Origin of the sequence: Pseudoalteromonas prydzensis (genome assembly GCF_011050055.1) — a bacterium.
GTDB classification, from domain to species: domain Bacteria; phylum Pseudomonadota; class Gammaproteobacteria; order Enterobacterales; family Alteromonadaceae; genus Pseudoalteromonas; species Pseudoalteromonas prydzensis_A.
In genome coordinates, this window is sequence record NZ_DRGM01000076.1 from 57,672 (window position 1) to 115,342 (window position 57,671).

Consider the following 57,671-nt stretch of genomic DNA (forward strand, 5'->3'; position numbering starts at 1 on the left):
ATTTTAATTGCATGGTCAACAACCGGCGCCGCTTTACTGATCACCAGTGCCCAAGGCTATAGTTTAAACCAAGCGGTGGGCGCATTTATGTTTAGCGCCTTATTAGTGTTTATTTCCGGTATTACTGGCTGGTTTGCAAAAATAATGGAGCATATTCCCAGCCAAATTGCCTGCGCTATGCTAGCGGGTGTGCTGGTGACATTTGGCATTGATGTATTTAACTTTATGAGTGAAAAACCGTTACTCATAGGGGTTATGGTATTGGTCTATTTGATCTGTAAACGACTCATGCCACGTTTTACTATGCTCATGGTGCTAATTGCAGGCTTTGTGATGGCAGGCGTCACAGGGCAAATTGATACCAGCAACTGGCAATGGAAAATGAGTGAGTTTGCGTTTATTAGCCCTGAATTTAATTTACAAGCAATGATTAGCGTGGGTATTCCGCTTTATATTGTCACTATGACCTCACAGAACTTACCCGGTATTGCGGTGTTAAAAGCCCATAATTACCCAGCCCCCGTTTCTGCGGCGCTCAACGTGACCAGCCTTACTAATATTTTGATCGCCCCTTTTGGTGGTTACGCCATTAATTTAGCAGCCATTACCGCAGCAATTTGCATGAGCGAAGACGCTGACAGCGATCCTAACAAACGCTACTGGGCAAGTATTGCAGGCGGTGGTTTTTATATTTTGATGGCCATTGCAGCAGCGACGTTAGTAGGGTTAGTCGCAAGTCTACCGCAAGCGCTAATTTTAGCTCTCGCTGGTATAGCCTTATTTACCACCATTGCATCGAGCTTACAGCAAGCGTTGTCAGACAGTTATTATACGGAAGCGGCGATGATCACCTTTTTAGTGACGGCTTCTGATCTTACTCTGTTCTCTGTTGGCTCTGCATTTTGGGGCATACTTGCAGGCGGGCTGACTTTATGGCTGATCCCACGAAAATAACACCCGTAATAAACCAGCTTGCGCATCGTTGAGTAGCCATTGTGCTAATTAGTGTTTATAAACTCACGCCCACAGTGATCATTATTTAAACACACTTAGTATAACAAGATAATAACCGCCCTAGTGCATAAGGAACTGACTAAGGCGGTTATTATTCAACTATTCAAAAGTATGGTGACGCGTCACACTAAACCGATTAAGAATATGGTGCATAATATACACCGCACATAAGCTAACGATGATTGCCACAGAAACCGATGAAAATCGATACAGCGCACTGTAAATCAAGTCTTGCCCAGGCCCAAGTGACTGACCAAATAAAATTCCAAAGGTAGTTATGATACCAAAACCAACACCTGGGATCCCGCCGCCGATAATATGATAACGGCTAAATATAAAGGTCAAAATCCACAATATCAGCGCTGGAAAAAGCAAAATATCAGTGTGGTTATATAAAAATAACTGCGACACCAACGCTAAGTTACAGCCAATTAGAGTACCGATTGCTCGTTGCCAACCAGCCATACCAGCCGCCTTCCAACACAACGGAAACAAAATTAAAATCGAGGCTGCTTGCGCTGATATTGAGTCTTGCAAATCAAACACCTGAAACAGTACAAATGACAGCGTCGCGACAGTTGCACATAACAGTACTTCATGGCGAATGCTCTCTTTTGCTTTAGTTGGCATTACGCGAGCTTGACGCGGGGCAACATCAGGAAACATAAAGTGCATTAATACCGCAGTCAGTACCGTGACTACAACCGCTAAACCATTGCTTATAATTAGCGGATAAATACTGGTGCCATTGCCGACATAACTGGCAAAGTGCAATTGAATAGATAAACTCACCACACTCAAAGCACCAAATAAAAAGTTAGCTCCACGGCTCATTTGATAAAATAAAAACGTAAATGCTAAAAAGCTCAACATGGTCATAACCACAGGTAAATGTGAAAACAACCCTTGCACAATCAACACAAATAATGCGCTAAATGCGGCACTGGCAAAAAACTGACGAATAATATGCGCATTTAAAATCGGCACTAAACCAAGTAACAACATAGGATAAACGGTAAAGAAAATCCCATTAGGCCAATTCATTAACTTACACAAACTAAAGCCTAGGGCACTGCCACCGGCGATACGAAGTGCTTGACGAAGGCCATTTTTATCAAGGACATATGGTGCTGACATGACGTCCCCTTAATAAATAAAATGCAATAAGCTGATCAAACGAATTTGTGCACTGGCACACCATTGGCCTATTGTAGATTCAGGTAATAATTGCACTGTTGCCCGCGCCCCACTTGGTAACTTACTGAGTAATTGCGGCTGTTCTAAATTAATATGAATACGTTGACGCTGCGCATCCCTCACCCAACGATTGCTATTTTCGGTGCTGCTAAGTAAACCATTCGCACTAAGTTGACCATCACTTACACCCGCTTCAAATGAGCCAATATTGGCGTCAAAAACCTGCCCAGGGAGTGCATCAAATGTGACTTTAGCTCGACTCCCTAAGGCAAAATTTGCCAATGATTTCTCACGAAAATCAGCCACTAAATCGGCTTTGTTTGCCACAATGGCTAACATTGGCTGGCCTTTACTAGCAAAGGTCCCCGTGCTCACTTGCAAGTTTGCTACTTTACCATCGGTATCTGCAGTCACTGTGCTGTACGATAAATTAAGCTCTGCTTGGGCCAATTGATTCCGCGCATGACGCAGCGCAAGGTTGTCATCTCCTAATTGACCTCGTGCTAATTTTGCCTCGGTTAATTGCGCCTCGATCGCCGCCACATTGGCTTTGCTCGATTGAAAATTAGCACTGATGGTTTCATATTCTTGCTCTGATATAGAGCGTTTTTTCAATAAGGATTCACTGCGATCAAATAACAATTTTTGCTCATGCAATTTGGCATTACCCGCAGCCAGCTGTGCTTCGATCGCCTTAACACTGCTATCTAAGCGCTGGTTTTGTAACTGCGCATCGGCAAAAGCCAGTTGTGCTTGCTCAACCGCTAATTGAAATGGTGCCGCTTCAATTAAAAATAATCTCTCGCCTTTGTTTACCGCTTGATTATTGTTCACCAACACTTGATTAACACGGCCACTAACTTGCGGCGTTACTTGTACAACCGGGTGATAAACTCGCGCTTGTGGCGTCACGGGTAAATACATATCAGCCACTACAAAATAGGCAAATAATAAGATAAACCCAACTAATGATATTTTTACATAGCGGGCAAATTTTTGATCTGGTGTCATTCTTTATTTCTCTTGGCTTAAAAGTGTTAAACAACGGCGCGCATTCTCTTCCATTTGCACTAGTCCATAAGCCATCGTATCTAGTTGTGCTGTGGTTAGTCCTGCATACAGCTGTGTTTTCACTTCCGCCATTATGCCTCTAAGTGCTTCTAATAATTGTAGCCCTTGTTCAGTAAAATAAATTTTACGGCTGCGTTTATCTAGCTCATCAACACGACGAACAATGATCGCTTGCTGCTCTAATTGCTTAACAGTGCGTGTTAATGAAGGCATTTCAATGCCGAGGCTAGTCGCGAGCGCTTGCTGTGTAACACCTTGCTGTAAATGATCAATATGGATCATCGCCGTCCAGCGAGATTGGGTTAACCCCAAAGGCTCAACAGCTAACGTGACGGCGTCACGACAGAGTCGAAAAACACGGCCCATGCTACCGCACAAGCTGAGATCGAGGGTTTCATGAAAAGGTAAGGGAATAGTCATGATGGCTCCATTTAATTAGCGTGCTAACCATTTTAAACTAGTTAGCACGCTAAGTAAATGTTGCCGTGGTACTTTAGCTTTAATAGCCAGCAAGCTGGCCATTAAGTAGCGAATTTAAAAATTAAGTAGGTTAGCAGGAGAGTATTGATCAGTCAGAATTTTAGTGTCACTTGGCCAGTCTTGATTATTTTTGGTGGACTTCATGCCTTTACTAATCGCTTTAATATCCACATCATAAGGGGACAATAACGGACGTAATTTTTTTACACGCTCTGCAATACTTTGCTCTGTTGGCATGTTATCAAAGCCTGCCAAAATAATGCGGTTACTGTTTTTTTCAGTGATAACATTAATGAAGTCACCGAATACAGCATGGTAAGTTGCCGATTCATGTTCATACAGCTTACTTGATGAAAACGTATTAGCAGCCACAATACCATTAGGCGAGAGCACGCTTTTTACTTCCTCAAAAAACTCTTTCGTCAGTAAGTGCTCAGGGATGTAATCACCATTAAAGGCATCGAGAATAATCCAATCATATTGCTGCTGCTTAAGTGCGGCGCGTTTTATAAAAATACGCCCATCTTGAACTTTTGAAGTCACTTTATCAGTTTCTTTAAAATCAAAATAATCACGCGCGACCTTGATCACCGCAGGGTCTATTTCAACATTTTCAATGTTAGCAGCAGGGTATAGCTCATGGATCACATTTGATAAAGAGCCACCGCCAAGGCCTATAATCAGTACATTTTGCGGATTATCTATCATCAATAAACTGGCAAAGGTGAGCTTAGTATAGTTAAACACTAACTTTTGAGGCTTGCTTTTATACATGCAGCTTTGGCTACTGCTACGGGTTTTTTCGTCAAACTTTAAACAACGTAAATCACCGTTTTCTTCCACCAAAATATTACGATAAAGCGAACGCTCTTGGTGAATAACGTCAGCGTAAGCACTAAAAGCTGTTAACAATAAGGCAGCCATAACCCACTTAAACATGTTTACTCTCCTTGTTAGTTAATTGATTGACTGCAATCGCCAGCAAACCTAGGAACCCCAAGGTAGTGGCGAAGCCTAAAATAATGGTATTCACATCAAACGCGAGCACCATATAAAACGAGGTAATAATAGTGCCGAGCGCACTGCCTAAGGTGCTGACAAAATATAAACCACCCGCAACTTGGCCGCTGTGTTCGCTATCGGTCACTAATAAACGCACTGAATAAGGAGAGATCATGCCAAGGATGATCGTTGGAATAAAAAATAACGCGGTAGAAGCTAGCAATGAGCCATAGCGGCTATCTTCAATGTGAGTAAAAATAAACGCCATTATCGGCTCTGCAAACAATGCAATGGGCACCACCATAACACTCGCCAATAAAAATATTAAGCCGTATTTAGTTAACGAAGGGCGTTTAATTGATAACTTACCACCAAGCAGATAGCCAAACGATAAACTAAGCATAAACACCGTAATAATACTGCCCCAAATATGCACACTACTGCCAAAAAATGGCGCTAAAATTCGCCCACCTAACAGTTCAATACCCATGATACTAAAGCCGCTGCTAAAGGCTAAAAAATAAATTAATGCGTTGGTTTTATTTAACATTCATTTTAGTTCTTATTATTTTAAGTAAACTCATCTTATCGTGATGAATAAAAACTGGCCAGCTTTTATACTGTAAAGGGCGTTTACAGATTGTGCTAAGCATTGCTAAATCAAGCAACATCAGCTTTGTATCAATAAAATAGGATGCAGCCACACAGGCTGCATTATTCTCAGTTTAATACGCACCTTCGCTATAAATAAGCTCATAACTGTGACTGTATATCTCTAGGATATTGCCAAACGGGTCTTCCATATAAATCATGCGGTAGGGCTTTTCGTCTGGGTAATAATAACGCGGCTCTGCCATACGTTTTTTGCCACCGGCTGCAACAATGCGCTCAGCAAGTTCTTCTAGATGAGGGTCTTGCACACAGAAGTGGAACACGCCGGTTTTCCAATACTCAAAGTTATCGTCTGGATTTTTTTGGTTTTTAAATTCAAACAGCTCCACACCAATTCGGTCGCCAGTTGATAAATGCGCGATCCGAAATTTATCCCAGTTGGCACCAAATACGTCAGTACACATTTGCCCAATTGCGCTATCGTCCTCAACTATTTCGGTTGGTTTCATAATTACATACCAACCTAAAACTTGAGAATAAAACTCAACGGCTTGTTCAAGATTTGGCACTGAAATACCAATGTGTGAAAAATTACGTGGGTAAACGTTGCTCATAACCTATGCTCCTACTCACCAATATTTATTAGAGTGGTCACTTTACGAACAACAATACATTAAGTAAAATTATCATTAAATATGATAATGAGTACACTTTGTTATGATAAATCCCGTTTGGCTAAACACTTTTTGCACGTTAGTTGAAGTAAATCACTTTACCCGTACTAGTGAACGTTTGTTTATGACCCAGTCAGGGGTTAGCCAACATATCAAAAAACTGGAGCAACAACTTGGCAAACCACTATTAGAGCGTCACGGCAAACAATTTACGCTCACTGCGCAAGGGCAAAACTTGTATCGAAATGGCAGCCAACTACTTAAACAGTGGCAGTTTTTAGAGCAAGAATTGCACAACGATTCTCCATATAGCGGTATCGTAAAAATACAATCGCCAGGTAGTTGTGGGCTTAAATTCTATGAGCAGTTACTTAACTTACAAGCCCAACACCAAGCACTGACAATTGATTATCGGTTTGCTCCCAACCACAGTGTTGAGCAAGCAGTGGCAAGTCATAATGCTGATTTAGGATTTTTAACTCAAGCTCCAACGCTCAATGAGGTTGTCAGCTATAAGATCGGCCAAGAAGCACTGTTACTCATCACTCCAAAAGACAGCGATACACCAGATTGGCAAACATTATGTAAGCTAGGTTTTATTGCTCACCCAGATGCAAACCACCATGCGCAGCTATTACTCAGTGAAAACTACCCTGAGTTTGAACACATTGATCAGATACAACGCACTGGTTTTTCAAATCAGATAAATTTAATTCTTGAGCCTGTAAGCCTTGGTTTAGGTTTTACGGTGTTACCTGCACATGCGGTGCGCGCATTTAGTAAACCACACTTGATCAGCGTTCATTCATTACAACATCCGATCAGCGAATCTATTTATGTTTGCCAGCATCGTAATCGCCCTTTAACAAAGCGGATCAGTAACGTGCTTGAAGTGATAAAAGCAGGGCTGTAATTGGCTCCTCTTTATAAACAATGGAATAGGGGAGTGCTAACTCCCCAAAATAACAACTTCTTAAATACCCTGCACCATTAAACGAGTATCAGGTAAGTTAGCTAAGTGCGCTATTTCGACATCAGGTCTGGCGATCCGGCTAATTGCATTTAATGCCGCAGCAATCGCACCTTCTTGCCAGCCTGGCAGCGACGAGATCTGATCGCCAACCACAAAGAAGCAAGCATCACTGAGAGTGCCATCGCTAAGGTAAACTCCAGAGCCTTGCGCTATCGCGTTAAATTGTTTGGTTGCATAATCAGCATCGCCAACCGCTTGCCAATATGCCCAGCCGCCTTTTATATGGGGCATGTTTTGCCAAGCAATTGCTAACCCGTCTTGCAGCCCCTCTGCAAATTGCTGGTTAAACTTTGCAGCACCATTACGGGCTTTAGCTAAACGCTCTGTTACTGACAACTTGCCCCAATCAGAGGCTACTTTATCAAAGTTATATGCCCCCGTTAGCACTCCTTTTTCATCTTGATAGCCGGTAGATGGATACCAAATTTGCTGAATTTCATCATTTGTCCAAGAGATGCCACCAAAGATGGGAACTACACCTTGCTCCGAGCTTGGTACGGCCATCACTTTTGTCTGTAAGTCGTCATCATGGACGGTAGTAATTGGGCTTCCTTGCCACAAATTGCGATCTGCTTGCCAGCCTACTTTCGAAGTACTTGCAAGAAAATGTGATATATAGCCATTCTCACTAGGGGTATAACCGGGTGCTTGAGTAGGCTCAAACTGGCCAACAAACACGGCGTTTAGGGCATCTTTAAAGCGGCTTTCAAAACCACTACTGGCACGATTATTTTGCAATTTGTCAGTCAGCATCTTACTCAAAAATGGCATTGCCGCATTGCAAATACAATAATCTGCTTGGTATTCAATTAATGCCTCCGTGCCCACTTGCGATACGGTAATTTTGAATTGTTTTGTTGCCTCGTCCCAATCAATAGACTTAACAGGGCTATTTAAGTGAATGTCTCCACCAAGCGCTGCAACATGTTGTGCAAAAGCGTGCTGCACTTGATCCATGCCCCCTACAGGCTGAAACAAGGTTGGTTGCCATAAGAAGTCAGCGGGTTGATAAAACCGGGTGCCTTCCCAAAAGCGTGCCTCCAGCAAGCTATCAAAACTCAACGCCTCAGCAACAATACCTGCTGCAACCCCCGGTAATACGCTGTAGCCAGCGCGAGTTTTACCATTTTCAAATCCTTCGCTGCCAGGCGTAACTTGATAATTACCTGCGATATCAAGTTCACCAAAATCTATCATTAAACTTTTTAATGCATCGACCCGCTCTTCAAACTGATCAGGATTAATATTTAGACTCGGTTTTTTTAACAGCTCTTCTGCATTGGCATACACCACTTCAGCTAACCAACCGCGAGTATTATTATCAAGGCGACGATAAACAACAGAGCTGCCATTAAAGCTGCTGTCTTTTTGCACTAGATTGGATTGACTGTTCATCACATAGACTTCGACATCGACCGAAAACTTTTTCAAATATGATAACAACCGTTTATGGCTACTCGGAATACGGCCAGGCCCTGCATTGAGGTAAGGTTCGCTATCACCAATAGGACGTTTAAACCTAACCACCTGTGATTCACCTGGGGTTGAATTAAACAAATCACTATCTGCATCTTCGGTTAAAACATCGCCGGTGCGTAAACTTAAACAGCGCCCTCCCGTGCGATTTAATGCTTCAAGCACCGTTACGATTGCACCCGATTGTTGCGCCAATATTTCATACGCCGCAGTTAAACCACCAACCCCGGAGCCAATCACCACTACTTTTTTCCCCGCTAATTGGCCAGGCTTGAGCTTTATGGCACTGTCAGTGACATTTTTTTGTTGTTTAGTTGCATCGGCTAATGCAGCAAATGCACTTGCACTAGGGTTGTTGCGAAGAAAATCAGCACGACTTTTAAAATTTGACATCTGTTTATCCTTTTCAGTATTGATTGTGATATTTGCTGCTCAGCCACAGCTGACAGGCGGCATCAATGAAGTACCCGATATAACCTGTCAAAAATTCTACTGTCGCTAATAAAACTACCACTTCAACAACAAACATATTCATTACACGGCATTACAGAAAATGAATAGTAAGCTTGCTAGATGCTCAACATCGTGGCTACCTAATAGGCTAGTTAAAGCAATATTTAGTTACTTCACAGCGTTAAGAAGCACATTGTATTTAGTTGTTGCTCGTTTTTCTGTTAAGTTAGTAGCGGTCATAAATAAGAGGGCAGTCACTATGGAAGTAAAACAACTAGCAAGTAAGTCTTTAACTGGTTTAAAAGTAAGAACCTGTAATGCTAATGAAATGAACAGTGGCACAGCAAAAATAGCTGAACTATGGCAAGCGTTTGGCGAAAAATACACAGCAAAACTCACAAAAAATAGCCACATTTATGGTGTATATACTAACTATGAGAGTGATGTTACCGGTGATTTTGATGTGATAGCCTGTTGTGATGACTTATCAATTAAAGTGACTAATAGCGTACAGTGCAACACTGTTACGGGGCGTTATTTGGTGTTTACCGGCGAGGGGGAAATGCCCGATGCCATTATTGATTTATGGGGTGAGATTTGGCAATACTTCAGCTCTGACGATTGCGCTCACACACGTACCTATACCAGTGACTTTGAATATTATAAAGGCGCAAATGAAGTAGAAATAGCGATAGCGATTGCTGAATAAATACAGCAATAATCGCGATTTTACGTGTTGTAAGGCTCATTATTTTTTTGGTGGGATGGCGAATTTAGCAGTTCGCCCCCCTTTTTGTTCATCCCTCCTTGCTCATTAAAAAAAGGCAACAGCGTGATAAATATCGACCTAGCCCTTTGAAAGCTGCTCAATAAATGCACACAAAATTATTTGAAATTAAAAAAGAAAAATAAATAAAGCTTGTTATGTAGTTTAAGTTGCTGTTATCCTGCTTGGCATCGGGTTGATAGAAAGCCCTGTTTATTTGTACGTACCACGTTGTTATTAGTAATAATCCTTCGCGTTATCCTCAGTTAAATACTTGTTTTCTTCCTGCTAAATTGCCTATTTAAAGGCGAATTTTTATTAATTCTTAGGATACTATTATGTCTACTACAACAACTGGTTCAGTAAAATGGTTTAACGAAGCTAAAGGTTTTGGTTTTATTGAACAAGAGTCTGGCCCTGACGTTTTTGCACATTTCAGTGCAATCGCAAGCGATGGCTTTAAAACGTTAGCCGAAGGCCAACGTGTACAGTTTACTGTTACTCAAGGTCAAAAAGGCCCGCAAGCTGAAAATATCGTTTGCATCTAATTTTTAATTAATGGGTTAGTAATAACCCGTTAATGCACTATAAGTTTGAAAGAAATTCTGTTTATTTGTACGTACCACGTTGTTATTAGTAATAATTCATCGCGTTATCCTCAGTTAAATACTTGTTTTTTCAGCTAAATCGCCTGATTTTAGGCACACTTTTATTAATCTCTAGGATATCTATTATGTCTACTACTACAACTGGTACAGTTAAATTTTTCAACGAAGCAAAAGGTTTTGGCTTTATCGAGCAAGAATCTGGTCCTGACGTTTTCGCACATTTCAGCGCGATCAGCGGTGACGGCTTCAAAACGCTAGCTGAAGGCCAACGTGTACAGTTTACTGTTACTCAAGGTCAAAAAGGCCCACAAGCTGAAAACATCGTTTGTATCTAAACGATTGTTTTAGTTAATGCGTTTAACGTATTAAAAGCCCACTGATATTAATTTATCAGTGGGCTTTTTTGTATCCGCGCTATTTTGCATATAGCCAATCTAAACCTTGGATCAGCGTAGTTGGAAATGCTGTGCTATGTTTTGCACCTTGGGTAATAGAAAACGCTAACTGCAGCTGGTTATTATCACTTTGCTTTATTTTATCGGCTAACTTTTTAGCCCCTGCAAGCATATCTTGCCCTTCGCCAAATTCAGGTGTTTCTTTACTACCTACCGATAAGTAAACCCTAACCTCTTGTTTAGCTGTGGTAATCGACTGAGATAATATGCGCTCATTATCAAACCACACCGACGGACTACCAATAATGTAACTTTCAAACATATTGGGTTGAGTAAAAAGCACATGAGCCGCAAATAAACCGCCAAGAGAGTTTCCCACTAAAGTACGTTGTTTTGGGTTAATTCGGTAGTTAGCTTTGATATGTTCAAACACCACATCAGCAATAAAAGCGATATGTTGCGCGGCTTTTCCTGTTTCGAGCTGCCAATCATTTACTTTACTTGGGGTGTAATCGCGTACTCGGCTTGATGACCCTTTTGAGCCTTGCGAATAACCAATAGCAACGAGTATTGCTTCGTCCATGGCGCCACTGTTCATAGCAAAACGAGTAGCCCCCGATGCTACTTGAAACGCATAAGAGCCATCAAGTAAGTAAACCACTGGGTATGTTTTATCTTTATTACGGCTGTAACTGCGCGGTAGTTTAATAAATACTGGGTAGCTAAGTTTGCTTTGTTGATCGGTAAGTTTAATCACCGAGCTTCTGGGGATTTCAAATGCCTGTTCAGCCGCGCCGCTAACAGTAAAAAATAGCGCCACGATCAATAGTAAATATTTCACCCTAATCCTTATTTAATTTTTGTTCTAATTTACAGCTTTAAATACCATACTAAAAATCTTCACGACCTTTGAGCTCAGTAAAATCACTCATGATCCATTTTTGATAACCCGCTCTGGTTTTTAGTAATGCAAACCACCGAGTCACTCGCTCCGGCAATGTTATTGCTAAACCCTGTGATGTTAGGCGATATAAAATTGCCCCCACACAAATATCAGCCAGGGTGATTTTACCACCGGCAAGATAAGGGGCATGGCTTAGTTGCTGCTCAATTATCTGTAAGCATTGTTCACAGGCTTGTAAATCGCGAGTGATTTGCTCCATACAACGGTTGTTTTGCGCTTTGCGGTAATAGCCCCAAAATGTGGCCATAAAAGCGGGTTGAAAAATTACCTGTGACCAATCCATCCAACGCTCGTACAACGAACGCTGATAAGGCGATGCATAATACCAGTCTGTCGTACCATAACTTGCTGCCAAATAGCGCAATATGCTGTGCGACTCCCAAATAACATTATCGCCATCCACAAGTACCGGCACTTTTTGCAGCGGGTTCAATGCTAAAAAGTCATCGCTATCAAGGCCACCAAAACGACCACCCACTTCAATATGTTGATAACTTAAACCAAGCTCGTCAACAAACCAGAGTACTTTTTGTACGTTAAACGAGGTTGTTCTTCCATAAACTTTCATATTTAATCTCACTTAGGCATTAACTTAATAAACTATATTTCATAAAGTCTAAAACGCTTTAGCTTGTACCTTAAACGTTTAATATGTTTGGCAGTTTACTCGATCACCTAAATGATTAACAAGCCAAGCATTTTATCTCAATACAGGAAATACCGTTGCTCCTCGCTACTATTTCAGCTTCCTTTATGCTTTTTATAAACTAGATATCTAATTTATTGATGGCTGCAATCGCTTTAAAGCATTGATCTAGATCTAGTTTTTAATCGTTAATATTCTATATTGGTACAAGGGATGAACTTCGACAGGGTTTATCAATCAGAGTATTACCATCGTAGCAAGTTAGTTGTTATGAACTAAGCTTTTAAACGTAGCGATTTATAGACCACGTTTTATATTACGATAAAGGAGCTAAAAATGAGCAATTCAGGTGCGGGCAAATGCCCAGTTATGCACGGTAGCAACACACAAACGTCTAATGCCAATACTGATTGGTGGCCAAACGCCTTAAATTTGGACATTCTTCATCAACACGATAGTAAACCGAACCCCTATGGCGACGACTTTAATTACGCCGAAGAATTTAAAAAATTAGATCTTGAAGCAGTAAAAACCGATTTAAAAAACCTAATGACACAAAGCCAAGCTTGGTGGCCTGCCGATTGGGGTCATTATGGTGGCTTGATGATCCGTATGGCGTGGCACTCAGCAGGATCCTACCGTTTAGCCGATGGCCGTGGTGGTGGCGGTACAGGCAATCAACGCTTCGCTCCGTTAAATTCTTGGCCAGATAACGCCAACCTCGATAAAGCACGTCGCTTACTTTGGCCAATCAAGAAAAAATACGGCAATAAGTTATCCTGGGCTGATTTAATCATTTTAGCTGGCAATATGGCTTATGAGTCAATGGGCTTAAAAACCTTTGGTTTTGCCGGCGGTCGCGAAGATATTTGGCACCCAGAAAAAGACGTTTATTGGGGCGCTGAAAAACAATGGCTTGCGCCAAGTGATGAACGTTACGACAACGTAGCAAAACCAGACACCATGGAAAACCCGTTAGCTGCAGTGCAAATGGGCTTAATTTACGTAAACCCTGAAGGCGTGAACGGCCAGCCAGATCCACTAAAAACCGCAGCACAAGTACGCGAAACTTTTGCCCGTATGGCGATGGATGACGAAGAAACCGCAGCACTGACGGTAGGTGGTCACACTGTAGGTAAAACCCATGGTAATGGTAGCGAAGAGAACTTAGGCCCTGAGCCAGAAGCAGCAGACGTCTTCGAGCAAGGCCTTGGCTGGAACAACCATAAAACGCGCGGTATCGGCCGCGATACTATGACATCTGGCATTGAAGGCGCGTGGACAACCCACCCAACTAAGTGGGATAACGGCTATTGCCACCTTTTGCTTAATTACGAATGGGAGCTTACCAAAAGTCCAGCGGGTGCAAACCAGTGGGAACCAGTAAACATTAAAGAGGAAGATAAACCGGTTGATGTTGAAGATCCATCAATTCGCTTAAACCCGATTATGACCGATGCCGATATGGCAATGAAGATGGACCCAAGCTATCGCAAAATTATCGAACGTTTTTATAATGACTTTGAATATTTTAGTGATGTCTTTGCGCGCGCTTGGTTTAAGCTTACGCACCGCGATTTAGGCCCTAAATCACGTTATTTAGGTGCAGATATACCAAGCGAAGATCTGATCTGGCAAGATCCGATCCCAAGCGTAGATTACACCTTATCTGACTCTGAAATTAGCGACCTTAAAACTAAACTTTTAAATTGTGGCATTAGCGCCAGTGACTTGATCAGCACCGCTTGGGACAGCGCCCGCACTTACCGAGGCTCTGATCATCGCGGCGGTGCCAATGGCGCACGCATTCGCTTAAGCCCACAAAAAGATTGGCAAGGTAACGAGCCAGAAAGACTCGCTAAGGTATTAGCAGCCCTTGAAACAGTACAAGCAAGTTTAAGCAAACCAGTTAGTTTAGCGGACTTAATCGTACTTGGCGGTACTGCCGCCGTTGAGCAAGCAGCAAAAGCGGCGGGGGTTGATATTATCGTGCCATTTGCAGCAGGGCGCGGTGATGCGAGCGACGCAATGACCGATGCAGAGTCGTTCGATGTACTTGAGCCAATTCATGATGGTTTTAGAAACTGGCAAAAGCAAGACTATGTTGTATCAGCTGAGGAGCTGCTTTTAGAGCGAGCACAACTTATGGGCTTAACAGCCCCTGAAATGACGGTGCTACTTGGTGGAATGCGTGTACTAGGCACTAACCATGCGGGCAACCAACATGGCGTGTTCACTGATAATGTGGGTACATTAAGCAATGACTTTTTTGTTAACCTCACCGATATGAACTACCGCTGGGAACCGGCCAGTAAAAGCACCTATAACATTGTTGAGCGCAGCTCTGGCAATACTAAATGGACCGCCACTCGCGTTGATTTAGTGTTTGGCTCTAACTCTATTTTACGAGCCCTTGCCGAGTTTTACGCACAAGACGATAACAAACAACGTTTTGTAAAAGACTTCGTCAATGCGTGGGTTAAGGTAATGAACGCAGACCGCTTTGATATTTAATTAAAGCTTAGTTAAATATCTCGTAATAACGCAGGGCGCGAGGGTATTAACCCTCGCGCTTTTTTCTAATAAACCACCTTAATTTGCTGTGCAATCACGCAGCGCCATTTTTGCAGACATATCAATAATCAAGCACTGATCAGGCAGGGCATGATTAAGGTTATCGTAAATACTGAATGCTTGAGTTAGGGCTGATTTTAGCTGACAAATGTTTTTACCTTTATTGTCGTTGCTAGCGGCGCACTTTGTATTGTTATTTAATAACTTAGCCATTGTTTGATAAGATTGCCGAGTTGATTGGGTAATATCAGTAAAGGCAAGTGAGCCAGCATTGCGCACTAAGTAAAAGTCAGTGATAAAATCGAATATGGTTTTCGTTTGTAAATCTTGCTGTTGGGCTTCAGTTAACTGCCCGTCACTGTTAAACAACACAATTGCATCTAATAAAGTCATATTTAGCACTTCATCACGCACGCTCTGCGGCCATTCACGGGGTATAAACCGCCACTTCGCCAATGCCTGTAGATGCAACTTACTGTAACTATGGTAATCCTTAGCCGTTAAAATGCGTTTATCCCATACTTGCTCAGGGTGATTTTTTATCAGGTAATCATGCTCTATTTGGTAAGCGCTAAATAATCTATCAAAATGAGGCACATCATCAATCGTGATGGTATCCACTTTTGCAAACTGTTTATCCAGCGTTACTAATTTATAAGCTGGCCGATACGCGGCAATAGAAGGTGCCTGAATATTAAATAGCGTGTTATGTTCAGTTTCTATCACTGAGGTGTCATTCATATGCATATGACCGCCAATATGCAGCTTTAAACCGGTTTCCGCTAACAACTTACGAGTATTAAGTTCAGGCTCACGCGCTAGCTGAAATGCCGACTCACCAAATAAGGATTTAATCGACTGCGTTTGACCGTCGTAAAACTCTCCCATCGGAAAATGACTAAACGCAATCAGGGTTTTATTTTCAGCTTTCGCGCGTTGCACCACTTGCGTGATCCAGCTTAATAAAAACGGTTTTTCTGTCAGGACTTTGTTATAGCCCGCATTGCCCGAGCCTTGAAACTGTAATACGCCATTTTTAAGTGCTGGTATATACACATTAGCATCAATGGCTAATAGCCAAAGCCCTGGGATCGGCTCAACTAAATAACTGCTATCGGGCACGGTTGAGCAGCGTGTTTTATCGTTCTCTGCACATTGCATATAACTGCGCTCAGCAAGCGCTGCACCTTTGCCAAATGGCGTTTCCCATAAAATATCACGGCTATTTGGCATTAAACCAAACGGCGCCATTATTTCAACAATCTCTTTATAACCTGCGTGAGCGATTTTATCACTGCATATTAACCAGTGGTTTTCGCCAGATACATTCTCACAGTACGGATGATCGGTTGAGTAAATCCCTACTTGCTGCCCTTGCGCACCTAAAAAGTCAGCTTTTCCCCCCGCACTTTTAAACGGTTTCACTGGATCATGATTACCAGGAATAGCAAAAAAGCGCATACCGTATTTTTTTGCGTAATTGTCTAAAATAACGTTTAAACCGTTTAAGTGTACTGGTTGGCCGTCATCGCTAAAATCCCCTGGCAGCGCCACGAGCTTGACGCCTTTGGCGGCAATATCATCTAAGGTGGCGATTAACGCAAAATAGTTTTCATTAAATAAGCGCGTAGAATGAATTTGCGCTTGCATGCTACGAATACTGACGGGGGCAGTGCCTTTGATCAGCTCAATGCCTTTAAATCCAGCATCAGCAAAATCCCCATAAATATCATGAAAGTGAATGTCGGGCACAAAGGCAATTTTTGTATTGCTAGGAAGGGCGGCGTGTAGCAATGTACTGCTTAGAAAAATCAGCAGTGATAACAGTAACTTCATGTAAAATGTCCTGTGGTCAGCACTCTAAATAACCAAAAACCGGAAGCGTAAAGCCTCCGGTTGTTGCATCAACAATTAAAAGATAGCCCGAACACCTAACGCCATGCGTCGGCCTGAGAACTCATACATAGTTGGAAAAGCGGGATCTAAAGTATAACCTTGGGTTGCTTCATCCGTAATATTGATCCCTTCTAATGTCACTTTAACAACATCATTTATATTGTACCCAAGCGATACATCCATTTGCCCATACGCATCACGATAAACGGGGTACATATCACGCTCAATGTACTCTACGTATTTGTCTTTGTAGTTATATGAAATGCGCGCATCAAAGCTGTCGTTTTCGTAATAAAAAGTCAGGTTGTAAGTTTCATCAGCAAGCCCTTCTGGAGGCGTAGGAATGCCTAGATCAGATGCCCCCGTTAATGAGTTTTCTAATGTGGTGTAGTTGGCATTAATACCAAAACCTTCCAACATACGATGAAAACGAACAAACGGAATTTGTGCAATAAACTCGATACCACTAACATCATACGAGCCTTCAGCATTGACTTTTTGATAAACATCAAAGTCATAAACACCGTCAACACTGCCGTTATCGTTGTATTTAGTAACGCCTTCGACCACACCGGTGAGTGATTCACGCACGACGCCTTCGATTTCTTTTTCAAAGTAAGAAACAGCTAATAAGCCACCTTCTGCTAAATACCATTCAAGGCCTACTTCCCATTGATCAGCATAAGTTGGTTGTAAGTCTGGATTACCATCGCGGTATTTAAATTCGTTTAAACTCACAGTGCGTTTATAAGCAATATCAGTCAGTGCAGGGCGCATAAGTGTTTCAGATGCTGCGGCACGAAGTACTAGGTCATCAGTAAGCTCAAGGGTAAAGTTAACACTCGGTAGTAAATCGCTGTAATTACCATTTTTTGACACTGGCGCTGAAGTGTAATCAGTTGAGCCATCATCATTTTGCACTTGATGATAACCCGATGAATTTACATCGGTATCAATATAGCGCACGCCAGTGTTAAGGGTTGCCGGCATATCACCAATATCAAAGGCAAAATCAGCCATAGCGTAAATCGCCGTGGTTTTTTCTTCTACTTGGTAGTATTGATCTGGTGTAAAATCAACCACAAAGCCTGTATATCTAAGCTGCTCACGGGCATAGCTATTTGAGATTTGGCGCCAATCAGCCTTAGCAGACACCTCAGATAAATACTCTCCCCCATGGACCAGATCTGCAATGCTGGTCAGCTCGCTGTCAGCCAATGTACGCGTGCCTACCCAAGACGTGTCACCTGCTGATGGACCCGTTGCTCGATTAGTGCCATAGTTACGCTGTTTTGATTTATCGGTATAACGTGCACCAAATTGCACTTTAGTTAGCGCGGGGAAAAACGTTAAGTTTAATTGACGAGAAAAGTCTAGCTGCGCGGCATATTTGTCATCTGAGATTGCCTCAAGATTGACTTCGTTATAGTCGAATAAATAAGCGTCTGGTGAGTTATACATATCGAAGGTGTTGGCATTATCACTTGGGATGGTCTCGGCACCTGTACTGGTATAACGCGAGCGGGTAGCTCGGTATGCAGTATGCTTTAAATTAGTTGTTTCTGTTGATTTATCAGCACCACTGTAACCAACCAAACCATACACATCCCATTCACCGACTAACCAATCCATCGCAATACTGAGTTGTTGATAATCCGTATCGCTGCTGTGTTCTTTACTTAAAAACTCGTGTTGTGTAGCAGCGTAATCAACATCGGTCAAAACCGTTATACCGTAATCTGCAAGCGTTGTGTTGTCGTATTGGTTTACTCGCTCAAGCGAACTAATACTGGATGCGGTGTATGCTGCTGCATCGTATTCGTCTTCATGATCATCAAAATTGCCCAGTAAGCCATCAAAAGTTAAGCTAAATTCACTACTGGGTTTATATTGTAATGATAACGTTGCGCCCCATTTTTCTTGCTCTGTTAGGTAGGCACGGTCGCCCACTTTATCTAAAAACACCACGCGACTGGTTTCGTCACTATTGAAGCGATCGTCAATTGTAATGCCCGTGTCCCGCGCTAACACATCAGCAGCTTGATCTGACTGCCACTGCGATGAGCCTTTCTTTTCTAACCAACGTGAAAGCGGGCGAAAGTTAATTCCCGAGTTACTATCGGTGCGGTTAGTACGCTCAGAATAAGCAAGCGAGGCAAGGGCGCCCCAATCACCAAATGTGTCGCTGGCCAAAAAGGCAAACTTAGGATCTGTTTGTTCAGATATTTCGTTATACGCCCCTTCAACCGAGGCAACTAACTTACGGCCGTCGTAATCAAAAGGCCTTGCCGTGGTGATAGCGACCGAACCTGCAATTCCCCCTTCTTCATCCGCAGCGGTGGGCGATTTTTTTACCGTGACACTTTGAATAATCTCCGAGGCAAAAATATCAAACTCAACATCGCGCCCGCCACTGCCCGATGCCGTAGCTAGGTTATTGATTGATACAAACGTAAACTCGCTCGGTAAACTACGCACATTCACCTTTTGCCCCAAACCTTTATTACGCTCAATCGTCACTCCAGGCATACGTTGCAGTGCTTCCGCTAAGTTTTGCTCAGGAAAGTCCGCGATATCAGACGCCACTATTGAATCAGAAAAACCAATATTTGCCCGTTTTAAGTCTATCGCTTGTTCTAAACTTTTAATGTAACTGCCTGTTACAACGATTTGTTCCATCGCATGCTCTTCATTTTCAGTGTCTTGTGCGTAGCTTGGCGCAACAAATAATGCGCTCAATGCTAATGCTAACGGTGAGAATGGGAAAATTCGCTTAGTCATCATGTTGGTCCTGTTGTATGTATTACGACTTTAAATTGATTTCGCTTCTAAGACGTGGCTGAAAATGGATAGGGGACGTATTTAATTGATGAAGTTTTTGTGTCGGTTTTACGACAGGGCGCTCATAAAAATGTCATTAAATGATCATAAAAGTAGTGTCACCTTTGCTCTAGTATGAGCGTCTATTAAAGAATCTAATGCTGTAGATATCGATATAACAATGCCCCAAACTAAAACGCCTCTATCGCTTGTAAGTAAACAAGGTCAATCCCACAGACCACTAGTAAAATGCTTTATGGCGAATCAAGATGCGCTCAAAAACTTTTTCCGTCGGGCAGTGGGTGAGCAGGCCGATGCCGATGATTTATTTCAAAAGCTACTATTGAAAGCATTAAAAACTGACAGTACTGCTCATATTGATAATCCGCTCGCCTATGGCTACCGCATGGCACATCACTTGGTGGTTGATCATCACCGCGAGCAAAATAAATTACCCGAAAGCCTAGAGCACGAGCCATTAAGCGCAGAGCTCTCCTTAGAGAACTTACTTGATCATGAGCAACGCTTACGTTTATACCAACAGGTACTCACGCAAATGCCTGCGCTACGTCGTGATGTATTTATACGCCGGCGTTTGCATGGACACAGCCGCCGACACATCTCGCAAAGCTTAGGGTTATCGGAAGAAGCGGTTAAAAAGCATATTTCCCGTGCTATGGATATGCTCAAAGATGCAATCAGCACATTTATTGGTGACTAATTGTCCCCTTAGTGAACGTTTACTCGTTATATTAGTAATACAGATAGATAGAGAAATAACATGGTCCCCTCATGCAAACATGACGATGAAAATAATGAGCCACTCAAACACGCTATTTGGCAAGACACGGCACTTACCGAAGCATTACAAAAGCTAGATGCACAAGCCAAAGCAACGGCACCTGAACAACTAAAAGCAAAGCGCCATAGTCACTTTTGGTTGTGGGGCAGTGCGCTTGCGGCGAGCGTTATTATGGCGGTGATAGGGGGGATACAATTAACCCCAGAGCTTCCCCCTGCGAAAACAAATTTCGCTGCTGCACAGCAATTTACTGCCAGCCAAGCCACCGATATTACGTTATCGGATGGCTCTGATGTTGCGTTAAACACACACACTAATTTGCAATTTAATGAAACCGACAAAGCCAGACAAGCTACGCTGAGTAAGGGCGAAGCTTATTTTAGCGTAAAACGCGATGAACAAAGGCCATTTACCATCAATACTGGCAACGCCACTATTCGTGTTTTAGGCACCGCCTTTAATGTCGATAAAACGCTGCGCGAAACAGTCATTGATGTCTTTCATGGCAAAGTCGCGGTAACCAGCAAAGATAACGCAAAACCGGTGGAATTAGTCAAAGGGCAACGTGCTCGCGTACATGATAAGCAAATTGTTGTCAGTACGTTTAAAGCACAGCAGCCTGATTGGCAACTCGGCTGGCTTGATTTAGACAATGTGACCATTAACGATGCTATCTTTCAACTTAATCGCTATAGCGACAAACCATTGGTATTGAGTAATGTGGATGCGAGTTTACGCGTCAGCGGGCGCTTTAAAACCGCCGATGTCATCGGCGCAGCCTCTTTGATAGCGCAATTAAATCAGCTTGCAGTGAATAACTTTGCCGATAGTGTTGTACTGTCGCCAATAGACTAATTTAATTATATATTTCTAAGTAATAGGTACTGTCATAAATTGTTCATTTATATTCTGCACACTGTAGTTTTAATGAAGTAAAAAGGTCGTTGATAAATGTTACGTATAAGCAGTTTTTTATGTGTAGCATTATCGAGCTTTTGTATTACAGCGCATGCTGCAACGGCCAGTTTAATAGAGCAATTAAGCGAACTTTCTAAGCAGTTCTCCACTGCGTTGATATACGACAGCTCATTGCTTGAAAGCTTAACCGTTGAGACAAGTGCAGTAACAACGCTTGAACAAACCCTAAATTTATGGCTTGCCCCTCATCAATTAAGCTGGCAAAAAACGGCGGCTGGCATTGTTATTTTTAAAACCAGCACGCCAACTCAAACAACAGCTAAAACTAACAATGCCAAAATATTGGAAGAAGTCACAGTAACAGGGCAATTACCGACAACAACCTCAACACACGCATATAACACTAATTACCAACACGCTGTTAATTACGCCCAACACGTTAAAAGTGAGTACACTGGCGAGAGCGAAATTGCCATAGGTGCTATGCTCACTCAGCTACCGGCAGAAAACCTAGCTGAAGCACTGCAAGCCATTCCTGGGGTAAGTATTACCCGCGATCGCGGTGAAGCACTTAATATCAATGCCATGGGGTTAGGGGCTGAGTATCAGCTAACGCTCTTTAACGGTCACCGCCTGGCAAACACCGAAAACGTCCGTAACTCCAATCAATACGGCCAACAGCACCGTTTTGATATATTTAGCGCTGGTTTGTTCTCAAATATCGCCGTTTATAAAACCACTGAGCCAAGCCTACCCAGCGGGGCAATCGGCGCTACCGTCAATTTACTCAGTGATGATCCGCTCGCTTATCAAGAAAATAACCTACAAGTAATGCTCACAGCCGCCGCGCTTGAAGATGCAGGTAATTTTCAGCCAAGCTTTGGGCTTACCGCCAATGCTAAAAGCGCAGACGGTGATCTGGGTGTAATTGTAAAAATGAATTACGAAAACCGGCTGCAACGGCAATTTCAGTTTGAAACTTGGCATTGGGGCGACAATAACGGGGCACCCATCGCCTATCAATGGCCTGACATTAACGATAACACCTTAGTGCCAACAGATGGCTTAGCGTTGACCATAGAAAACGAAGACCGTACCCGCGCAACGTATTATGGCGCTTTAGCGTGGCAAGCCACAGAGCGTTTAAATATCAATACTCTGTGGTTTAGATCCGATACTGATTTTTCGTTTGATGAGCACCGCCTGTCGATTAATCCACAAAGTCAGTCGGCTCAAGCCCGCGTGGCTAATAATAAAAACAGCTTAAATCAGTTGGTATTTAGCGAAGTAAATGCCAAAACCAGTCGAGAAGAGTCCAACTTATATTACGCTAACCAAACCATCCAGATTGATGGCAACTGGCAACCAAGCCAACATGTACCTTTAACACTTTCTCCTTTTTACAGTCGCAGTACAGCAAACAGCCATACGCAAAAGCCAATCTCTCGCGTCCATACTGTACTTTCGCCTATGCAAGCATTTGTTGCATTACACAATACCGCTGTAGATGACTTTAGCTTTACCAGCAATTTAGGGTTAGTAAGTAGCTACTCACATATTAGCCAAATGAGTAAGCGCACTATCAATGTGCTTAACCAAGTGGATGAATGGGGCCTTGATAGCAGTTGGAATAGTGCAACCCATTGGGGCTTACAACAACTAAAATTTGGTTATTTACATTCAACACAAGACTATAATTACACTCGCCAAGATGTGAGTTTAGAGTCTTCATCATTGCAAGCATTACCTAATTTAGATGGTCGTTGGCTTGAACCAATGCCTCATCGTTTTTCAGCAGGATTCATGAACTCAGATGTGCAGCCTTGGTTGATCCCAAAAAGCGATCTATTTCAGCTGTATGATATTGATTTGCCCTTTACTGATGTAAGCGCTAATGATCGCCTCAATAGCTACAAAGTGAAGTTTACATCGCAAGAAGGGTATCTGTCTTCGCGATGGCAATTAGCGCAGTTTGCGTTAAACGCAGGCCTACGTTACAGCGATACACTGAGTCAAACGCAAGGCACGCAGCTAACCAGCCAAACAGAATTAGCAGCAATAACGAATCGTCGCAATGACCGCGCTTGGTTTCCGTCACTTCATATTAAATGGCAACCTTCGCAATATTGGCAATGGCGGGCGGGCTATAACCGCTCTTTAAATCGGCCTAATTACTCTGATTTAAACCCGAAACTGCATGTAAACTCTGGCGGCTTACCTTATGCTGAACTTGGTAACCCCAATTTGCAGTCCGTTATCGCTGATACCAGCACTTTGTCTGTCACTTGGTTACAAGATGATATAAGCACTCAGTTGCTTGGTTTTAATCACCATATGGATAACTTCATTGTCAAACAAAGCAAAACCGTTAACTACCTAGGCCAGCCCTATAACTCAATACAACGCAGCAACAATGGCAAAGCCAATATAACTGGGCTGCAAGCAAGTACACAGTGGCAATTACCATTTTACAGCGCATGGTCTTTACAAAATCAATTATCGGCAAGCTTAACCCATATAATCAACGCAGCAGTAACAACGCCTAGCGAAGACGCTTTTGATGTTGAAGGGGTCTCCGATTGGACCGCAAACCTGCGCTTTTTAGTAAGCGAGGACCAATGGCAAGCCGCATTTAATATCAACTATCGCAGCGAGTTTCTTGAACAACGCGATATTAGCAACAACGCCGATACCTATGTTGCAGCCTACACCAGCACGGACTTAAGCTTCAGCTGGTTTTATTCAGCCAATGTTAGCCTGCGTTTAGATATATTTAATGCCACCGATGAGCCTCTTATTCGCACCGCTAAAAGCGACGATGCTAGTTCATTAATGAAAGCAGAAGAATTTGGCCGTCGCTTTGTTGTTAGCCTGTTATTGAAGATATAAATACCATCAGGTTTGTGCGCGTAAAATAACGCGCCACAAACCTAACACTTTTTATTTAAACCACTTCGCTCGGCGCATTACAGCCAAAAGTTATATACGGTACTGTTTATTAAATGCATTTAAACCGCTTGCGGTAAATTGAATGGCTCTGGAATCTAAATCTTGATGTGCCCATTGGCGTTTTAATGCGTCGTTTAAAATCCATTTCCCAATACTTCCAGCAAGGTGAGTGCGCCTTTCACTCCAATCTAAACACGCTTTGCATAGCGGTCGTCGGCTTTTATTTAAAACCTCAAAATCGATGCCTAACTGACTCAAGGAGCGATGTCCTTGCGCTGTGAGTACAAGTTCTTCCGAACCACGCTCTAATATCCAACCTTCACGCACTAAAGCATCAAAAAGTTTAACGCCTAACTCTCCCGCTAAGTGATCATAACAAATACGCGCTTTTCTTAATCTTTCATTACTTGGCCCGGTAACAACCTTAGGGCTTGATATGCTCGCACTAACATTGAGCATATGCTCAATTAACTCCGCAATCTGACGATTTTTTAACTGAAAATATTTATGCCGCCCTTGTTTTCTAACAATTAATAATTCGCCATCGAGCAATTTATTTAAATGACTACTTGCTGTTTGCGGTGTTATATCGGCTTCAAGTGACAATTCGGTCGCGGTAAGCGCCTTGCCAGCCATTAAAGCGGTAAGCATTCTGGAGCGAGCAGTATCTCCGATCAGGTTTGCGATATAAGCAATATTAGGTTCCATGACAACTTTTCCATAGTTCGAGCAACATCGAAGCATCAATATTTGAGCCTAGTAGACTGCCGAAAAACTAAAAAAGAGGCAACTACTTTGAAAATTACTTGTTTTATTGAATACCGTATTGATCCCTTTAAGTTAGAGCTATTTCAACAATACGCTGAAAACTGGGGAAAAATTATTCCACAATGTGGTGGCGATCTACTCGGCTATTTTATACCCCATGAAGGAACCAATAATATCGCTGTTGGGCTGATTAGTTTTAACTCTCTGGCTGATTACGAACGATACAGAGCAAAGCTTCGTCAATCAGAGTTAGGCGCAGCCAACTTTCAGTTTGCCAAAACTAACAAATTTATCATCGCTGAAAAAAGGACATTTTTACAAGCTGTTGCTTCCACATACAAACAAGAGCCAGAAGGAGAACAACATGTTAGCTGTAATATTTGAAGTAACCCCAAAACACCAAGGTAAAGCAATCTACTTTGAAATGGCGCAAGCGTTGAAAGCGTCATTGACCAACATAGATGGTTTTATTTCCATTGAGCGTTTTCAAAGTCTGTCGGATCCAGATACCTTTTTGTCTTTATCATTTTGGCAAAATGAAACCGCAATTAAACAATGGAAAGAGCACCTTGAACACCGCATTGCACAAGAGCAAGGAAAACAAACCCTGTTCAGTCATTACCGAATAAGAGTCGGCAATATTATTCGTGACTATGGCCAGTGAGATGTAATGCTACGTTAAAGGCGCTAGCAAGCGCTCCCTAACAGACGGGGGCGATTGCTGATCCAAATATCAATAAGCTAAACACTCACCTGCTTAATCACTTCAGGTGAGTAATAAAATAACGGTGCTACTGTCATGCCCCTTTACAAATAACTAAAACCGCATAGCTCGTACAATCCATTGTGTTTTAGTGCTTCTTGTTATTTTATAGTAGGTTGCGCAATAAATGTCGGAGTACTTTAAATACGGCTAAATTACTATGGCGTTGGTGTTGTAATACGTCAACATTTGCTTGCCAGCCCATTTCTTCAAACTCGAGTGGCAACTTAACTAAGCGACCATTTTCAACAGCTTCAACGGCCACATGATCTGGTAACAAACACCAACCATGACCTTGTAATGCAAGTTCCAGTAATAAAAAGTAATTATCTGCATACCAAATATCTGGGCTTACTTTTAATTGAAAACTACTTGTTTGCGTATTCCGAGAGCGAATAAGCAACTGACGATGCAATCTTAAAATATCCATATTTTCACAAACCTGATCCGCTAATGGATGAGACTTCGCAACATATAAATCAAACTTAATTGTGCCAATACATTCAAAATCTAAATAGCTCGGGATCACTAACTCACTAAAAATAACACCAGTGAGTATTTTTTCATTTTTTAGCATATCAATAATATCTAAACTCGATGCATTTAAAAATTCCAGTGTGATATTTGGATATTTAATCTGTAATTCATTAATTGTATTAGCAATATTCTTAAATGGTACACCTTCATCTAAAGCGATGGTGATTTCTGTTGGCGTGTTATCTGTTAATGATAGCGCTGTATTTTGTAGACGCTGGTGCTGGCTTAGTAATGCGTGAGCGTGCGGGAGTAGCTTTTCACCCGCTGCTGTCAGCTTTGGATAACGCCCAGAGCGGTCAAATAAGGCTGTATTGCAGTCTATTTCTAAATTAATAATATGCTGGCTCACCACCGACTGAACTTTACTTAGGCGACGAGCCGCCGCCGAAAATGAACCGGCTTCTACAGTGGCAATAAATGCATGCAATTGATCAATACTAAACATATCGCTTTTCCAGATACTATGTAACTATTTAATATCTTTATTTTGGATGAAAATAACCATATCGTCACTAAATAGAGGAATAAATTAAAACATGAATACCATCGAGCGAGTTTTTCAGGCCATTCTTTTTGAACTAACAACACTGGCAATCGTGATACCCATGACAGTTTTAATTGCTGGCTACGAAACGGGAAAAATGGCAATGGTGGGTATTAGCTTATCTATGTTCGCGATGCTTTGGAATTATATTTATAATTTACTGTTCGATAAATTAGCGGGCTATGAGCGTATAAACCGTGGCCTAGCCTTACGTATTTCTCATGCCCTTGGCTTTGAATTGGGGATGGTTATCATCACCTTGCCAGTGCTCGCTTGGTATTTAAATATAACTTGGCTAGCAGCAGCAATCTTAGAGGCTGGTTTTTTAGTCTTTATTTTAATTTATACTCTAGTATTTAACTGGCTATACGATAAATATCAGCCTTACAAAAAATGGGTTAGCAATGAAAAACATGTAGCAACTACATGATTTTATAGCTCATATTGATGGCATTTTCATACCTTTGCATATTGTATTAAGCCACGTCGGAATTTGTGGCTTAATACAAAAAACACAATTCAATGTAAAATAACTGCTATACACAGCCCACACTTACCATATTGCTTGATGATAGCTGTAATGCTAGCGCTTGCGCTTTAGTGTAAGCTTTGGCTAATGACTGACGATGGCGTTGATCTGCAAACTCTTGATACTCTGAGGCGATTTCGTGAATCGTTGTCACGCCTAAATATTTGCTTAAAGTGCGTAAATGCGGCACTAAATGGCTCATGTGTTCGCGTATACCGCCTTGTTCAAAACCAAACTCACCGGTTGAGGTGATCGCAATCAGTGTTTTACCTCCCAGCAAAGGCTGCAGTGGGAAATCACCACGGGCCAGATCAAAGTCAAAGGTTTTATTGATTCTAACGACTTGATCAAACCATGCTTTAAGCTGCGCGGGCATACCATAGTTATACATGGGCGATGAAATAACAATAATGTCAGCCGCAGCGATTTCTGCAATTAAGGTGTCTGACAACGCTAGCAATTGCTTTTGCTCAGCTGACTTTTTATCGTCTGGAGTAAATACTGCGCCAATCCACTCTTGAGTAATAAAAGGCGGTGGGTTCACACCTACATCACGGTAAATATACTCATCTATAGGTTGTTGCTGTGCAAAACTATCTATAAAACGTTTAGCAATATTTTTAGAGATAGAATCGTGATCTAGATTGTCGTTTTTTGCGGCTCTTACGCTTGCATCTATATGCAGTAGGGTGGTCATGATGTTTATCCTCGTAGTGAATGTGAGGCAATCATCTAACTTAAAAGTGCTTTATACAAACGAGTTAACCTCAGCTATAAATAAGTTATACTCATCTATAATTGTTCTTATTAGTTGCGAATGCTACTTTATGCAAGTATCACTACAAGCGCTTAAAGCCTTTGAATCAGCGGCGCGTTTAGGCAGTTTTAAAGCCGCGGCCGATGAACTATCGATCACCCCAACCGCGATTTCTCATCATATAAATAACCTTGAAAGCCGCTTAAATGTGGATTTGTTTTACCGCCAAGTAAGAAAGATCACCCTCACGCCAACCGGTGAATACTTAAGTGCAGCCACAAGCGATGGATTTAACCGCATTGACCAAGCCTTAGCAGCAGTTCACGCAGCCGGTGCAACAGTTAAAATAACCACTACCTCATCACTCGCGGCACTGCGGTTAATACCGGCATTACAGGAGCTAGCGGTTAGCCAGCCTAATCTTAAGGTGGATATATCAACCAGTGAATCAGTTGATAAACAATCGCACACCTTGCCCATTCGCTTTGGTCAGCAACACAATACAAACGCTGATGACATTATTAAAACCGAGCAATTTAACGTATTCGGCTCATACAAAGCATCAGATACCCCTTGGCAAAATGGCCCTGTTACGCTGTATACTACAAAATGGAAAAACAACGCCCTGAGTGAGCCACCACTTAAACAATGGCTTACTCAAAACAACTTAGATCCTGCGTTATTTATTATCAAAACCTTTGACCAAGAGCTATTTGGCATTCAAGAAGCCATGGCAGGCAGTGGACTGGTATTTTGCTCAACTACTCTTGTGCAACGGCTATTAAATACCGAGTTACTCAAGCACTGTAACACTCAACCAATTGCATCTGAGTTTTGCTACTACGTGCCTAATAAACAGCGCTTTCAAACCCGCGATACACACTTAGTTTTAGAATGGCTAGAAGAGTTGTTGAACTTGTAAGGTTAGTTAGATTTGCTGCCACCTAAATTCACAGTTAATTGTGAATTTAGGTGGTTTCGAGTTCGTTTTGACAATAATTCACAAAATACTGTGAATTCCCTTTTACCTAGTTACTTTTCTCTAAAATTCACAAAATAGTGTGAATTATTCGCTTTTCAGTACATTTTTAACTATTATTCACAAAATAGTGTGAATTTAGGATTGGTAATGGAAGTCACAATAAAATCAGCAAAGCAATTAGGTAAACTGGCAAGTATTGTTAGAAAAAGCCAAAAGCTTGATCAAAAAACGGCAGGGGATTTCTCCGGCATTAGCATTAATACTGTAAGTGACTTTGAAAATGGCACCGGCTCGTTATCTATTGGCCGCGTGTTCGACTTAATGGAAGCCTTAGGTTTAGAGGTAAAAATAGATGTTGTTATACCTCAACACGATGAGCATGCTAAAAATAAATTAATAACTCAAATCCAGAATATGGTTGCGGATCATGAATAATAGATCACTCGATGTTTATGCTGGCAAACAGCTCATGGGCCAATTACAAGATAATAACGGTTTTTGGTCTTTTAAATATGATCAAGCCTGGCTTACCTCTGCTAATAAATTCCCCGTAACCCCAAGTATCCCATTACAAGAGCAAGTGATTCTGGATTCTGGTACTACGCGCCCTGTGCAACAGTTTTTTGATAATTTACTACCAGAAGAAAACGCTCGTGAATTATTGGCAAAAGAAGTAAGAGTTGATCATGGGGATTCATTTGCTCTGCTTACTGCATCAGGTATTGAGTCTGCGGGTGCTTTAACTCTGTTACCAGAGCATGTTGATTTTCCAAGCCCTAGCGCAATACCGTTAACTTTTGCCGAGCTTGCTAGTCGTATTAAAAACTTACCCAGAGCACTGTTAAATAGCCGCCAAGGTAGCCGTATGTCGCTTGCTGGCGCACAGCATAAAATGCTGGTTATTAAGCTTGGTGATGAATTATTTGAAGGCAATGAAGGCACACCTTCAACTCATATACTCAAGCCCGATCATTCTGAGCCTGACCAATATTGGCAAACGACCTGCAATGAATGGTTTATGATGAAACTAGCAGGGCGACTAGGGATAGATGTACCCAATGTAGAACTCATTTATACGCCCGAGCCGGCCTATTTAGTTGAGCGCTTTGACCGCACAGGAAGTTACCCTGATCAAGAGCGTAAGCATATTATAGATAGTTGCCAGTTATTAAGTTATAGCAGGCACTCCAAATATTCTGCATCAACGGTTGAAACATACCAAAAAATACTTAATAACGTACGTCCCAAAGCGGCAACAGCCATTAAGTTATATCAATGGGTGATTTATAATTTATTGGTTGGTAATGGGGATGCGCATTTAAAAAATATCAGCTTTTACTACGAAAATGGGTCTGCGCAAATAACGCCATTTTATGATTTATTAAGCACCATTATTTATGTCCCAGAAGGTGTAAAGCCTCTAGAAGAGGCGCTATCAGTTCCTATCAATGATAAAAAACGTTTCTGTGATGTCACCAAAGCTGATGTTATCGCTTTTGCAAAAAGGCTTGGTATTCCAAGCTCTGCAGCAGTAAAGCAGCTAAGTTATTTTGTAGGAAATATAGAGGGTGAATTTAGTAACTTGTACCAAGAAGTTGAAAATATGCTACCTTCAGATGTGCGTGCAGCGGAATTAAGAATGTTAAGACAAGTACAGTTTTTAGTGGTTAAAGAAATGGTTGGGCGGCTGAGTTAAAGTATGTTTAGTGACAACGTGCGGCAAAACTTATTTAAGCTATGATTTAAACAGGTATTGCTGAATAATACTATTAAGCATACCCTTATCGCAAAGCGCTGTTGAAAATAATACAAATTATGAAAGCTGCACTGACTACCAAGGATAATGATACAAAGGAAAGACATGCCCATTTCACCGCATCAAAAGATTATTAATACAATTGCAAGGGAAGCATTTAAACCAATGGGAGTTGAAAGAAAAGGGCAATCAAGAACCTGGCTTGATGATAATGGCCTTTGGACAACTGTAATAGAATTCCAGCCCTCAAGATGGACAAAAGGCACCTCACTTAATATTGAGGTATGCTTTCAATGGTATCCAAAAGAATATTACTCGTTTGATGTAAGTTTTTTTAGAGGAATAAAGTTTGTTGAGTTTGAATCAGAAGAACAATTTAAACATGAAGTTCAAGTATTAGTAGATGAAGCAAAGCCTATTATTTTGGACATTAGAAATTTATTTTCCGATCAAAAATCTTTAAAAGAGCATGTAATTAACGAGCTCAGCCACAATAGCTCTATATGGTCAAAGTATAATAGAGGAATGGCATGTTTAATAAGTGGTGACATAAAACAAGCTATAAATTTTTTTCAACAAGTTACTGGCGATATTGAGGATAGAGAATGGGCTAAAGAAGTAAAAAGTATAACTCAAGAACTGCTAAAAATACTGATATCAAAACAAAACTATTTACCTTTTATCGAGAATTTAGTTAACAGCTCTAGAGAGCTTAAAAAATTAAAGCCTTACGATGTCTCAAAAATATTAAAGAACAATAACTAAAAAACCGTGAGTCATATCTACCTTAAGTTAATCTCGTTGGGTTTCATTGCACTCTACCAGAGCAATATGTGACTTCAAGCTCCCCAACACTTATCCCCTTGAGCCTTTTCTCTTTCAACTTGTTTTTGTAAACCCCCCTTACATTTTGATTAAAAAAGCCACACGCTAACAACGGTTAACGTGTGGCTTTTTAGTCTTTAACTTCGTTTTGAAGTAATTATTTTTTCAATAAGTGCTTTTCAAAAAACTCGGCCATCATAGTGTGATAGTGCAGGGTAGTGCCTTTGCCTTCTCGTAGGCTGTGTGAACGATTAGGGTATGAGAAAAACTCAAACTGTTTGTTGTGTTTAACCAGCTCGTCAATTAAGCGTTCTGAGCCTTGGTAATGCACGTTGTCGTCACCGGTGCCGTGGATAAGCAATAACTTACCGGTTAGGTTTTTAGCAAAGGTAATCGGCGAGGTATTGTCGTAACTTTCAGGATCGATATTGGGGTTACCCGCATAACGTTCTTGGTAAATAGTGTCGTACAAGCGAATGTCTGGCACCGGTGCAGAAGCAATACCTACTTTGTATTTATCGCCGTGGCGAAATAATAAGTTAAGGGTTGAACTTCCACCCCCAGAGTGGCCCCACACGCCTACGCGGTCGGTGTCGATTACATCCCAGCGTTTTGCCATGGCATCTAGTGCATCAACTTGGTCTTGCACTGTGATAGAGCCAATTTTTTTATAAATCGATTTGCGCCAATCACGGCCTTTGGGTGCGCGTGTGCCACGGTTATCAACCGATGCGACAATAAAACCCTGTTGAGTTAAATAAGACTTATACAAATAGCTGTCACCTTCAAAGCGGTCTTGTACCGTTGAGCCCCATGGTTCGCCATATACATAAAAAACAATAGGATATTTCTTACTGTTATCCATGTTGTTAGGGAACATAATGTAGCCATCAAGCTCGGTGCCATCTTGCGCATTTACTTTAAAAAACTCATGTCTTGGTAAGCTTTGCTTAGCGAGCTTTTCTTTCAGTTGGTTATTTTCAACTAAGGTTTTTACATTACTGTGATCGCTCACTTTAATAATTTCTTTAGTTGGCGGGGTGCCAAATTTTGAGTAAGTGTGCATAGCCCACGAAGTATCTTTTGACATGTAATAGCTGTTTGAGCCGGCAAACTCAGCTGGTGTTACGCGCACCGGTTTACTGCTACCATCCAATGACGTGCGGTATAGATAACGCTGATTCGGATCATTGGGCGAGGCGGTAAAATACATCACATTTTTATCTTCATTAAGCGCTAGCATGTCGATAATGTCGTACTCGCCAGGGGTTAAATCAGTAATCGTTTTACCATCACGGGAAACGCGATAAAGATGACGCCAACCGTCACGTTCGCTGTGCCAAATAAAAAACGTGCCGTCTTTTGACCAATTGGCTTTATAAAACCACTCAATAAAGGCATCGTCTTTATCTTCTAAAATTTTAGTGAGTTGCTGTTTTTGCCAGTCAAATAACCATAATTTGTTATGATTTTGTGGCCGATTTAGATCTTGGATCATCAGCGATTCACCCGTACCCGCCCAGCTAATACGCGGAATGTAACGGTCACGGTTATCGCCTTCAAGTGCTGCCCAACGGGTTTTCTTATCGGCAAGGCTTACTACACCAACGCGCACGGCTGAGTTGGTTTCACCCGCTTTTGGGTAAGGAAACTCTTTTAGAGTCGGGTACAACTCGTCGGTATTGTTAATCATGGTGAAGTATTTAACATCACGGGTATCAAGCTGCCAATAGGCAATTGATTGGTTATCTGGGCTCCAACGAAAGCCATCTGCAATGCCAAACTCTTCTTCGTAAACCCAATCAAAATTACCATTGACTAAGGTGGCGCTGCCATCGCTAGTTAATGCGCTTACCACATTGCTGCCAACCGCTTGCATATAAATATTATTGTCGCGCACATAGGCTATTTTGCTGCTGTCTGGCGAGAACTTCGCAAACATCAGTTTTTTAGGCTCTGGCTGCTCACCACCGAGTTGATAAAGCCGATTGTTGTCTAAATTAAGTAACCAAAAATCACCGCGACTACGTGAGCGCCACACTTGCTCACCATTACTAAACAGCATTAGCCATTTACCATCTTTTGACCACTGATAGCTTTCCACGGTCAGTGGTTCTTTTTGCCCTTCAGGGATCAATTTTTCATAATTTACCAACACTTTTCGGCCAGTGCCATCGGCATTGTAAAACACAATGTCATTGCCTTTTACACCGTGCTCTTCGTCTGCTGTATCTTGGTCTTTATTATTGTTCTTATCGACTTCGCGTTGCTCAAGTACGGTGTAACCTGTGCCATCATCAAGCCACGTAAAATAACTGCTTCGCTCGGCTTTAAAGTCTTTCTCTTTATAAATTTGCGCAAGACTGAGTGGATTATTAATCGTGCTGCTCCTTGTACTTTGCACTGCATTTTCGCTGCTTGAACATGCTTGTAGGCTCATACCAACAATAGCAGCTAAAGCAAACCCTGATATTTTTATTATATTCATTTTCTATTTCCTAGGAAGGCGATTAACGCATTTAACGCTGTTACTGTAACAAATTAAAACGCTTAATATCAGCACCTTTAACGCAATAAGCAATGTGTTAAACCCAAACTTCATATAGGCCTAAGTCATTTTTAGGGGGTCGTAAATGCCGCGCTCAGGGTGTCAATTAAGGCGCGTACCGTGGCTGATAAGTGTTTACGAGACGGGTAAAGCACATAAATTTTCATCGGGTTTAACGTCCACTCGGGCAATACCTGCTGTAAGCGTCCGTCACTAATAAATGGATCAGCTAAATAGTTTGGTTGCACAGCAATCCCGCCATCATGCACAGCGGCGTACAGTAGGGTGGTGGCCTCGTTAGCGGTGAGCTTGCACTTTACATCAACAGATTGAAACTGCGCCTGCTTACGTAAATGCCAAACATGACGGTCAAAATTTTTATAACCTAAACACTGATGAGTGGTTAATTGTTTTGGTTCAGTGATTGGCGGATAGTCGCTTAAATAACGCGGTGATGCCACCAATATCGAGTCGCAAACAGCAATGGGTTTACCAATTAACGATGGATCAGGATTAGCCGCTATGCGTATCGCAAGATCAATGCGCTGTGCAATAAGATCCGTGGTCGAGTCTTGTAAGTCAATATCAATGTGTACCTTAGGATGGCGCTTCATAAACTCGGTAAACACTTTAACCAACTGCGCATAACCCAGTGACATACTGGTTGCAACCCTAATTTGCCCCGACAGCTCATGTTGATTTTGAGTTTGCAAAACCAAGCTATTCGCTTGCGCTAACCACTGCTCTATTTCTGGCAAACAGGCTGCCCCTGCTGATGTGAGAGTCACTTTGCGGGTAGTACGATGCAGTAATCGGGTATTGAGCCACGCTTCTACTGATTCAATATTGCGCGTAACCATAGGCCGCGACATTTCTAGCCGCTCTGCGGTGGCAGTAAAGCTGCCGGAATAGGCAACATCAACAAATACCCTTGCAGCAGTGAGTTTATCCATAGCATTTGCTCGATTTAAGAAACAATGATGCTAATTATTGGTTGTTTTTCTGAACATATCAAACCTTTATTATGCTCTCATTCACAACCAAGCAGAGAAAATAATGAAAACACTTACACTTTTGCTCAGTACACTATTAGCAACTAACATCGCAGTCGCAAAAGATAATCAACTCACCCTTGATGTATACAATGCCGACAGCAACAGCTTTCATGTAAATGCCACGCTTGTTTATGGCGAGCGCGATGCAATATTAGTTGATACTGGTTTTACTAAAGCCGATGCGTTGCGCATTGCCGCTAAAGTAATTGATTCAGGCAAACAGCTAAAAACGATTTTTATTAGCCAAGCCGATCCTGACTACTACTTTGGCGCAGAAGTGCTGCATCAGCTATTTCCTGAAGCAAACATAATTACTACGCCAGCAGTACAAAAAGTCATTGCAGCAAAAAACCAAGATAAAGTGGCATATTGGGCGCCGAAAATGGCGAGTAATGCTCCTCAAACACCGATATTGCCAACCGCCTATAACGGCAATACGTTGCAATTAGAAAGTCATACGATTGAAATTCGCGGCACTAACGGTGAGCAAAGTCATCGTCCTTACTTATGGATACCCGACAACAAGACTATTTTAGGTAATGTTGCCATTTATGGTGACGTACACTTATGGATGGCAGATGCACAAACAGACGCAGAGCAAACCGCTTGGGCAAAGCAGCTGCAAGAGATGCAGGCGCTGCAACCCGATATAGTGATCCCAGGTCATATGAAGCCAGGCAGCAAACTTGACGCCAGTCATATCAACTTTTCTAGCACTTATTTAAAAGACTTTGCCCAAGCGAAGCAGCAAAGCAATAACAGCAAGATGTTGATAGACAAAATGACTCAATCATACTCTGACGCTATATTGCCAATGGCATTATCAATTGGCGCTCAAGTACATACAGGTGAAATGACATGGTAACAATTCATTATTTTTATGATCCCATGTGTGGCTGGTGCTATGGTGCCACACCTTTAATTGCTGCGCTCGCTGAGAATAAAGACGTGGCACTGCATTTTCATGCTGGCGGGATGATCGATAATACACTGATAGCAGCTAGTTTTCGTCAGCATATTTTAGCCAGCGATACGCAAATAGCGCAGCTGACAGGTATGCCATTTGCTGCAGCCTATAAGCAACGTATAAAAGCTGAAAAAAACGTTATTTTTGACTCGTACTTGCCAATACAAGCGATTATTGCGGCAAAAGAGCAAGGTATTACAGAATACACAACACTGAGTGCAATACAGCAATGCCACTATGTAAAAGGTTTGCCGGTTAATGAATTAACAACCCTAGTAACAATAGCTGAGCAGTTGGGCGTTGATGCAAAGCAATTTAAAACCGACATATTGGCAAATAAACAACCGGCTCTAGCACACATAGCGCATAGTAAAACCATGATGGCGACGTTGGCAGTACAAGGTTTTCCAACACTGTTAATTGAAACAGCAAATGGCTTTGAGCGCTTAGCACATAATGACTTTTATGGTGATATAAAACAGTGGCAAAGCTATATTAACAGTTACCTTTAATAATATAAAACAACACGCTTAACAGCAAAGCTAGGCTAAGCGTGTTTGCTATTATTGCCACAAATACATACTGGCTTGCTTATTAGCAATATTCAATTCAAACACCTCGCTACTTGCTCGCATAGCAGCACCATAACACACATGCAGCGGTAACAAGTGTTCTTCTCTGGGATGATTAAAGCGTGCAGCAGGGGCTTGGCTCCACATTAATAGTTGCTGCTCGCGCTGTTGCTCGGTTAATGTTTGATCCGCGACTGTGTTTACCAGCCAATTTTCAAACGCCTGATTTTGCTGATTAACATCGCTTGATTGGGTCGTACCAAAAGCTCGCATATTATGAAATGTAAAGCCTGAGCCAATAATTAAGAGATTATCGTAATCTACACTTTGCAGCGCTTTACCCAGTTGAAGATGTAGCAGAGGATCGAGGCTTGGATGCAAGGATATTTGTACACATGGAATATCGGCCTCAGGAAACATTATTTTTAATGGTACAAACATGCCATGATCAAAGCCACGCTGGGTATCAAGGTTTGCAGCAATACCGTTACTTTGTAAGGCCTGCTGCACCTGCTCAGCAAGCTGAGGCTCACCAGCACAAGGGTAAGTTACTTGATACGCCTGCTCAGGAAAGCCGTAGTAATCATAAATCAACTTTGGTGTTGTTGAGGCTGTAATTGTAATAGGGTCTGCTTCAAAGTGAGCGCTGATCATTAAAATAGCACTAGGCTTGCTGATTTTAGCAGCCACAGATTGCAAACAAGTCACCATCTCTTTATGGCTGGGTTCACCTAGCAGCGGTAATGGGCCGCCACCATGAGATAAAAAGAAAACATTTGGTTGTTGCATAATAACCCTTAATTGATCTACGTGGTTATTATAATGCATGCACAAATCGCAATTAACTAGCCACAAAAATGCACAGCTAAAGTGCAAATTCTAAGAAGCGCCAGAACTCATCAACCAAACAGTGATACTTGCAGGGGTAACGCCTTTAATACCTTGGCTTAATTTCTCGCAGCTGAGCATGTTTAATGTGTACTGCTTTGCATAAATACTCTGTACTTCAGCCGCTGGTACACTATAAGGCGTGCCACTGCGCTGCGATTGGTCATACACACAGGTGATCAATAATTGCGGCGCAGCATGACTCAGGGTAATCAAATGTTGGGCGTATTGATTACGAATAGCGAAGGGCTGCGCCACCAATGCGCCGCGATCATAAATTGCATCAACATGATCTAAATGATCCGCTGTTAAAGCAAATACATCCCCTACCCAAATACAGATGCCCTGAGCCTGATACGCGGTAAGTAAACCGTGCTTAGTTACTTTTGGCGTGAGCGCTAATTCAATAAATAATTGCCGAATAGCAAGCTCACTGAGTTCAACACCCACCACGTACATGCCTTTATTAAGCAAATAATGAATATCGACTGTTTTGCCACACAAAGGTACAAACACACGGCTATTTACAGGTAGATTTAAGTTAGTAAAATAACGATCTAAGCTTGGGTTTATATTACCGCTATGAAAGCCAATATCGTTACTTTGCCAGCGGTTTAGCCAATATTCTGCATGCATAGCGTCTCCTTAAAACTGTAATAACACAATTGCACTGAGATACAACCCCACGCCAAACACAGCATGAGATAAAATGCTTTTTCCGCGTGCAGCCATTGGTGCGGGCGTTTTAGCCGCAGCAATACCAAGCCCAAGGGCAGGCTGCATAACAAAAAAGGGCATAGCAACACTCAGCAGTCCAAACAACAGGGCAGGGGCTAAGCTCGGCGCAGCTAACCAGCTACTTGGCATCAATAATAAAAATAGCAGGGCAAAAATAACCCCAATTAAATAATGGCTAATCCACCCGATAGCACATTCGTTTTGCTGCGCAGCGGCATTATTAATAGCAAGGTGTTTAAACTGCCCATAGCGCATTAAACTTAACCAGCGACCCACCATACAATAATTTAAAGAACGTATAGCAAATTTGCTTAGCAATAATCCCCACACATCGAGTAACGCCGTTGCACCAACTCCCATCACTATCACCGCCCACCAATCAATCGTTGCAAACATCATCTTCTCCTGTGCTGAAAATCTAAGCGCTATGATATAGAATTACAAAAACGTTAAATACAAAACTTTAATCAAACTTAAATTGCAAAAGTGGAATTATGTTAGATGATATCGTGTTGTTTGTGCACATAGTGCAACAAGGTGGCTTATCTCAAGCGGGGGAATATTTATCTTTGCCTGCGGCAACCGTTACGCGGCGCTTACAGCGTCTGGAGTCACGCCTTGGCGAAAAGTTACTACACCGCTCGGCGCGCCAATGCACACTCACCCAGCAAGGGCAGGTTTACTATCAAAGTTACGCAAACTTAGTTGAGCAATTTGAACAAACTAGCCATCAACTCAATCAACAAAAAGAGCAACTTAGCGGAAAACTCAAAGTACTTGCGCCACTTAATATTTGTCATGGTTTTTTAAAGCCAATGTGGTTGTCGTTTTGTAAACAATACCCTGATATACAACTGGAGCTGATTTTAAATAACCAGCTTGAAGACATTATTAAAAGCCAAGCCGATTTAGCACTAAGAATAGGCCCACAAGTTGACTCGTTATTACAGCAAAAAAAGCTCGGCCAGGCTGATTCTATTTTAGTAGCGACACCCCATTATTTAGCCAGTGCCGCAGCACTCACTGAGCCAAGCGATCTTAAGCTGCATCGTTTAATTGGCACAACACTGAGAAATAAATGGCCGTTAAGCAATGTAAAAACACGCGCAAGTTATACGCATATGTGCCGCTTTAATAGTATTTATAACGACACAAGCTTTGTAAAATACCAAGTCGCTGATCACCAAGGGGTAGGCTTGTTACCGCGTTTTGAAATTATCAACGAGCTAGATACGGGTGAATTAGTAAGGGTGTTGCCGATGTGGCAAAGCCACAGTCGCGAAATTTATGCTATTTGGCCAAGTGGTCGTTTACTTAGTAAAAAAGCGCTTTGTTTACGCGACTATATGCATGCTTTTATTCAGGAGCAACTACCGCACGGTTAAACATTTTTATGCCACTGATATTCCATTTGCTTTGCTGTAAGCTCGGCATGTTCAGGGCCTATCAATTCTGCAACTAGCTGCAAACTCATATCAATGCCCGCAGAAATACCGCCAGAGGTGGTAAATTTACCTTGTGACAGCCAACGTTTATTGCTGATCACCGTTAAAGCTGGGAACATATCCGCGAGATCGCTTTGATCTTCCCAGTGTGTCGTCACCGTTAAGCCATCAAGTAAACCCGCTTTGGCCAGTAAAAATGCCCCCGTACACACGGAGGCGACCTTTGTAGCAGATGCTGCTGTTTCTCGTATCCAGTTAATTACATTTGGCTTTTCCAGCTCATGGCTATGCACCCCCCCTACAACAATGAGTAAGTCAATCTGAGGATGATCGGCAAAACTGTAATGGGGGTTTACACTAAAGCCGCCACGCGCCATAACCGGCGTATTACTTTCAGCAATCAGGCTCACCTGCCAATCATTATTCGCTAATCGTTTCGCTGTACTAAACACTTCAAAAGGCCCTGAAAAATCCAATACCTCAGCGTCATCATAAATATAAATACCAATGTTCATTCGCTTCCCTCTCAAAAAGTAATTATTTAATATACGTGAGCCAAGATAACAAAGCCAAGTGCAATAAATTAATACAGCAAGCTGTATAAGTTAGCGTATTAATAAGCGAAAGGCTTTTTTACCCCGTTGTATAATCCAGTAGTGATCAAATAAAGCAAAACACTGGCTTAAAAAGTCGCTAGTCACAATATCGCCATTAATTTTAATAGCCCCCTCGGCGAGTAATTGCTTCGCGATGCGTTTTGATTTTGCTAAACCGCAGGTGACCAACAGCGCTGACAACGCCTGCTCATTACCGACCTGATAGCGTTCTAAGCCGTCTAAAGCAAGCTGCTTAATATCGGTAATCGATAATTTTGTAGGCTCACCAGCAAACAATATATGTGTTATGCGTTGTGCTGTTGCTAATCCTTGTTCACCATGAACAAATTGCGTAACTTGCTCAGCAAGAATTTGCTGTGCTTGCGGTTTGCCAGTTCGAGCGTGATCTTGACGTTCAATATGCGCTATCTGCTCTGTAGATAAAAACGTGTAGTAATTAAGAAAACGATAAACATCTTCATCTGGGGTATTAAGCCAAAACTGATAAAAAGCATAAGGCGACGTTTTAGCGGGATCGAGCCACACTGCACCACCTTCTGTTTTACCAAATTTAGTACCATCGGATTTAGTGATCAATGGCAACGTTAAGCCATACACTGCGCTATGATTAATGCGTCGAGTTAAATCAATGCCACTGACAATATTACCCCATTGGTCGCTGCCGCCAATTTGTAATTTACACCCAAACTGCTTATTTAACTTAACAAAATCATAAGACTGCAATAAAGCATAGCTAAATTCAGTATAAGAGATCCCTTGCTCGGGACGCTGTAAACGCGACTTGACTGAATCACGATTGAGCATTGCATTAATCGTAAAGTGCTTACCAATATCACGCAGAAAATCGATAACATTAATGCCTGAAATCCACTCGGTATTATTAACTATTGTCACGTTAGACCCACAATGCGTAGCCAATACACTGTGTATTTGCGTTGCAAGTTGACTCACCCAGTCTGCTACGGTTGCAAAGGTGTTTAAGTGACGCTCTGTTGCTTTAAAGCTAGGATCGCCAATCATGCCCGTCGCACCACCAATTAAGGCGATAATTTGGTGACCCGCATCATTAAAGCGTTTTAGCATCATAAGGGGGACTAAGTGGCCAATGTGCAAACTACCGGCTGTGGGATCAAAACCGCAATATACCGTTTGTGGCTGTTGAAGTAATTCGTTAAGCGCTGAAAAATTTGTGGTTTGTGCAATTAAGCCGCGTTGTTGCAGCTCTGCCATCAGTGTTTTGTTCATAGTAACCTCTACTGTGTGAATAAGTAGAGTAACGAGGCATAGTAACGAAAACGATATCCCTAAAGGGACACATATCAATATTAGTCTGCAACAATTAAGTAACTAAGAAAGAACTGAAATAACTCACTCAATGATGACACATTCAGTTTTTCATAAATTTTTTTACGATGATTTTTTACCGTGCCAATCCCTATCCCCAATTGCCATGAAATCTCTTTAGAATCGAGTCCTTGCACTAATAACGCTGTAATTTGCTGTTCGCGCTTTGTTAGTACCTGGCTGCCAATAGAAGTTAATGCGTGGGCAATTAGTTGACGAACTTCCAGCCGCTCAATAGGAGCATCGGGCAAGCTAAATGGTGCATGTGCCCACTGCTGATGACACAAACTGCTAAGCAACTCAAACCCTGCCGTTAACCCATTAATGTCGTTTGCAGTAAAATGTGGTGTTTGTGTACGGCCAATATAAACCGCCACCCAGCGGCTCTGATCCAGTTTGACAGACAAACACAACTCATCGTGCCACGCCGTGTGTGCATAAAACTCTCGCCGGTAGCTTTTATAATCAGCTAACGAGCCCGACACCTCTTTAAGAGTATAAACGCCTCCTGCGGATGCCTGCTGTATCGCTAGATAAAATGGGTCGTGCAAAAATGCATCGGTTAAGTAACGCTGGAACAGTAGTTCACGTGATTGATTAATCGAATCATAAAGATAAATAGGCCGTTTCGCCTCTTTGTAACCAACGATCACCGCTTCATCAAAAGCCACTATATGTTGTAATAAAGCGCAAAAATGATGGCTAAATATTGCGCTGTGCAATGCTGCAACAGCCTTGGCTATCGCTGCATAGTGATTTTGCGTTATGTTTACGCTCATTTTTGATAAAAGCCTGTAAGGTATAGCTAAAAGGCAAAAGCAGGTTTAAACACTGCCAGCAGACTCCACCACTAAAATACGTGCTTCGCCAATCGGGTGGGCGACATGCTCTGTACCGACCGAGGCATAAAATATATCACCGCTTTGCAATAACGCAGAATGGGTAACATCTGCAACTTTGTAAAACATATCAACTTCACCATCGAGTACCACAAACACTTCTTCGCCATCATTGATATGCCATTTATACGGCTGATCAGTCCAGTGTAAGCGGGTAGTAATACCGTTCATCGTTGCGATGTCTTTTGCTCCCCACGCCTTTGCTGCGGTAAATTGTTTAGCACGGATAATCTCCATTTATTTTCCTTATTCATCTAACTCTAATTGTGCCCGCTCTAGGGTTTCTGCGGGTAATTCTTTTTGTACCGACACCCCTAATTCTTTAAACTCAGAGGCTTGTTTAATCAAGTTACCTTTACCTCGATATAACTGCGAAAACGCTTTATCGTAACTTTCTTTGGCTTTATCGAGTTGCTTACCAACGCCTTCCATACTGGTTAAAAAGCCGTTGAGTTTACTGTAAAAGCGCTCGGCACGGCTCGCCAGCTCTTTCGAGTATTTCGTTTGCTCTTCAAAACGCCATAACTGTTTAACAATATTTAAGCTGGTTAATAAGGTAGTGGGAGTGGCCACCAAAATATTTTTTTCGATTGCTTGCTGGTAAATATCGCTTTGGTATTTAAGTGCTTCAACAAAGGCTGATTCTATCGGTACAAACATCACCACCACTTCAGGAGAATTAAGCCCAGGTAAGCGATCGTAAGATTTACTCGCCAGCTCATTAATACGCGCTTTAACCGCCTCAACATGCTCTTTAATTGCCTGTTGTGCTTCGAGCTCGTTGTCGGCATTAACGTAGCGTGTATAAGCGTTTAGCGAGGTTTTCGCATCAATCACTAAGTGCCGACCTTGTGGCAAATACACCACCACATCGGGGCGCAAGCGGCCATCTTCGGTATTAAACGACACCTCGCGCTTATAATCAGTACCAGCACGCAACCCCGCGCTGTCTAACACGTTTTCGAGCATTAACTCGCCCCAATTACCTTGGGTTTTCTTTTGTCCTTGGAGGGCGTTACTGAGCTTGTCGGCTTGTTCGGTGATGGCTTGGCTTTTCGCTTGTAAATGCAGTAGCTCGGTTTTTAACGCCGCACGTTGTTTTAAGTCTTCAACATGGATTGATTCCATTTTATCGCGAAAACCTTTTAGCTCGCCCTGTACTGGTTTTAATAACTGTTCAATACTTTCTTGGTTAAGCACTTTAAAACGTTGTGATTTTTCTTCGAGGATTTGATTAGCTAAATTTTCGAACTCTTTTTTAAGCTGCTCTTTGCTTTCTTTAATATGATTAAGCTGTTCTTTAAAATGCAGTTCTTTTTGCTCAAGCGTATTACGTTGGGTGCTAAGCTCTACATCACGTTGATTTAACTCGTTGCGTAGTTGCGCCAGCTCAGCGTCAGCCTGTTGCCAAAATTGCTTATACTGTTGGCTATGCTTTTCTTGCTCAACAAAACGGGTTTTAAAATGCTGGGTTGCGTCGCGTTGCTCTTGGTAACTTTGCACTAGTAAGTCGTGCTCATCAAGCAGTGAAATATGCTGTTGTTGTTTCTCAGCTAGTTGCGCTTGCAACAGCGTTTGTTGTTGTTCTAGCTCATTTAATTGCCGAGTCAGGCGTGCACGTGTTTGGCTAAAAGCAATTCCTAATAATGTCCCACCTACTAAAAATCCGATACCAACATTGAGCCAATCGATATTGGTAAGTAACTGTATAGACATAAATAAAACTCAATAACAAAAAGACAACTTATCATAGCGAATATAAAACCCCCTAGATAGCTGTTTTTATTATCACGAATACTAAAAAAATATTACATCGCATTACAAATCACTTGGACAAACTCGTTTTCTAGAAAGTTTTCTTCTACACTGAAATGCAATGATTAAGAATGATTAAAAATAACGACTCCTCAACACAAGGAATGATCACATGAACGATATAAAAACACCCGATATTGAAGTGCAATGCCAAGCCGATAACTACTTTTCAGTTAAAACACTTACCGTTTTGCCACATACGCATGAAAGCTGGTTGACGTTTTTTAATGGTGAAGCAACACCAACAGACTCACTCAGTGTGTATTTCAACAATGCGAGTGAAAGCCACTCTACAAGTATTGAGAAAAAACAGTTCCTAGAACTTATCATAAATATTGATCCTTCCGTTGCTGCTGACTGGGAGTTTTACGGTAATGGGGTGGAGTATTGCGGCGCCGATAGCAACTGCCAATATAATATTTCAACACTCATCATGGATGACGACACTTTAGTGTTAAGAATAACCCAAGTTGCGCCAACCTATGAATTTTTAGGCGTCGATAAAGATAACCTTGATCAGGTAATTGAGGTAACAGAAGGTCAAGAAACCGAGTATTTACCTATTTCGTTTAGGTATACAGCTAAGCATTTACCTTCTGGCAAAATTTATATGTCACAAGATCCTAAAATCGTGGTTCGTAGACCTGGCGCAACGCTTTAATTTAAAGCGCTACGACAGCTGAAAGAAGGGTCATATTGTTGCATTAACACAATAAACTCTTCTTTTTGACACCAAGGTGTAAACCAAGGTAATTGAAACCACATTGGGTGGTAGCCTATGGTGAGCGATTTTTCTATGTACATAAGTGCTGACTGATACTCACCAATCACACTATAAACAAGTGCCGCGGTAAATACGTACTCGTAATGATCGGCGGCAATACTTATTGCTTTATTAAGAGCTTGTAGTGCCAGTTTTGCTTCGCCTAACTGGCTATAAGCTTGAGCTGCTTCCAAAAGACTACCAAGGGTCTGCTGTGTTTGCGTCAGCTCAACCACTTTTAGATAGTTAATAGGGTAGGATTCACTGAGTCCAAGGGATTTTTCAATATCCGCTAGGTTAAGCCGAAAGCTAACATGCTCTGGGTTCATATCAACCGCTTGCTGGGCAACAATTAAAGCTTGCTCAAACTCTCCTTGTAAAGAATAGGCAATACTTAAATTACTTAAATCAATGCTATCAGCTTTAATCTCTATAGCTTGTTTATATTGTTTGATTGCAACCGTTAAATCGCCTTCAGTTAGGGCTATATCTGCCAGCAATTGGTTGGCCATATAATTTTGCGGACTGACACTAATTACCTCATTAAGCAATTGCTTAGCTTCAACTATTTTCCCTTGCCACCACAGTACCTGTGCTAAATTTTGCTTTATGATTGGGTTAGCTCGTATTGTTAACGCTAACTCAAAAGCCTGTTGTGCCTCAGCTAATTGGTCTTGTTGTAAATATAATAAACCTTGTAACTCGTAAAGGGCTAACGGACTGGCACCAACTTGCTCTGCTTTGGTTAAATAATGTTTTGCAGCGCTCCAATCTTGCTTAGCAACCGCTATAAGCATAGCGTTCTTCGCAAAGGCGGGCGTATTTTGGTACTCAGCAGGGGCACTGAATAATAGTTTACTGGCAATCTCTAAGTAATCAGCTTGCTGCGACTGTTGATATAAACCAAGCGCGACTTCGCGGAGCAACTCATAGTTAGCATATAGCTGAGGAGTTACCTCAACAGTTTGAGCTATCTGATTAAGTAATTCATCGGTATATTCACCCGCTAACTGTACCTGTTGATATAACTTAATATGCTGTTGTTGCACTTCATCACTAAGCTGCGCCAAAGCGATATATTTGCTGTCAAAATCAGGGAATAGTGCCGTCAGTTGTTGGTTGCTTAAATGATACATTTGGCTGTAATTATCAATCACAATAGGCCATTGTTTACGCGCTTTAACCGACCACTTTGGTGCCTCTAAGCGTACTAACGTTAAATAGCATTGCGGTTGCATGCAATTAAGCTCTGCTGTTACGACTTCTTGTATACCGGTTGCTTGATTTAACTTAGTTAACTTCTCAATAAATGTGAGCTCGGTGCTGGCACCTTGCTCTATGATTTCTATTTCATCCTGTGAAATAAGATTTAACCGCTTACTATTGATAATACCTTGCCTGATCGCATCATCAATTGTCGCTTTAAGCATGCCTGTATCTACAGATAAAAGCCCTGCTGATTTAACAACCGGCGGCAAAAACGCCACATAATGCTCATTGGCTTGGTGTACTTTAAATTGATATATTAAACCGCCAGCAACCAATGCAACCCCCGTTAACAGTGCAAAAAATAACGTTTTTTTAACGGTTCTTTGCGGTTGTACAAGTTGCTCGATTGGCAGCGTTGCTTGTGCCAAAATCTCTTGTTGGGTTATCGCGATTATCACGTTTTGCAGCTTACGCGCAGTCGTGGCAGCATCAACTGGACGACGCTCCTTTTTGCGTTGTAATAACTGATTAAGTAAATCACATAACTCATCAGGTAACTTAGGCGTGATCTCGTATGCATCAATAGCTTTAGTGTTGGTGATGTTATGCGCGATTGCTTGCGCTGAACCATTGCCAAACGGATGACGGCCACTGATAAATTGAAAAGCAAGCATACCAAAAGAGAATAGATCACTGCGAAAGTCTAGTGGCTGTTTATTTAACTGCTCCGGAGACATCGCACTGGCACTGCCAAAGCTAGGTATCTCAACTTGCTCGTTGGAAGGATTATTCTGTAATGTCGCTATGCCAAAGTCAGTAATTTTTAGCTTGTGCTTATCGATTAAGATATTTGCAGGTTTTAGATCGCAATGCATCACCCCCTCTGCATGGGCGTGCACTATGCCATCACATAATTGGGCCAAAAGAGTTAATTTTTCAGATAGGGTGGTAATATGTTGATGCTGAAACTGTTGTAAGGTTTTACCTTTTAAGTATTCCATGACGATACAAATTTGCTTGTCGTACAACAATACATCATGAATTTGCACAATATTAGGGTGATTAAGCCGAGCAAGTAACTGAGCTTCAACTAAAGGATCGCTAAACGGCGCTGCAGACTCAGTTAACTTTAAAAACTTGATAGCTACATAACGCTTTAAACGAATATCTTCTGCTAAATAAACACATCCCATCCCTCCTTGGCTAAGTAACTTTATTAATTTGTAGTTGGTTGTTACTTTATTAAATTGTAATACTATTTTTTCTTGTTCTAGCGACATCCGAGGTACTCTCTAATTCACACCCTTTATAGATCATAAAGGATGCGCCAGCAAAACGCACTTTTCGCAGTTGCCTTTCAATTATATTTTCAGCGTCATGAACATTAGTCAAAACCTCTGAAAATTGCTTTCTAGCGCGATGGATTTGAATATTTAAATAGCGCATATCAACGCCTAAATCTTTCACTAATTGTTCGGTATTGACCCAACCTTGATTTGCCGGTAGCACGCCTTTTTTAGCATCCGCAGCACGATATCTGGCCAAATTTAAGGTCAGATAATGATGACAGCGAACATGTAAATCAACGTCTTTATTATGATGATGGATTTTTAGTTCTGACGTTTCTTCATCTAAGCTTAAATTAAAAATGAAATCTAACTCATGAATATAAAGCTGCGGCACACTGCTCACCTGGGTGTCTAGTTCCAAATGGCTTGAAATAAAAACCCATTGCTCATTAGCAAAACTAATAACACTGTTATCTTGTAGCATTTCACGCGTGTTAAATTCATCATCATGTAATGATTCAAGATACCATTGGCCGCTGTTTGGCTGATAAATAATGGCCCATTCAGGCTGTTCAGCAGGTAACAAATGATAATTGTTAAGTACGATGGTTTCTGTGGTTTTATTTTGCTGAGCGTCGAGTTTGACCAGTTGATCAACTGGCGCACTTAAGTCCTTAACTACATAAGTAACTTGAGAGTTACCAGCAAAATAAACTTTATCACCAATGTGTAATTCTTCCGCGCTATCTTTTTGTAACCGCTTATGATTTAGCCAGGTACCATTGAGGCTTAAATCCCTGATGTACCATTTACCATTTAACCACTCAATAATGGTGTGGATTTTAGATACACTCAAGTCATTGACTAAAGTATCAACCGAGTATTGAAAACGGCCAAAGCTATGGTGCGCATATAAAAAGCAACATTCATTCGAATCTTTATTTAATAAATAAGCCATTTTAATACCCTGCAATAATTAGGTATGCGTCTAATCGTTGATATTACAATGATTTTATAACAATAGACACAAACAAAAGAAAATAAACACAAAAATTTAACATTTATTTTGTGAAACCACCAAATAGTAAATTATTACTACTGGTAACAGTATTTTAGCGACAATATGATGAAATAAATATTACGTGTGATTACATAAGCTGAACTCTGGTTAAGAGATTTACTATCCGCAGTTCAGGTTACAGCAGGGCATAAAAAAAGCCAGCTCAAGGTGAGCTGGCTCAATCATTACTAAATATAGTAACCAAATGGGAAATCAACATGATGCCTGTGCAAACTGCAATTTAACAACAAGCATAATAGTAGACGTGGGTAATTAAATTTAGTTCAAAAATAATTTCAAAATTTTGAATTTTCCGCAGCCATAAAAAAAGCCAGCTCAAGGTGAGCTGGCTCAATCATTACTAAATATAGTAACCAAATAGGGAAATCAACATGATGCCTGTGCAAACTGCAATTTAACCACAAGCATAATAGTAGACGTGGGCAATTAAATTTAGTTCAAAAATAATTTCAAAAATTTTGACATTTACGCAGCCATAAAAAAAGCCAGCTCAAGGTGAGCTGGCTCAATCATTACTAAATATAGTAACCAAATGGGAAATCAACATGATGCTGTCGTAAACTGCAATTTAACCACAAGCATATTAATAGACTGAGTTAATCAAATTTAGTTCAGAAAAAAAGACACTTTTTTACAGATAATTCTAACTTTTAATTAAAGACAGCATTTGCTCTTCATCAAACTTAGTGAAACTCATTGATTTTTCAGTAAATAATGCATCAACAAGGGCTTGTTTATGTTGCTGCATTTTAAATACTTTTTGCTCGATTGAATTAGCCATAATTAATTTATACACAAAAACAGGATTGGTTTGGCCAATTCGATAAGCACGATCTGTCGCCTGCTTTTCAACAGCTGGGTTCCACCATGGGTCAAAATGGATCACGGTATCAGCTTGGGTTAAGTTAAGCCCTGTGCCGCCAGCTTTTAAGCTGATCAAAAACACCGAGGTTTGGCCACTGGTAAATTCAGCAATCACTTTATCGCGATGCCTTGTTTGCCCAGTTAACAAGCTGTAATTGATGCCAAGTGCAGTTAATTGTTCAGCAATAATATCAAGGGCAGAGGTAAACTGACTAAAAATAATGATATTACGATCTTCATCTAACATCACCGGCAAATGCGTACTTAACCAATCAAGCTTGGCACTTCTGGCCGCGGTGCTTTCATCAATTAGACGCGGGTGGCAACATATTTGCCGTAATTTCAGTAGTGCTTCTAAAAACACCAGTTTGCTTTTTTGCGCGCCTTGCGAGGCAAACAGATCAACCATTTTCTCTTCAAGTGAATGAGTAATGCTTTGATAAAGCTCTTTTTGCTCAGCTTCAAATTCAAACTCTTTGATCAACTCTGTTTTGGGCGGCAGCTCCTGGGCAACTTCGGCTTTAGTGCGGCGCAGAATAAAAGGTAGAATTAATGACTTAAGTTCATTGGCACGGTCAACATCAGCATCGCGTTCAATCGGGGTTTGAAAATGTTCTTTAAAATGAGTTTGCGAACCAAGTAACGAGGGCATAGCAAAATCGAGTAATGATTTTAACTCAAACAAGTTATTTTCAATTGGCGTGCCGCTTAAACAAAGGTTAAATTGTGCGTTCAAGCGTTTCACCAAACGGGTTACTTGCGCACTGTCGTTTTTAATATATTGCGCTTCATCAAGAATAATATTTTCAAAATATAACGGCGCATAATAAGCAATATCACGCTTTAATAATGGGTAGGTAGTCAAAATACAATCAGCCTGAGCTAGCTGCTGTAATTGTTCTACACGGGCAGATCCAAAAACAGTGGTCACTTTAATGCTGCTGGCAAATTTACTCATTTCATTTTGCCAATTACTAACAAGACTGGTTGGGCACACAATCAAGGTAGGGCCAGCTTGCACGCGCTGTCGCGCATTTGCTAAAAAAGCAATCACTTGCAGGGTTTTACCTAAGCCCATATCATCGGCCAAAATTCCACCAAGCTGATGGCGCTTTAAAAACTGCAACCACTGCACGCCTTGTTGTTGATATTCACGTAATTGCACATCATCATTTAAGCCATGTAACTGCGTACTCTCAACTCTGGTAGCGTTGTTTAGCTCTGCAAGGTAAGACTCCAAGTTGTCATCCACTAACGTAACTTCTAAGCTACTGTAAGCAATTAAATGCACTAAGAAGGACAGTGGCATTAATAATTCGTCGCGAGTTTTCACAAGTTCAAACCGTTGCTTAAAATCAGCTAATGCATTAAACGCAGCTTTGCTAATAACAGCAAACTTTTTACCATTAGCATAATAGTAAAAGTGCTCGCTTTGGCGATTTAACGATTCAAATTCAGGGTTATCATTGGCTAGTACAATTGCCGCCTTAACTCCTGGGATCAGTATTTTACTAACAATTTGATGGCCTTTACCGCGCTTAACCTCCAAATTGACGTTGCTGATCGCTTTTTTAACCACTAATTTTTTGTCTGTTATTTTCCAACCACGCTGTTTAAGGCTAGGAATAACTTCATATTTAAACCAATGCTGATGAATAAATGATTGTTTATTAAAAATAAATTCATTTTGTAAAGCCCCTTTACATAGCACAAAGCCTAAATTAGTAAGCTCAGTGATCACCGTATTCTCAAGCGAAGTATTCAGCAAATGTGCAGGAGCGGCATTGGGAGAATAATGCTGCCCTTGATAATTGAATTTAAGTGTCAGTTGTAAATCATTATTACTATTACTTACTTCAACAACAGCTGATGCATCCGCAACTCGCTTTATTCTTTTTCGCTCTGATTGTTGATAATGAGGGATCACCCCATCGCCAAAATTAGCAGCTAGTTGTTTGTATACACGTTCAAAATTGGCGGTATGAATTGCAGGGATAGCACGTATATGTGCAACTTCTTCACCGCTCAATGGCGTACGTAAACGGCCGATCCGTAATTGTTCAGTATCAAGGTAAGTGGGTGGTGTGGTTTTCAGTAATAACCAAGACTCTCTACTACTTATGCTCACATTTAATTGCGTGAGGTCATTTTTGTGCGACCAAGAAAAACGGAGGTCCTCTGCGCTATCTGCTTTAATCGCCTGACGTGAACGACCAAAGAACAAACGTTGAGAACTAAGCAGCTGTTGTAATGCATTAAAACCCCATTGCCCTTTGAGCTCAAGGTTACCCAGCGCATTTTGCGAACGTATCCAACTATATAAACGAAAATCAGATTCGAGCAAATCCGAAGGAGTAACAAAGCTGTTGAGCTGCTGATCCGTTAAATTGCGGCCAAGGGTATAATTATGTTCAGTAGAAAAAGCGGCAATTTTAGGCGTTAAAATAACTCGTGAATTTTCCACATCTAATACAAACAACAAAACATTTTTTGCTGGTTGGGTTTGGGTTTGTTTAAGTGTTGTAAGCTCTTCAAACCAGTCATTCATTATATAATCTTGACCATAATCACCCGAGTGATCTATTTTTAGCTTCAACAACACAGCAGCTAAATGGCGACAATTAGCTTTCGCATCACACGAGCAGTGGCGATCAACTGCAAAACCATTTGCTAATTTTCTAATCTCTATATGCTGCGAAAATGTTGTGCCTTGATTACCGAACATCGATGCATCAATCACTGAAAAATCATCATTATGTTCTAACCAATTAATTTGTCCATTTGCGACATACTCTTTTGCTTTACTGAGTACATGCGGTTTAAACAGTTGTTTAATAAACCGTTCAGATAAAGGGAATTGAGTCGCTTGTTCTTGTTTTATCTCTTCAAAAATAGCGAGTAAATCATTCTTAGATAAGTTAGTAGCAGACATATTGCTCAAGGCAGTAAAAATCAAAAATAATTTTACCAGTATATGATTTATCAGCGCTGAGCTAAAGCATTAAAATGCTTAATCGGACTGGTTGGAGCTGCTAAAAAGCCCCACTTACAAGTAACTAAAGGCGCTAGCAACAGATAGAGGAGTTGGTAAAAAACCGGTTTATAGCAAAAAACAGTGCACACTATCATTTAATGAACAGCAAGCACACAAGATATAAACAACTTAATCACAACGAAGGACCTTTACAGATCATATTTTTACTAAGCAAAATACTATTTGCTAAAAATAGCCAGTGTAATGGGGGTTAAGTTAGTAAAATAATGATCTAAGAGGGGAGAAATACTAAAAATAGTCGAACTTGGATCACGATTTTACTAACTAAAAGGTAAAATAGATCATGATCTTACTAACTTAGAAAGGGTTCAGATCAGATTTTTATCAACTAATTAAAGGCATTTAAAAGCTTAGTTAATTGCTCTAAGCGCTTGTCTGTCATAACTTTATTGTCAATTTTAATGGAAACATCACCACTTTTTAAATTGCGTTGTACACTGATATAGTCATTTTCTAACAAAGCTTCACGGCGTTGTGCTGATTGCGGCTCAGCGGTGAGCAGCTTAGTGATCGCCATTGCACGCTTATCATCACCAGTGATTTCTTGTAAACTTTGCTCATGAGTTAAATGATCAACCAGTTGATTAAAGGCATGTTCATCACGCTCTTTCGCTGCGATCAATTTTTTAGCGACTTCACGGCCAACATGGTTAGCGGTAGGGTATAGCGAAAGCACCGTAGCAGGGAGCTTCTCATAGGCTTTAATTGCATCCGCTATGGCAGTATGAGATACCCCTTCAATCGCAGCGACTTCACGATAAGAGCCTTTTTTGCCTTGCTCAACTAACTCATCTTTGGTTTGCTGATAAGCTTGACCAAGTTCCCATAAGCTCGGAGCAATATATTGATCCGATGAAATAGCTAAAATCTTAGCATCTTGTTCAGTAAAATCTGATGAACTTAACACCATGTAATCAGCCTGACCTAAAATACAGGCCATACGACGTCGTGAGCCTGCCAGTACCAGTGTTTCATCACCTTTGTCCCAACATAGGGCTGGGTGTTGGTTGCGCCCGTCTTCGCGGATTGCAGGAAGGATATCGGCGACTGATTTTTCATTCAGCAATATCTGAACACGGCGATTTTTAGCATAAACCTTAGTGCTACTTTCAATCTCTGCATGGGGGATCACTTTACAAACAAGGGTGATCTGACGCTTTGGATCACTCGGTGCAGGCATTTTGATCACATCACCAGCGCTGGCTTGCTCCAGTAACTCATCTAAACTACTGCTACCAATTGAAGTTGCAAAAGGATCTAAGCTGGTGTCATTTTTACGTTTTTTAGCCATTATTTGTTAACTACCTTACTTAGGTTCATTCAATTGAGATTGGGTTGAAAGCCAATTCGAGCGGATCAACATTTCAAGTTCATCGACCACATCTTTAATGTTTTCTTGAGCGCGCAATAAAGACTCACGACTAGCAAGACTATCAGATGTTTTTTGATCAAAGATGGTATTAAATGATGACGAACTGGCGGTAATAGCTGAACTATGATTGATAGGGTAACTCATCACTTGACGACCAAAAGCACTACGCACATCTTTAACAATGTCACGCTGCGAATGGTTGCCTTTAACGTAATTAGTCACTAAAAATTGCATAAAGTCCCAGCCTTCATGGCCTAAAGAAGCCACTGTGTGGTAAATCTCACCTAAGCGTTTAAGGTATTTATTGTTCGCATCAAAGTCGACTGCTTCTGGATGCACAGGAATGAGCATTGCAGTAGATGCCATTAAAGCATTATAAAACATAAAGTTAAGTGATGGAGCTGTATCAATTAAGATGATGTCAAATTGGTCTTTAACAGGCTCAATTACTTTTTCGAGCAATTTATGATAGTGACGAGTAACGTCGTAACTTGAGCTATCTTTTAGCAATGTTGCTGTTTCATGCTCAAAGTAAAAATCATCCATTCCTGACGGTAATATACGAATATTTGGAATATGCGTTGGTAAAAATGCATTAGTAACCAGTTGTTGCCAGGTTTCATCCGCATCTAAATCAATACAATCACGCATTAAATCGCCAACAGTAATTGGCTCAGGTTCGCTAGGTGGAAAAAAACTTGAAGAAGAGCCTTGTGGATCTAGATCGATAATACCAATGCGGTAACGCTTAATATTAGTCGTTGCTAACGCAGCTGCAATATTCACCATACTGGTGGTTTTACCACAACCGCCTTTTAATGAGTTGATCACAATAACCTGTAATTTGTCGTCAACATTACGATGATCTGGCTGAATATCCATGATTTCTGCCATCGCAAAGATATTCACTAGGGTATAAGCGTAATGGCCGTTAGCACCGCGTTTGATGTTTAACTGATCAAAATCGCCATTATCATGTCTGCGTTTTAGAGTTCGATTATTACAGCCTAATAAATCTGCTGCAGCCTTTTGTGTATAGGTGCGGAGTTCTTTTTCTTCTGATTTTAAATGGGCACGATAATGCTGAATACGTCCTGCTAATGATTTTTCTGCTACTTCTGCAGTTGCTTTTAAAAGCCGATAAGTGGAGAGTGCATTATTATGAATTGACATACTTTCTTCCTCAAAGTTAGGCATTTAGTATAATGTCCATTCAAATGACTGTAAACAACTATTTAAGACGACATGACTTTTAATAACAAGACATTAAAAAAACTGATTGGAAACTTAAAATCGCTTAGTATAAATAAAGAAGTTTAAAGGTGGTTAAATATATAAGGTAGTAAAGGTTAAGGGCCCTGAATATGAATATAACCTTATGAAATATATAAATAATAGTAAAAAATGCAGATCAGGTTTATACTTGGTTAAGATCAGATCTTTAGTTACTGACAGATCGCTATTTTACTAACCGGAAATTTAATTATTTAGTTATCCACAGTTTGAGCACAGTATTATGCACAAAAAGTGTTGCTTAGATCAGTTTTTTACTAAGTAAATTAAGATGTTATCCACCTTAGATCGGGAAAAACAGTGACTTTAATTGGTATAGATCTGATCTGTAGTAGGTATAGATCAGATCTATGCTAACTGATCTGCTAATTATCCACAGCCTAGTTAGAAAAAACATCATTATGTCGTGTATTTAATTGTAAAAAATGAAAATAGACGGACAAAATTTTAGTTGAGTTAGTAAAATTTAGACTTATAACCCCTCAGTTAGTAAAAAAGTGATCTGAAAACATCAAAGATCATGTTATGTTAGTAAAAAAGTGATCTGAAAATATATTTTAAACTCAGATCAACTTTATACTAACTTAAACATTTAACTTTTACAGTTTAATGTGTTGTTATTAGCTGTCGCAACAAATTTGGAAATAAGAACAATGAACCGAAAGGTCAACATCTCGGTAGATAACTTACCCGATACATTACGGGGACAGATCCACGGGGTGGAAAGTGCAATTGATAACGAAAGCCTCGCATTATTTACAGATAATAAAGATGTACGCGTATCATTAGAAAATGCAGCGCATGGCTTACGTGCCTATTCAAATACATTCAATCATTATGATTTATGGGGACGTTTTGTTCGCTCTGGTCATAAAAAATTACCTTTAGAAGAAGCACCGAAAAAAACCATCATAACGCGAAAAATATCAGAGAAGGTTGATGGTATTTTATATGATGGTGAAATTAAGATCACACCTGCTGTAGTCAGTAGTCGCAAAGATGGTGAAGATGTTGAATATTTAGTATGGCCATCAGATCGTGAAGAAAAAGTTGAACGTGCACTGATTCGTTTAGCGTCAAAAGGTAAGATCGTAAAAATTAATTTTAAGTCCGGTATTCAATATGCTGTGGTTTTTTCGATGAACGAATTGGCCCAAGAACTTAAAGCGGTCGGGCAATCAATGCCTTATCCACAAATCAAAGAAGCATTAGAAGCACTGCAAGGTTCAAAGTTATCATTTAAGTATTCTGCGACAGATACAAAAAATACAGATATCGATGATTCATTTTACGAATCGAATATGAACTTCTTGTCGTCTCTTCATTTTAGTGGAAAAAAAGGGCAGGGCGGAAACGTAAAATGTGTGGCATGTTTGAATGCGTTTGTGCATAACATGATCGATAATCTCGAGTACAAAGGTTATTACTTTAATAGTGCACAAGAATTAAAACGCGGTTTATCGCGTTGGATGATGCTTCGTCTTTATCATTTATGGCGTTATGCAGCACCTGGTAAAACATATCATTTTAGATTGCTTTCTATCATGGAAAAATATGGTTCAATATATTCAACCGATGATATTACGGAAAATAAATTAAAAGCACTACGTCGTGATATGACAACAACAATGAAAGATTTAATTGAGAAAGGTGCAATTTCAGAATACAGCATCACCAATGTTAAAGAGGATAAAACCGGTAACATTATTGACTACACCTATGAAATGCATCCGTCTGATCAATTCTGTGATGAAATACTAACTTTGAATAAGCATAACAAACGTATTGAAATTCAAGGCGGTAAACGCATTGTTGAAAATGTAGTTTTAATCGATGAAGATAAAATTGAAGCTATTGTAGAAGATTGATTTTTTTATAACGTACATCTTACTCAAAGGCCGCTATCTAGCGGCCTTTTTAACATAATCACTTATCAACTTGTTCTAGGTATAACCTATCAACAAGAAAATCATATTCACGTTTTCGTGGGTGGCTTTCGGGTTTTTGATAATCTGGCAAGGTACCGAGTTTTACATCCGGATCAGG

51 protein-coding genes (2 of these 51 cut by a window edge) are annotated in these 57,671 nt (G+C 41.0%); 21 read left to right on the forward strand and 30 right to left on the reverse strand.

All coding sequences use genetic code 11. The features are described 5' to 3' along the window. Positions 1-954: the 3' portion of a benzoate/H(+) symporter BenE family transporter gene (locus ENH88_RS06820; protein ID WP_304181038.1), read on the forward strand. Its footprint begins 204 nt before the window's first position; 954 of the gene's 1,158 nt are visible here — the last part of the coding sequence; the start codon falls outside the window, past its left edge; the stop codon is at positions 952-954. A 159-nt stretch (positions 955-1,113) separates the two neighbouring features. On the opposite strand, the gene ENH88_RS06825 is transcribed toward ENH88_RS06820, so the two are convergent. From ENH88_RS06825 to ENH88_RS06850, 6 genes are all read right to left on the reverse strand, one after another. Then, a complete protein-coding gene (locus ENH88_RS06825; RefSeq protein WP_304181040.1) occupies positions 1,114-2,151 on the reverse strand; it encodes a DUF2955 domain-containing protein in 1,038 nt (345 codons plus the stop codon). A 9-nt stretch (positions 2,152-2,160) separates the two neighbouring features. Beyond that, on the reverse strand, positions 2,161-3,222 hold the full coding sequence (locus ENH88_RS06830) for an HlyD family secretion protein (RefSeq protein ID WP_304181041.1): 1,062 nt from the start codon (positions 3,220-3,222) through the stop codon (positions 2,161-2,163). A gap of 3 nt (positions 3,223-3,225) precedes the next feature. Next, positions 3,226-3,702 (reverse strand): MarR family winged helix-turn-helix transcriptional regulator, encoded by a 477-nt coding sequence (locus ENH88_RS06835; protein WP_304181043.1) that lies wholly within the window; start codon positions 3,700-3,702, stop codon positions 3,226-3,228. A gap of 114 nt (positions 3,703-3,816) precedes the next feature. Continuing rightward, complete coding sequence (locus tag ENH88_RS06840; protein ID WP_304181044.1) at positions 3,817-4,701, reverse strand: spermidine synthase; 885 nt, start codon at positions 4,699-4,701, stop codon at positions 3,817-3,819. Further along, entirely contained in the window at positions 4,694-5,314 is a 621-nt protein-coding gene (locus tag ENH88_RS06845) for a fused MFS/spermidine synthase (RefSeq protein WP_304181046.1), read from the reverse strand. Before ENH88_RS06845 ends, ENH88_RS06840 begins: the two co-directional genes overlap by 8 nt. A gap of 175 nt (positions 5,315-5,489) precedes the next feature. Then, the gene (locus ENH88_RS06850) at positions 5,490-5,990 is read right to left on the reverse strand and encodes a lactoylglutathione lyase family protein (protein ID WP_304181047.1); all 501 of its coding nucleotides are present in this window, start codon (positions 5,988-5,990) and stop codon (positions 5,490-5,492) included. 103 nt (positions 5,991-6,093) lie between these two features. On the opposite strand from ENH88_RS06850, the gene ENH88_RS06855 reads away from it, so the two are divergent. Further along, positions 6,094-6,963 carry a LysR family transcriptional regulator gene (locus ENH88_RS06855; RefSeq protein WP_304181048.1) on the forward strand — a complete coding sequence of 290 codons (870 nt, stop codon included), beginning with the start codon at positions 6,094-6,096 and terminating at the stop codon, positions 6,961-6,963. Positions 6,964-7,023: 60 nt separating this feature from the next. On the opposite strand, the gene ENH88_RS06860 is transcribed toward ENH88_RS06855, so the two are convergent. Further along, positions 7,024-8,952 carry a flavin monoamine oxidase family protein gene (locus ENH88_RS06860; protein WP_304181049.1) on the reverse strand — a complete coding sequence of 643 codons (1,929 nt, stop codon included), beginning with the start codon at positions 8,950-8,952 and terminating at the stop codon, positions 7,024-7,026. A gap of 319 nt (positions 8,953-9,271) precedes the next feature. On the opposite strand from ENH88_RS06860, the gene ENH88_RS06865 reads away from it, so the two are divergent. The 3 genes from ENH88_RS06865 to ENH88_RS06875 all read left to right on the forward strand — a co-directional run bounded on the left by ENH88_RS06865 (position 9,272) and on the right by ENH88_RS06875 (position 10,721). Beyond that, complete coding sequence (locus ENH88_RS06865) at positions 9,272-9,721, forward strand: GyrI-like domain-containing protein (RefSeq protein WP_304181050.1); 450 nt, start codon at positions 9,272-9,274, stop codon at positions 9,719-9,721. Between the two features lie 395 nt (positions 9,722-10,116). After that, a complete protein-coding gene (locus tag ENH88_RS06870) occupies positions 10,117-10,326 on the forward strand; it encodes a cold-shock protein (RefSeq protein WP_304181051.1) in 210 nt (69 codons plus the stop codon). Positions 10,327-10,511: 185 nt separating this feature from the next. Continuing rightward, positions 10,512-10,721, forward strand: a complete 210-nt coding sequence (locus tag ENH88_RS06875; protein WP_016706518.1) for a cold-shock protein — start codon at positions 10,512-10,514, stop codon at positions 10,719-10,721. 79 nt (positions 10,722-10,800) lie between these two features. Here ENH88_RS06875 and ENH88_RS06880 read toward each other — a convergent pair whose 3' ends face one another. Both ENH88_RS06880 and ENH88_RS06885 read right to left on the reverse strand, forming a co-directional pair. After that, positions 10,801-11,622, reverse strand: coding sequence for an alpha/beta hydrolase (locus ENH88_RS06880; protein ID WP_304181054.1), 822 nt, complete (start codon positions 11,620-11,622; stop codon positions 10,801-10,803). Positions 11,623-11,671: 49 nt separating this feature from the next. Then, positions 11,672-12,313, reverse strand: coding sequence for a glutathione S-transferase family protein (locus tag ENH88_RS06885; protein WP_304181057.1), 642 nt, complete (start codon positions 12,311-12,313; stop codon positions 11,672-11,674). 414 nt (positions 12,314-12,727) lie between these two features. Between ENH88_RS06885 and katG the strand changes: the two genes are divergently transcribed. Then, complete coding sequence (gene katG, locus ENH88_RS06890; RefSeq protein WP_304181058.1) at positions 12,728-14,905, forward strand: catalase/peroxidase HPI; 2,178 nt, start codon at positions 12,728-12,730, stop codon at positions 14,903-14,905. Positions 14,906-14,983: 78 nt separating this feature from the next. On the opposite strand, the gene ENH88_RS06895 is transcribed toward katG, so the two are convergent. Next, positions 14,984-16,801 (reverse strand): metallophosphoesterase family protein, encoded by a 1,818-nt coding sequence (locus ENH88_RS06895; protein WP_304181060.1) that lies wholly within the window; start codon positions 16,799-16,801, stop codon positions 14,984-14,986. Positions 16,802-16,876: 75 nt separating this feature from the next. Beyond that, positions 16,877-19,645: a TonB-dependent receptor gene (locus tag ENH88_RS06900; protein ID WP_304181062.1), complete on the reverse strand. Its 2,769-nt coding sequence runs from the start codon at positions 19,643-19,645 to the stop codon at positions 16,877-16,879. Positions 19,646-19,937: 292 nt separating this feature from the next. On the opposite strand from ENH88_RS06900, the gene ENH88_RS06905 reads away from it, so the two are divergent. The 3 genes from ENH88_RS06905 (at position 19,938) to ENH88_RS06915 (ending at position 24,290) form a co-directional block, all read left to right on the forward strand. Beyond that, positions 19,938-20,402 carry an RNA polymerase sigma factor gene (locus ENH88_RS06905; protein ID WP_304181064.1) on the forward strand — a complete coding sequence of 155 codons (465 nt, stop codon included), beginning with the start codon at positions 19,938-19,940 and terminating at the stop codon, positions 20,400-20,402. A gap of 60 nt (positions 20,403-20,462) precedes the next feature. Beyond that, positions 20,463-21,338 (forward strand): FecR family protein, encoded by an 876-nt coding sequence (locus ENH88_RS06910; RefSeq protein WP_304181066.1) that lies wholly within the window; start codon positions 20,463-20,465, stop codon positions 21,336-21,338. Positions 21,339-21,434: 96 nt separating this feature from the next. Further along, positions 21,435-24,290 (forward strand): TonB-dependent receptor, encoded by a 2,856-nt coding sequence (locus ENH88_RS06915; protein ID WP_304181068.1) that lies wholly within the window; start codon positions 21,435-21,437, stop codon positions 24,288-24,290. A 90-nt stretch (positions 24,291-24,380) separates the two neighbouring features. On the opposite strand, the gene ENH88_RS06920 is transcribed toward ENH88_RS06915, so the two are convergent. Further along, a complete protein-coding gene (locus ENH88_RS06920; protein ID WP_304181070.1) occupies positions 24,381-25,058 on the reverse strand; it encodes an ArsR/SmtB family transcription factor in 678 nt (225 codons plus the stop codon). A gap of 87 nt (positions 25,059-25,145) precedes the next feature. On the opposite strand from ENH88_RS06920, the gene ENH88_RS06925 reads away from it, so the two are divergent. Both ENH88_RS06925 and ENH88_RS06930 read left to right on the forward strand, forming a co-directional pair. Beyond that, on the forward strand, positions 25,146-25,502 hold the full coding sequence (locus ENH88_RS06925; RefSeq protein WP_304181072.1) for an NIPSNAP family protein: 357 nt from the start codon (positions 25,146-25,148) through the stop codon (positions 25,500-25,502). Then, positions 25,483-25,782, forward strand: coding sequence for an antibiotic biosynthesis monooxygenase family protein (locus ENH88_RS06930; RefSeq protein ID WP_304181074.1), 300 nt, complete (start codon positions 25,483-25,485; stop codon positions 25,780-25,782). The genes ENH88_RS06925 and ENH88_RS06930 overlap by 20 nt, the downstream gene beginning before the upstream one ends. 205 nt (positions 25,783-25,987) lie before the next feature. Here ENH88_RS06930 and ENH88_RS06935 read toward each other — a convergent pair whose 3' ends face one another. Further along, positions 25,988-26,863, reverse strand: a complete 876-nt coding sequence (locus tag ENH88_RS06935; RefSeq protein WP_304181076.1) for a LysR family transcriptional regulator — start codon at positions 26,861-26,863, stop codon at positions 25,988-25,990. A 91-nt stretch (positions 26,864-26,954) separates the two neighbouring features. Between ENH88_RS06935 and ENH88_RS06940 the strand changes: the two genes are divergently transcribed. Beyond that, positions 26,955-27,392 (forward strand): PACE efflux transporter, encoded by a 438-nt coding sequence (locus ENH88_RS06940; protein ID WP_304181078.1) that lies wholly within the window; start codon positions 26,955-26,957, stop codon positions 27,390-27,392. Positions 27,393-27,498: 106 nt separating this feature from the next. On the opposite strand, the gene ENH88_RS06945 is transcribed toward ENH88_RS06940, so the two are convergent. Continuing rightward, positions 27,499-28,188 (reverse strand): FMN-dependent NADH-azoreductase, encoded by a 690-nt coding sequence (locus tag ENH88_RS06945; protein WP_304181080.1) that lies wholly within the window; start codon positions 28,186-28,188, stop codon positions 27,499-27,501. A 130-nt stretch (positions 28,189-28,318) separates the two neighbouring features. Between ENH88_RS06945 and ENH88_RS06950 the strand changes: the two genes are divergently transcribed. The 4 genes from ENH88_RS06950 (at position 28,319) to ENH88_RS06965 (ending at position 31,751) form a co-directional block, all read left to right on the forward strand. Continuing rightward, a complete protein-coding gene (locus ENH88_RS06950) occupies positions 28,319-29,170 on the forward strand; it encodes a LysR family transcriptional regulator (RefSeq protein ID WP_304181082.1) in 852 nt (283 codons plus the stop codon). Positions 29,171-29,377: 207 nt separating this feature from the next. After that, on the forward strand, positions 29,378-29,665 hold the full coding sequence (locus ENH88_RS06955) for a helix-turn-helix domain-containing protein (protein WP_304181084.1): 288 nt from the start codon (positions 29,378-29,380) through the stop codon (positions 29,663-29,665). Then, the gene (locus ENH88_RS06960; protein ID WP_304181086.1) at positions 29,658-30,926 is read left to right on the forward strand and encodes a HipA domain-containing protein; all 1,269 of its coding nucleotides are present in this window, start codon (positions 29,658-29,660) and stop codon (positions 30,924-30,926) included. Before ENH88_RS06955 ends, ENH88_RS06960 begins: the two co-directional genes overlap by 8 nt. Before the next feature lie 165 nt (positions 30,927-31,091). Beyond that, positions 31,092-31,751, forward strand: a complete 660-nt coding sequence (locus tag ENH88_RS06965) for a hypothetical protein (RefSeq protein WP_304181089.1) — start codon at positions 31,092-31,094, stop codon at positions 31,749-31,751. Between the two features lie 217 nt (positions 31,752-31,968). On the opposite strand, the gene ENH88_RS06970 is transcribed toward ENH88_RS06965, so the two are convergent. Beyond that, complete coding sequence (locus ENH88_RS06970) at positions 31,969-34,299, reverse strand: S9 family peptidase (RefSeq protein ID WP_304181090.1); 2,331 nt, start codon at positions 34,297-34,299, stop codon at positions 31,969-31,971. 131 nt (positions 34,300-34,430) lie between these two features. After that, positions 34,431-35,312: a LysR family transcriptional regulator gene (locus tag ENH88_RS06975; RefSeq protein ID WP_304181092.1), complete on the reverse strand. Its 882-nt coding sequence runs from the start codon at positions 35,310-35,312 to the stop codon at positions 34,431-34,433. A 103-nt stretch (positions 35,313-35,415) separates the two neighbouring features. On the opposite strand from ENH88_RS06975, the gene ENH88_RS06980 reads away from it, so the two are divergent. After that, a complete protein-coding gene (locus tag ENH88_RS06980) occupies positions 35,416-36,279 on the forward strand; it encodes an MBL fold metallo-hydrolase (protein WP_304181093.1) in 864 nt (287 codons plus the stop codon). Further along, positions 36,273-36,893 carry a DsbA family protein gene (locus ENH88_RS06985; protein WP_304181095.1) on the forward strand — a complete coding sequence of 207 codons (621 nt, stop codon included), beginning with the start codon at positions 36,273-36,275 and terminating at the stop codon, positions 36,891-36,893. The genes ENH88_RS06980 and ENH88_RS06985 overlap by 7 nt, the downstream gene beginning before the upstream one ends. Before the next feature lie 51 nt (positions 36,894-36,944). Here ENH88_RS06985 and ENH88_RS06990 read toward each other — a convergent pair whose 3' ends face one another. The 3 genes from ENH88_RS06990 to ENH88_RS07000 form a co-directional block, all read right to left on the reverse strand. Next, positions 36,945-37,742, reverse strand: a complete 798-nt coding sequence (locus tag ENH88_RS06990; protein ID WP_304181096.1) for a DODA-type extradiol aromatic ring-opening family dioxygenase — start codon at positions 37,740-37,742, stop codon at positions 36,945-36,947. Between the two features lie 90 nt (positions 37,743-37,832). Then, positions 37,833-38,477 (reverse strand): thiopurine S-methyltransferase, encoded by a 645-nt coding sequence (tmpT, locus tag ENH88_RS06995; RefSeq protein ID WP_304181098.1) that lies wholly within the window; start codon positions 38,475-38,477, stop codon positions 37,833-37,835. 9 nt (positions 38,478-38,486) lie between these two features. Beyond that, on the reverse strand, positions 38,487-38,978 hold the full coding sequence (locus ENH88_RS07000; RefSeq protein ID WP_304181100.1) for a DUF2938 domain-containing protein: 492 nt from the start codon (positions 38,976-38,978) through the stop codon (positions 38,487-38,489). A gap of 95 nt (positions 38,979-39,073) precedes the next feature. Between ENH88_RS07000 and ENH88_RS07005 the strand changes: the two genes are divergently transcribed. Then, complete coding sequence (locus tag ENH88_RS07005; protein WP_304181103.1) at positions 39,074-39,964, forward strand: LysR family transcriptional regulator; 891 nt, start codon at positions 39,074-39,076, stop codon at positions 39,962-39,964. On the opposite strand, the gene ENH88_RS07010 is transcribed toward ENH88_RS07005, so the two are convergent. The 5 genes from ENH88_RS07010 to rmuC form a co-directional block, all read right to left on the reverse strand. Further along, entirely contained in the window at positions 39,961-40,539 is a 579-nt protein-coding gene (locus ENH88_RS07010; protein WP_304181105.1) for a DJ-1/PfpI family protein, read from the reverse strand. The two genes, ENH88_RS07005 and ENH88_RS07010, sit on opposite strands and share 4 nt — an antisense overlap. 90 nt (positions 40,540-40,629) lie before the next feature. After that, on the reverse strand, positions 40,630-41,886 hold the full coding sequence (tyrS, locus tag ENH88_RS07015) for a tyrosine--tRNA ligase (RefSeq protein WP_304181107.1): 1,257 nt from the start codon (positions 41,884-41,886) through the stop codon (positions 40,630-40,632). An 80-nt stretch (positions 41,887-41,966) separates the two neighbouring features. Continuing rightward, positions 41,967-42,764, reverse strand: a complete 798-nt coding sequence (locus ENH88_RS07020) for a helix-turn-helix transcriptional regulator (protein ID WP_304181109.1) — start codon at positions 42,762-42,764, stop codon at positions 41,967-41,969. A 45-nt stretch (positions 42,765-42,809) separates the two neighbouring features. Beyond that, positions 42,810-43,121, reverse strand: coding sequence for a cupin (locus ENH88_RS07025; protein WP_304181110.1), 312 nt, complete (start codon positions 43,119-43,121; stop codon positions 42,810-42,812). A gap of 9 nt (positions 43,122-43,130) precedes the next feature. Beyond that, positions 43,131-44,600 carry a DNA recombination protein RmuC gene (rmuC, locus tag ENH88_RS07030; RefSeq protein ID WP_304181111.1) on the reverse strand — a complete coding sequence of 490 codons (1,470 nt, stop codon included), beginning with the start codon at positions 44,598-44,600 and terminating at the stop codon, positions 43,131-43,133. 211 nt (positions 44,601-44,811) lie between these two features. On the opposite strand from rmuC, the gene ENH88_RS07035 reads away from it, so the two are divergent. After that, positions 44,812-45,360, forward strand: coding sequence for a hypothetical protein (locus ENH88_RS07035; RefSeq protein WP_304181113.1), 549 nt, complete (start codon positions 44,812-44,814; stop codon positions 45,358-45,360). Here the strand turns inward: ENH88_RS07035 and ENH88_RS07040 are convergent. The 5 genes from ENH88_RS07040 to ENH88_RS07060 all read right to left on the reverse strand — a co-directional run bounded on the left by ENH88_RS07040 (position 45,357) and on the right by ENH88_RS07060 (position 55,505). After that, positions 45,357-47,951, reverse strand: coding sequence for a serine/threonine-protein kinase (locus tag ENH88_RS07040; RefSeq protein WP_304181115.1), 2,595 nt, complete (start codon positions 47,949-47,951; stop codon positions 45,357-45,359). The two genes, ENH88_RS07035 and ENH88_RS07040, sit on opposite strands and share 4 nt — an antisense overlap. Beyond that, complete coding sequence (locus ENH88_RS07045; RefSeq protein ID WP_304181117.1) at positions 47,914-48,918, reverse strand: FHA domain-containing protein; 1,005 nt, start codon at positions 48,916-48,918, stop codon at positions 47,914-47,916. The genes ENH88_RS07040 and ENH88_RS07045 overlap by 38 nt, the downstream gene beginning before the upstream one ends. Before the next feature lie 766 nt (positions 48,919-49,684). Then, on the reverse strand, positions 49,685-52,837 hold the full coding sequence (locus tag ENH88_RS07050; protein ID WP_304181119.1) for a DEAD/DEAH box helicase: 3,153 nt from the start codon (positions 52,835-52,837) through the stop codon (positions 49,685-49,687). A 451-nt stretch (positions 52,838-53,288) separates the two neighbouring features. Continuing rightward, positions 53,289-54,251: a transcriptional regulator gene (locus ENH88_RS07055; RefSeq protein WP_304181122.1), complete on the reverse strand. Its 963-nt coding sequence runs from the start codon at positions 54,249-54,251 to the stop codon at positions 53,289-53,291. A 15-nt stretch (positions 54,252-54,266) separates the two neighbouring features. Continuing rightward, complete coding sequence (locus ENH88_RS07060) at positions 54,267-55,505, reverse strand: AAA family ATPase (RefSeq protein WP_304181124.1); 1,239 nt, start codon at positions 55,503-55,505, stop codon at positions 54,267-54,269. Positions 55,506-56,278: 773 nt separating this feature from the next. Here ENH88_RS07060 and ENH88_RS07065 point away from each other — a divergent pair. Further along, a complete protein-coding gene (locus ENH88_RS07065; protein ID WP_304181126.1) occupies positions 56,279-57,493 on the forward strand; it encodes a replication protein A in 1,215 nt (404 codons plus the stop codon). 58 nt (positions 57,494-57,551) lie between these two features. Here the strand turns inward: ENH88_RS07065 and ENH88_RS07070 are convergent, their stop codons facing one another. Then, positions 57,552-57,671, reverse strand: the final stretch of a protein-coding gene (locus tag ENH88_RS07070) for a DNA replication terminus site-binding protein (protein ID WP_304181128.1). The gene runs 756 nt beyond the window's last position; 120 of the gene's 876 nt are visible here — the last part of the coding sequence; its start codon lies beyond the right edge, outside the window; its stop codon occupies positions 57,552-57,554.

Bases quoted from the DNA above. Each gene is read 5' to 3' on its own strand.
- ENH88_RS06825 (WP_304181040.1), bottom strand. From the start codon at position 2,151: ATGTCAGCACCATATGTCCTTGATAAAAATGGCCTTCGTCAAGCACTT.
- ENH88_RS06830 (WP_304181041.1), bottom strand. From the start codon at position 3,222: ATGACACCAGATCAAAAATTTGCCCGCTATGTAAAAATATCATTAGTT.
- ENH88_RS06835 (WP_304181043.1), bottom strand. From the start codon at position 3,702: ATGACTATTCCCTTACCTTTTCATGAAACCCTCGATCTCAGCTTGTGC.
- ENH88_RS06840 (WP_304181044.1), bottom strand. From the start codon at position 4,701: ATGTTTAAGTGGGTTATGGCTGCCTTATTGTTAACAGCTTTTAGTGCT.
- ENH88_RS06845 (WP_304181046.1), bottom strand. From the start codon at position 5,314: ATGTTAAATAAAACCAACGCATTAATTTATTTTTTAGCCTTTAGCAGC.
- ENH88_RS06850 (WP_304181047.1), bottom strand. From the start codon at position 5,990: ATGAGCAACGTTTACCCACGTAATTTTTCACACATTGGTATTTCAGTG.
- ENH88_RS06855 (WP_304181048.1), top strand. From the start codon at position 6,094: ATGATAAATCCCGTTTGGCTAAACACTTTTTGCACGTTAGTTGAAGTA.
- ENH88_RS06860 (WP_304181049.1), bottom strand. From the start codon at position 8,952: ATGTCAAATTTTAAAAGTCGTGCTGATTTTCTTCGCAACAACCCTAGT.
- ENH88_RS06865 (WP_304181050.1), top strand. From the start codon at position 9,272: ATGGAAGTAAAACAACTAGCAAGTAAGTCTTTAACTGGTTTAAAAGTA.
- ENH88_RS06870 (WP_304181051.1), top strand. From the start codon at position 10,117: ATGTCTACTACAACAACTGGTTCAGTAAAATGGTTTAACGAAGCTAAA.
- ENH88_RS06875 (WP_016706518.1), top strand. From the start codon at position 10,512: ATGTCTACTACTACAACTGGTACAGTTAAATTTTTCAACGAAGCAAAA.
- ENH88_RS06885 (WP_304181057.1), bottom strand. From the start codon at position 12,313: ATGAAAGTTTATGGAAGAACAACCTCGTTTAACGTACAAAAAGTACTC.
- katG (WP_304181058.1), top strand. From the start codon at position 12,728: ATGAGCAATTCAGGTGCGGGCAAATGCCCAGTTATGCACGGTAGCAAC.
- ENH88_RS06895 (WP_304181060.1), bottom strand. From the start codon at position 16,801: ATGAAGTTACTGTTATCACTGCTGATTTTTCTAAGCAGTACATTGCTA.
- ENH88_RS06900 (WP_304181062.1), bottom strand. From the start codon at position 19,645: ATGATGACTAAGCGAATTTTCCCATTCTCACCGTTAGCATTAGCATTG.
- ENH88_RS06905 (WP_304181064.1), top strand. From the start codon at position 19,938: ATGGCGAATCAAGATGCGCTCAAAAACTTTTTCCGTCGGGCAGTGGGT.
- ENH88_RS06910 (WP_304181066.1), top strand. From the start codon at position 20,463: ATGGTCCCCTCATGCAAACATGACGATGAAAATAATGAGCCACTCAAA.
- ENH88_RS06915 (WP_304181068.1), top strand. From the start codon at position 21,435: ATGTTACGTATAAGCAGTTTTTTATGTGTAGCATTATCGAGCTTTTGT.
- ENH88_RS06920 (WP_304181070.1), bottom strand. From the start codon at position 25,058: ATGGAACCTAATATTGCTTATATCGCAAACCTGATCGGAGATACTGCT.
- ENH88_RS06930 (WP_304181074.1), top strand. From the start codon at position 25,483: ATGTTAGCTGTAATATTTGAAGTAACCCCAAAACACCAAGGTAAAGCA.
- ENH88_RS06935 (WP_304181076.1), bottom strand. From the start codon at position 26,863: ATGTTTAGTATTGATCAATTGCATGCATTTATTGCCACTGTAGAAGCC.
- ENH88_RS06940 (WP_304181078.1), top strand. From the start codon at position 26,955: ATGAATACCATCGAGCGAGTTTTTCAGGCCATTCTTTTTGAACTAACA.
- ENH88_RS06945 (WP_304181080.1), bottom strand. From the start codon at position 28,188: ATGACCACCCTACTGCATATAGATGCAAGCGTAAGAGCCGCAAAAAAC.
- ENH88_RS06950 (WP_304181082.1), top strand. From the start codon at position 28,319: ATGCAAGTATCACTACAAGCGCTTAAAGCCTTTGAATCAGCGGCGCGT.
- ENH88_RS06955 (WP_304181084.1), top strand. From the start codon at position 29,378: ATGGAAGTCACAATAAAATCAGCAAAGCAATTAGGTAAACTGGCAAGT.
- ENH88_RS06960 (WP_304181086.1), top strand. From the start codon at position 29,658: ATGAATAATAGATCACTCGATGTTTATGCTGGCAAACAGCTCATGGGC.
- ENH88_RS06965 (WP_304181089.1), top strand. From the start codon at position 31,092: ATGCCCATTTCACCGCATCAAAAGATTATTAATACAATTGCAAGGGAA.
- ENH88_RS06970 (WP_304181090.1), bottom strand. From the start codon at position 34,299: ATGAATATAATAAAAATATCAGGGTTTGCTTTAGCTGCTATTGTTGGT.
- ENH88_RS06975 (WP_304181092.1), bottom strand. From the start codon at position 35,312: ATGGATAAACTCACTGCTGCAAGGGTATTTGTTGATGTTGCCTATTCC.
- ENH88_RS06980 (WP_304181093.1), top strand. From the start codon at position 35,416: ATGAAAACACTTACACTTTTGCTCAGTACACTATTAGCAACTAACATC.
- ENH88_RS06985 (WP_304181095.1), top strand. From the start codon at position 36,273: ATGGTAACAATTCATTATTTTTATGATCCCATGTGTGGCTGGTGCTAT.
- ENH88_RS06990 (WP_304181096.1), bottom strand. From the start codon at position 37,742: ATGCAACAACCAAATGTTTTCTTTTTATCTCATGGTGGCGGCCCATTA.
- tmpT (WP_304181098.1), bottom strand. From the start codon at position 38,477: ATGCATGCAGAATATTGGCTAAACCGCTGGCAAAGTAACGATATTGGC.
- ENH88_RS07000 (WP_304181100.1), bottom strand. From the start codon at position 38,978: ATGATGTTTGCAACGATTGATTGGTGGGCGGTGATAGTGATGGGAGTT.
- ENH88_RS07005 (WP_304181103.1), top strand. From the start codon at position 39,074: ATGTTAGATGATATCGTGTTGTTTGTGCACATAGTGCAACAAGGTGGC.
- ENH88_RS07010 (WP_304181105.1), bottom strand. From the start codon at position 40,539: ATGAACATTGGTATTTATATTTATGATGACGCTGAGGTATTGGATTTT.
- tyrS (WP_304181107.1), bottom strand. From the start codon at position 41,886: ATGAACAAAACACTGATGGCAGAGCTGCAACAACGCGGCTTAATTGCA.
- ENH88_RS07020 (WP_304181109.1), bottom strand. From the start codon at position 42,764: ATGAGCGTAAACATAACGCAAAATCACTATGCAGCGATAGCCAAGGCT.
- ENH88_RS07025 (WP_304181110.1), bottom strand. From the start codon at position 43,121: ATGGAGATTATCCGTGCTAAACAATTTACCGCAGCAAAGGCGTGGGGA.
- rmuC (WP_304181111.1), bottom strand. From the start codon at position 44,600: ATGTCTATACAGTTACTTACCAATATCGATTGGCTCAATGTTGGTATC.
- ENH88_RS07035 (WP_304181113.1), top strand. From the start codon at position 44,812: ATGAACGATATAAAAACACCCGATATTGAAGTGCAATGCCAAGCCGAT.
- ENH88_RS07040 (WP_304181115.1), bottom strand. From the start codon at position 47,951: ATGTCGCTAGAACAAGAAAAAATAGTATTACAATTTAATAAAGTAACA.
- ENH88_RS07045 (WP_304181117.1), bottom strand. From the start codon at position 48,918: ATGGCTTATTTATTAAATAAAGATTCGAATGAATGTTGCTTTTTATAT.
- ENH88_RS07050 (WP_304181119.1), bottom strand. From the start codon at position 52,837: ATGTCTGCTACTAACTTATCTAAGAATGATTTACTCGCTATTTTTGAA.
- ENH88_RS07055 (WP_304181122.1), bottom strand. From the start codon at position 54,251: ATGGCTAAAAAACGTAAAAATGACACCAGCTTAGATCCTTTTGCAACT.
- ENH88_RS07060 (WP_304181124.1), bottom strand. From the start codon at position 55,505: ATGTCAATTCATAATAATGCACTCTCCACTTATCGGCTTTTAAAAGCA.
- ENH88_RS07065 (WP_304181126.1), top strand. From the start codon at position 56,279: ATGAACCGAAAGGTCAACATCTCGGTAGATAACTTACCCGATACATTA.